46 protein-coding genes, 1 tRNA gene and 2 pseudogenes (1 of these 49 cut by a window edge) are annotated in these 53,398 nt (G+C 63.6%); 15 read left to right on the forward strand and 34 right to left on the reverse strand.

The genetic code is table 11. The features are described 5' to 3' along the window. Positions 1-489, forward strand: the 3' portion of a protein-coding gene (locus ABT23_RS01120) for a DUF1003 domain-containing protein (protein ID WP_296629921.1). The gene continues 348 nt to the left of window position 1, outside the view; 489 of the gene's 837 nt are visible here — the last part of the coding sequence; its start codon lies beyond the left edge, outside the window; it ends in the stop codon at positions 487-489. A gap of 125 nt (positions 490-614) precedes the next feature. On the opposite strand, the gene ABT23_RS01125 is transcribed toward ABT23_RS01120, so the two are convergent. The 11 genes from ABT23_RS01125 to ABT23_RS01175 all read right to left on the reverse strand — a co-directional run bounded on the left by ABT23_RS01125 (position 615) and on the right by ABT23_RS01175 (position 14,978). Beyond that, a tRNA-Sec gene (locus ABT23_RS01125) sits at positions 615-710 on the reverse strand. Between the two features lie 30 nt (positions 711-740). Continuing rightward, entirely contained in the window at positions 741-2,645 is a 1,905-nt protein-coding gene (gene selB / locus ABT23_RS01130; protein WP_296629923.1) for a selenocysteine-specific translation elongation factor, read from the reverse strand. Continuing rightward, positions 2,642-3,739 (reverse strand): transglutaminase-like domain-containing protein, encoded by a 1,098-nt coding sequence (locus tag ABT23_RS01135; RefSeq protein ID WP_296629926.1) that lies wholly within the window; start codon positions 3,737-3,739, stop codon positions 2,642-2,644. Before ABT23_RS01135 ends, selB begins: the two co-directional genes overlap by 4 nt. A gap of 23 nt (positions 3,740-3,762) precedes the next feature. Further along, positions 3,763-5,160, reverse strand: a complete 1,398-nt coding sequence (gene selA / locus ABT23_RS01140) for an L-seryl-tRNA(Sec) selenium transferase (RefSeq protein WP_296629929.1) — start codon at positions 5,158-5,160, stop codon at positions 3,763-3,765. Positions 5,161-5,208: 48 nt separating this feature from the next. Next, on the reverse strand, positions 5,209-6,123 hold the full coding sequence (fdhE, locus tag ABT23_RS01145) for a formate dehydrogenase accessory protein FdhE (protein ID WP_296629932.1): 915 nt from the start codon (positions 6,121-6,123) through the stop codon (positions 5,209-5,211). Positions 6,124-6,185: 62 nt separating this feature from the next. Then, positions 6,186-6,803 (reverse strand): formate dehydrogenase subunit gamma, encoded by a 618-nt coding sequence (locus ABT23_RS01150; RefSeq protein WP_296629934.1) that lies wholly within the window; start codon positions 6,801-6,803, stop codon positions 6,186-6,188. Positions 6,804-6,845: 42 nt separating this feature from the next. Beyond that, positions 6,846-7,715, reverse strand: a complete 870-nt coding sequence (fdxH, locus tag ABT23_RS01155) for a formate dehydrogenase subunit beta (protein ID WP_296629940.1) — start codon at positions 7,713-7,715, stop codon at positions 6,846-6,848. Positions 7,716-7,724: 9 nt separating this feature from the next. Continuing rightward, complete coding sequence (gene fdnG, locus ABT23_RS01160; protein ID WP_296629944.1) at positions 7,725-10,796, reverse strand: formate dehydrogenase-N subunit alpha; 3,072 nt, start codon at positions 10,794-10,796, stop codon at positions 7,725-7,727. A gap of 229 nt (positions 10,797-11,025) precedes the next feature. Beyond that, positions 11,026-11,349: a hypothetical protein gene (locus ABT23_RS01165; RefSeq protein WP_296629948.1), complete on the reverse strand. Its 324-nt coding sequence runs from the start codon at positions 11,347-11,349 to the stop codon at positions 11,026-11,028. Then, the gene (locus tag ABT23_RS01170) at positions 11,346-11,615 is read right to left on the reverse strand and encodes a type II toxin-antitoxin system HicA family toxin (RefSeq protein ID WP_296629950.1); all 270 of its coding nucleotides are present in this window, start codon (positions 11,613-11,615) and stop codon (positions 11,346-11,348) included. Before ABT23_RS01170 ends, ABT23_RS01165 begins: the two co-directional genes overlap by 4 nt. A gap of 84 nt (positions 11,616-11,699) precedes the next feature. Beyond that, positions 11,700-14,978 carry an EAL domain-containing protein gene (locus ABT23_RS01175; protein WP_296629953.1) on the reverse strand — a complete coding sequence of 1,093 codons (3,279 nt, stop codon included), beginning with the start codon at positions 14,976-14,978 and terminating at the stop codon, positions 11,700-11,702. Positions 14,979-15,568: 590 nt separating this feature from the next. Between ABT23_RS01175 and ABT23_RS01180 the strand changes: the two genes are divergently transcribed. The 8 genes from ABT23_RS01180 (at position 15,569) to ABT23_RS01215 (ending at position 20,742) form a co-directional block, all read left to right on the forward strand. Beyond that, positions 15,569-16,663, forward strand: coding sequence for a mechanosensitive ion channel family protein (locus ABT23_RS01180; RefSeq protein WP_296629956.1), 1,095 nt, complete (start codon positions 15,569-15,571; stop codon positions 16,661-16,663). 306 nt (positions 16,664-16,969) lie between these two features. Continuing rightward, positions 16,970-17,236: a translation initiation factor IF-1 gene (infA, locus tag ABT23_RS01185; protein WP_296629959.1), complete on the forward strand. Its 267-nt coding sequence runs from the start codon at positions 16,970-16,972 to the stop codon at positions 17,234-17,236. After that, on the forward strand, positions 17,236-17,541 hold the full coding sequence (locus ABT23_RS01190; RefSeq protein WP_296629961.1) for a hypothetical protein: 306 nt from the start codon (positions 17,236-17,238) through the stop codon (positions 17,539-17,541). Before infA ends, ABT23_RS01190 begins: the two co-directional genes overlap by 1 nt. Positions 17,542-17,667: 126 nt before the next feature. Next, positions 17,668-18,582, forward strand: coding sequence for a L,D-transpeptidase family protein (locus ABT23_RS01195; protein ID WP_296629965.1), 915 nt, complete (start codon positions 17,668-17,670; stop codon positions 18,580-18,582). Further along, complete coding sequence (locus ABT23_RS01200; protein ID WP_296629968.1) at positions 18,579-19,121, forward strand: YcbK family protein; 543 nt, start codon at positions 18,579-18,581, stop codon at positions 19,119-19,121. Before ABT23_RS01195 ends, ABT23_RS01200 begins: the two co-directional genes overlap by 4 nt. A 168-nt stretch (positions 19,122-19,289) precedes the next feature. Continuing rightward, positions 19,290-19,679 carry a hypothetical protein gene (locus tag ABT23_RS01205; RefSeq protein ID WP_296629970.1) on the forward strand — a complete coding sequence of 130 codons (390 nt, stop codon included), beginning with the start codon at positions 19,290-19,292 and terminating at the stop codon, positions 19,677-19,679. A 139-nt stretch (positions 19,680-19,818) separates the two neighbouring features. Next, complete coding sequence (locus ABT23_RS01210; RefSeq protein ID WP_296629973.1) at positions 19,819-20,061, forward strand: SHOCT domain-containing protein; 243 nt, start codon at positions 19,819-19,821, stop codon at positions 20,059-20,061. A gap of 57 nt (positions 20,062-20,118) precedes the next feature. Further along, positions 20,119-20,742, forward strand: coding sequence for a Spy/CpxP family protein refolding chaperone (locus ABT23_RS01215; RefSeq protein WP_296629975.1), 624 nt, complete (start codon positions 20,119-20,121; stop codon positions 20,740-20,742). Between the two features lie 28 nt (positions 20,743-20,770). Here ABT23_RS01215 and ABT23_RS01220 read toward each other — a convergent pair whose 3' ends face one another. Continuing rightward, positions 20,771-21,475 (reverse strand): SDR family oxidoreductase, encoded by a 705-nt coding sequence (locus ABT23_RS01220; RefSeq protein ID WP_296629978.1) that lies wholly within the window; start codon positions 21,473-21,475, stop codon positions 20,771-20,773. Positions 21,476-21,597: 122 nt separating this feature from the next. Between ABT23_RS01220 and ABT23_RS01225 the strand changes: the two genes are divergently transcribed. Continuing rightward, positions 21,598-22,215, forward strand: coding sequence for a hypothetical protein (locus ABT23_RS01225; protein WP_296629980.1), 618 nt, complete (start codon positions 21,598-21,600; stop codon positions 22,213-22,215). Between the two features lie 71 nt (positions 22,216-22,286). Here ABT23_RS01225 and ABT23_RS01230 read toward each other — a convergent pair whose 3' ends face one another. The 7 genes from ABT23_RS01230 to lexA all read right to left on the reverse strand — a co-directional run bounded on the left by ABT23_RS01230 (position 22,287) and on the right by lexA (position 29,573). Next, positions 22,287-22,775: a hypothetical protein gene (locus ABT23_RS01230; RefSeq protein WP_296629983.1), complete on the reverse strand. Its 489-nt coding sequence runs from the start codon at positions 22,773-22,775 to the stop codon at positions 22,287-22,289. Between the two features lie 120 nt (positions 22,776-22,895). Then, positions 22,896-23,147 (reverse strand): hypothetical protein, encoded by a 252-nt coding sequence (locus ABT23_RS01235; protein WP_296629987.1) that lies wholly within the window; start codon positions 23,145-23,147, stop codon positions 22,896-22,898. 43 nt (positions 23,148-23,190) lie between these two features. Next, complete coding sequence (locus ABT23_RS01240) at positions 23,191-23,784, reverse strand: MOSC domain-containing protein (protein WP_296629990.1); 594 nt, start codon at positions 23,782-23,784, stop codon at positions 23,191-23,193. Positions 23,785-23,893: 109 nt separating this feature from the next. Further along, positions 23,894-24,511, reverse strand: coding sequence for a SagB/ThcOx family dehydrogenase (locus tag ABT23_RS01245; protein WP_296629993.1), 618 nt, complete (start codon positions 24,509-24,511; stop codon positions 23,894-23,896). Between the two features lie 103 nt (positions 24,512-24,614). Next, entirely contained in the window at positions 24,615-27,662 is a 3,048-nt protein-coding gene (locus ABT23_RS01250; protein ID WP_296629996.1) for an EAL domain-containing protein, read from the reverse strand. 262 nt (positions 27,663-27,924) lie between these two features. Next, positions 27,925-28,761, reverse strand: coding sequence for a restriction endonuclease (locus ABT23_RS01255; RefSeq protein ID WP_296630002.1), 837 nt, complete (start codon positions 28,759-28,761; stop codon positions 27,925-27,927). Between the two features lie 209 nt (positions 28,762-28,970). Beyond that, positions 28,971-29,573 (reverse strand): transcriptional repressor LexA, encoded by a 603-nt coding sequence (lexA, locus tag ABT23_RS01260; protein ID WP_296630008.1) that lies wholly within the window; start codon positions 29,571-29,573, stop codon positions 28,971-28,973. Positions 29,574-29,698: 125 nt separating this feature from the next. On the opposite strand from lexA, the gene ABT23_RS01265 reads away from it, so the two are divergent. The 4 genes and pseudogenes from ABT23_RS01265 (at position 29,699) to ABT23_RS01280 (ending at position 32,766) form a co-directional block, all read left to right on the forward strand. Beyond that, on the forward strand, positions 29,699-29,953 hold the full coding sequence (locus tag ABT23_RS01265) for a hypothetical protein (protein WP_296630011.1): 255 nt from the start codon (positions 29,699-29,701) through the stop codon (positions 29,951-29,953). Between the two features lie 89 nt (positions 29,954-30,042). Beyond that, positions 30,043-30,297: a type II toxin-antitoxin system Phd/YefM family antitoxin gene (locus ABT23_RS01270; protein WP_296630014.1), complete on the forward strand. Its 255-nt coding sequence runs from the start codon at positions 30,043-30,045 to the stop codon at positions 30,295-30,297. A gap of 104 nt (positions 30,298-30,401) precedes the next feature. After that, positions 30,402-30,716 (forward strand): annotated as a pseudogene (locus ABT23_RS01275) (type II toxin-antitoxin system VapC family toxin); the annotation flags it as partial. A gap of 193 nt (positions 30,717-30,909) precedes the next feature. Continuing rightward, positions 30,910-32,766, forward strand: a complete 1,857-nt coding sequence (locus ABT23_RS01280) for a hypothetical protein (RefSeq protein WP_296630018.1) — start codon at positions 30,910-30,912, stop codon at positions 32,764-32,766. Positions 32,767-32,975: 209 nt separating this feature from the next. On the opposite strand, the gene ABT23_RS01285 is transcribed toward ABT23_RS01280, so the two are convergent. From ABT23_RS01285 to sohB, 6 genes are all read right to left on the reverse strand, one after another. Continuing rightward, positions 32,976-33,719, reverse strand: a complete 744-nt coding sequence (locus ABT23_RS01285) for a hypothetical protein (RefSeq protein ID WP_296630021.1) — start codon at positions 33,717-33,719, stop codon at positions 32,976-32,978. A 350-nt stretch (positions 33,720-34,069) separates the two neighbouring features. Next, a complete protein-coding gene (locus ABT23_RS01290) occupies positions 34,070-36,367 on the reverse strand; it encodes a restriction endonuclease subunit S (protein WP_296630024.1) in 2,298 nt (765 codons plus the stop codon). Continuing rightward, positions 36,364-37,845: a class I SAM-dependent DNA methyltransferase gene (locus ABT23_RS01295; RefSeq protein ID WP_296630026.1), complete on the reverse strand. Its 1,482-nt coding sequence runs from the start codon at positions 37,843-37,845 to the stop codon at positions 36,364-36,366. Before ABT23_RS01295 ends, ABT23_RS01290 begins: the two co-directional genes overlap by 4 nt. A gap of 3 nt (positions 37,846-37,848) precedes the next feature. Then, positions 37,849-38,691, reverse strand: coding sequence for a KilA-N domain-containing protein (locus tag ABT23_RS01300; RefSeq protein ID WP_296630029.1), 843 nt, complete (start codon positions 38,689-38,691; stop codon positions 37,849-37,851). 2 nt (positions 38,692-38,693) lie between these two features. Next, positions 38,694-41,057 (reverse strand): EcoAI/FtnUII family type I restriction enzme subunit R, encoded by a 2,364-nt coding sequence (gene hsdR, locus ABT23_RS01305; protein ID WP_296630032.1) that lies wholly within the window; start codon positions 41,055-41,057, stop codon positions 38,694-38,696. A gap of 187 nt (positions 41,058-41,244) precedes the next feature. Beyond that, the gene (sohB, locus tag ABT23_RS01310) at positions 41,245-42,246 is read right to left on the reverse strand and encodes a protease SohB (RefSeq protein WP_296630035.1); all 1,002 of its coding nucleotides are present in this window, start codon (positions 42,244-42,246) and stop codon (positions 41,245-41,247) included. 388 nt (positions 42,247-42,634) lie between these two features. Between sohB and ABT23_RS01315 the strand changes: the two genes are divergently transcribed. Next, on the forward strand, positions 42,635-45,541 hold the full coding sequence (locus ABT23_RS01315; RefSeq protein WP_296630038.1) for a patatin-like phospholipase family protein: 2,907 nt from the start codon (positions 42,635-42,637) through the stop codon (positions 45,539-45,541). Here ABT23_RS01315 and ABT23_RS01320 read toward each other — a convergent pair. The 9 genes and pseudogenes from ABT23_RS01320 to ABT23_RS01360 all read right to left on the reverse strand — a co-directional run. After that, on the reverse strand, positions 45,529-45,999 hold the full coding sequence (locus ABT23_RS01320; protein WP_296630041.1) for a DsrE family protein: 471 nt from the start codon (positions 45,997-45,999) through the stop codon (positions 45,529-45,531). The two genes, ABT23_RS01315 and ABT23_RS01320, sit on opposite strands and share 13 nt — an antisense overlap. 97 nt (positions 46,000-46,096) lie before the next feature. After that, the gene (locus ABT23_RS01325; protein ID WP_296630043.1) at positions 46,097-46,777 is read right to left on the reverse strand and encodes an RES family NAD+ phosphorylase; all 681 of its coding nucleotides are present in this window, start codon (positions 46,775-46,777) and stop codon (positions 46,097-46,099) included. Between the two features lie 12 nt (positions 46,778-46,789). After that, positions 46,790-47,206 (reverse strand): MbcA/ParS/Xre antitoxin family protein, encoded by a 417-nt coding sequence (locus ABT23_RS01330; protein ID WP_296630046.1) that lies wholly within the window; start codon positions 47,204-47,206, stop codon positions 46,790-46,792. Between the two features lie 95 nt (positions 47,207-47,301). Then, a pseudogene (locus ABT23_RS01335) lies at positions 47,302-48,616 on the reverse strand (replication-associated recombination protein A). Positions 48,617-48,872: 256 nt separating this feature from the next. Next, positions 48,873-49,478, reverse strand: coding sequence for an outer membrane lipoprotein chaperone LolA (gene lolA, locus ABT23_RS01340; protein ID WP_296630050.1), 606 nt, complete (start codon positions 49,476-49,478; stop codon positions 48,873-48,875). A 65-nt stretch (positions 49,479-49,543) separates the two neighbouring features. After that, on the reverse strand, positions 49,544-49,750 hold the full coding sequence (locus ABT23_RS01345) for a DUF2892 domain-containing protein (protein WP_296630055.1): 207 nt from the start codon (positions 49,748-49,750) through the stop codon (positions 49,544-49,546). Between the two features lie 95 nt (positions 49,751-49,845). Further along, positions 49,846-51,888, reverse strand: coding sequence for a sodium-translocating pyrophosphatase (locus ABT23_RS01350; RefSeq protein WP_296630057.1), 2,043 nt, complete (start codon positions 51,886-51,888; stop codon positions 49,846-49,848). A gap of 62 nt (positions 51,889-51,950) precedes the next feature. After that, positions 51,951-52,163, reverse strand: coding sequence for a hypothetical protein (locus ABT23_RS01355; protein WP_296630060.1), 213 nt, complete (start codon positions 52,161-52,163; stop codon positions 51,951-51,953). Positions 52,164-52,245: 82 nt separating this feature from the next. Beyond that, on the reverse strand, positions 52,246-53,398 hold a 1,153-nt coding region (locus ABT23_RS01360), incomplete at its 5' end, for a 6-phosphofructokinase (protein ID WP_296630063.1).

Raw genomic sequence — 53,398 nt, forward strand, 5'->3', positions numbered from 1 at the left:
AGAAAGAAGCCGGACGCCGGTCTGGACCTGATGACGGTCATGGGCAAGCAGTTCCATGCCGCGGAACGGCTCGTCCGCCTCCGGGCCGCGCGCAACCCGAACGACGTGATCGAAGAGGCCGAGACGCTGGGCGAACGGGTCGCCGATATCGTGGCATCCTTCGGCGGCTCGTGGACGTTCATCATGGCGTTTGCCGTGGTGCTCGCCGTGTACTCCGCCATCAACGTCGAACTGGGCAGCAAGGCATGGGACCCCTACCCTTTCATCCTGCTCAATCTTTTTCTTTCGATGCTTGCCGCCATACAGGCCCCCATCATCATGATGAGCCAGAACCGCCAGGACAAGAAAGATCGCCTGCGGAGCGAACTCGATTTCGACGTCAACCGCAGGGCGCATGCCGAAATCCAGGGACTCGCCCACAGGATCAACATGCTGCATGACAAGATCGACGATGTCGGGGAACTGGTCCGCACGCCCAAGGCGCCATGACACCGCGGAGGGCTGAATGGGCCCGGACCCCGGGTCCAATCCGTCCCGTTCGGATCAAAGCCTGATGGGGGCTATTTGCAGCCTATTTCCTTGAGGACGATCGGCAACGTCGACGTCCAGAATAATGGCGGAAGGAAGTGGGAGTCGAACCCACCCGGGAGCGACTGACACCCCCAACCGAATTTGAAGTCCGGCCGCACCACCAGGCACGCTTCCCTTCCAATTGAAACCCGTTTCTCCTGTCGATCACTTCAGGCTGCATGATTCATCCTGCCGAACAGATCGACATTGCGCAATCGGTGCGCTTCGCGCACGCGGCGCGTGTAGCCCACCCGGTCGAAGAATTCCAGTACCTGCACCGCACGCTTGCGGCTCAAGCCGCTGCGGTCACGGAATTCGGCGGCACGCGTCTCGCCGTTCACGTGTTCCAGTTCCTGCACCAGGGTCGCCAGTTGCGCCACGCTGTCGGGCAGATAGAACAAATCGCGCACCACTTGGTACAGCTTCCCCTGGCGCGCCTGCTTTTGCAGCAGACGCCGCATCGACGCCTCGTTGCACCCCGCGCGTCGGGCCAGATCGCGCACCCAGGGTGGGTCGATGGCCCCTTCTTCCAGCCAGGGGAGGATGCGCTGATAGAGCGCATCCTCCTCGCAGCTGAGCGCAACGCTGTGCGTCGGCAGGTGCAGCCAGGGTCCGCTGCGCCGCAAAGCGCCCGCCGTCAGCAGTGTGTCCGTCAGCGCGGCGAACGCGGCCACCGGCAGCGCCGGCAGGAACATGCGCCTGGCACGCGTGGCATCGGGCCCCAGCTCGTCGGGGAAACGTTCGTGAAACGCCGCAAGGCCGGCGCGCAGCTTGTCCTGCAAGCTCGTCCAGTGCGCGGCGGAAAACGCCCAGGTGGCGTGACCGTCACGCACCAGCGTGCTATCGATCGGCAGATGCGCAGCCGGGTCCTTGTCGTTCCAGTGGATGGCAAGCCGGTCAAGGTCGAGTCCCCGGAGCGTAAGCAACTGATGCAGCCGCTGCGAGGTGTCGGCGAGATCCAGCGCGGCGAGTTCCGCCAGCCGCTGCGGCGTCTTGCGCTTGCGCGCGGGCGCATCGGGATCGAGCACCTTGCCGCCGCCGATCGTGTGGCGGGCATCGGCGTCGCGCAGGATGAATCGGTCGCCGTGGAGCGCGCCGAGCGGACGGTCCGTGACCAGTTGCGCCAGCGCGCTGCCGCCCGGGGACAGGCGCTCGCCTTCCAGCAGCGCCACGCGCGCCATGACATGCGCCGCACCCAGATGCAGATGGACCGGCGCCCAGTGCGCGAGGGCCGCAGGCGCCTGTGGCGACAGCGTCAACTGCACGTCGAACCGTGCGGTCGGCGCGTGCAGGCGCGGGGCCACGATCCAGTCGCCACGCGCGATCTCGTCCTTGCCCGCGCCGTGAAGATTCAAGGCACAGCGCTGTCCCGCCTGCCCCCATTGCGCCGGGCGGTTCATCACATGCAGGCTGCGCAGGCGAACCGGTCGACCGGATGGCGTCACCATCAGATCGTCACCCACCTGGACGCTACCGGCGAATACGGTGCCGGTGACAATGGTGCCCGCGCCTTTCAAGGTGAAGCTGCGGTCGACCGCCAGCCGGAACCCGCCGTCGGCTGTCGTCGAAGGCATGGTCTGCGCGGCTTCGTGCAGATGCGTGCGCAGGGCATCGATACCCTGCCCGTCCGGTGCGGAAACCGGAAATACCGGTATGCCTGCGAGCGCCGTTTCGGCCAGCAGTTGATGCAGATCGCGCTCGACTTCGGCCAGGCGCCCGGGCTCGACCCGGTCGATCTTGGTCAGCGCCACGACGCCGCGTTCGATGCCGAGCAGGTGCAGGATGTTGAGATGCTCGCGCGTTTGCGGCATCACGCCGTCGTCCGCGGCCACGACTAGCAGAGCAAAGTCGATCCCGGCCGCGCCGGCGAGCATGGTGTGGATGAAACGCTCATGGCCGGGTACGTCGACGAAACCCAGCACCCCGCCGCCGGGCAAGGGCTGGTAGGCGTAACCCAGTTCGATGGAAATCCCGCGCAGCTTCTCGGCGGCGAGCCGATCGGTGTCGACGCCGGTGAGCGCCTGCACCAGCGTCGTCTTGCCATGGTCGATGTGCCCGGCGGTGCCGACGATCATGATGGATTCGTGATTTCCTTTGACGTGATGCGGTAGCTGAAGCTCGACGCGTCCAGGCTGTCCAGCATGCCGTCCGCGGTTTCGGCCTGCGGATACATGAGGAAAGGCAGCGTGACGTCGCGCGAGCCGGGCAGTGGCAGGTCGTGCGCGGTGTTGTAGGCCAGCCAGTTCATCTCCCAGGAACCGAACAGGCGCTTCCTCGCATCGACCACCATGTCGTCGGTGAGGCTGCGGCCGCCGGGCGGTTCCTCCAGCATCACCTTGCGCACGTCGGCGGGGTCGACCGGCACCCAACCGTGTCCGGAGAGCCATACTTCGGCGCGGCAGTGCTGGGCCTTGCTGATGTCGCCGCTCTTGCCCAGGCTCTTGTAGCCGAAGCGCGAGTCCGCCACGCGGATGCCGTAGACATCGCGCGCCGGCAGGCCGGCGGCCCGTGCGAGACCGACGTAGAGGGAATTGAGGTCGGCGCATTTGCCCGTCAGGTCGCCGGTTTCCAGCATGAAACGGATGTCGCCGAGTCCGCAGCCGCGCGTCTTCGGGTTGCGCGCCGTATTGTCCACCACCCATTCGTAGATGGCCCGCGCCTTGTCCTGGTCGGTTTTCGCGCCGCGGGTGATGTCGCGTGCGGTCTTCCTGACGATGCCGTCGGTGGGCAGCAGCTTCGTGGCCCGGGTATAGCGGCGGTGCATCGGAGCAGACAGCGGGGCCGCCTGCCCGGCACGGGCCAGATCGATGGCGCGGTCGCGCGTGGCAAATCGGCTGGTCACTTCCAGTACCGGCTTCTTCTCCGGTGCCCATTCGCCATAGAGCATGTCGACGCCACGCTTCCGGTCGCGCAGCAGTTGCGCGCGGTCGGCATCGCCTTGCCACAGATTGCCCATGGGCCGGATCCAGTCCTGTTCCTGCATGGAGGGAAGCGGCAACCAGACACGGGTTGCACCGTGCGGCTTGAGCACCTCCACCCGGTGCGTCACCTCGAACGTTCGCCAGCCATCCTCTGGCGACGGATCGAATGCCGCCATGGCCTGGCTGGCGGGCCACACCGCGCCCGCGGTTAGTGCCGCGGAGGTCATCAGGAAATCGCGTCGTTGCATGAACAGTCCTTTCTCTCAAGTGATCAGGCGGTCAGCTTCGCGAGCTGGCCGATGAAATCCGCTTCGTCTGCCGCAGACAGGCAACGCACATCCAGCCGCAAGGCGCCGTCGGCGATACGGCCGATCACCGGTACGGGCAGGCCGCGCAGTGCCGCTTCGATCTCATGCAGCATGCCGCTTTTCCGGCTGCGGGGCCGCACGACCAGCGCATGGCTCGGCAGGCGGTCGATCGGTAGCGAGCCGCTACCGATCTGCGACAGGGCCGGTTCGGCAGACACGCTCGCCGGCCAGTGGGCAAGTGCCAGATGCAGGTGCGGCAGCAGCCGTTCAGCCTGCGTCCGGATGTCGTCCGGCGGCCGGGTGAGCACATGCAGGGCCGTGAGCCGGTCGCCCAGACGATCGGGATCGCGATACAGGCGCAGGACCGCCTCGAGCGCCGCCAGCGTCAGCTTGCCGACGCGCAGCGCGCGCTTGAGTGGGTTCTTCTTGATGCGCTGGATCAGCGCGCGGCGCCCCACCAGAATGCCGGCCTGCGGTCCGCCCAGCAGTTTGTCGCCACTGAAACTGACCAGGTCGGCCCCGGCTGCAATCGACTCCTGCGGCGTCGGTTCGTGCGGCAGGCCGAAGCGCGCCAGATCGACGAGCATGCCGCTGCCAAGGTCGATCACGAACGGCAGATCGTGGGCATGCGCAAGCTGCGCAAGCTCTGTCTCCGGCACGCTGGCGGTAAATCCCTGGATGGCATAGTTGCTGGCGTGCACCTTCATCAGCATGGCGCTGCGCGGGCCGATGGCGGCCTCGAAGTCGCGCAGGTGCGTGCGATTGGTGGTGCCCACCTCGACCAGCTTGGCGCCCGCCCGGCCCATGATGTCCGGCACGCGAAAGGCCCCGCCGATTTCCACCAGTTCACCGCGCGAGACGATCACCTGCTTGCGCATGGCAAGCGTGTTGAGCTGCAGGAACACCGCCGCCGCGTTGTTGTTGACCACAGTGGCCGCCTCGGCTCCGGTGAGCTCGCACAGCACGGATTCGACGACGTCGTCGCGGTCGCCGCGCCCACCGGTTTCGAGATCGTATTCCAGCGCGCAGGGATGGCGTGCCACCATCACCAGTGCCTCCACCGCCTCTTCCGGCAGCGGCGCGCGCCCCAGGTTGGTGTGCAGTACCGTGCCGGTGAGATTGAATACCCGTTTCAGGCGGGACGCATTGTGCTGCGACAAATGCACGGCAAGCTGGGCCGTCACCGCAGGCTCGGTGTAATCGACCCCGTCGCCGCTGCGCGCTGCCTGGCGCGCGCGATCGAGCACGCTGCGCACGCCGGCAAGTACCGGCTCGCGGCCGTATTCGGCAATCAGGGGAGAAACGGTTGTCCAGTTGAGGACACGATCGATCGAGGGCGGGCGTGGGGGGGCGCTATGCACGATAGACAATCCCTGGTTGGTGAGGGGTGAACAGTAAGCGGTGAGCAGTCAGGCGGGGCCGTGGATCAGGTACCAGTTGATTCCGCTGCGGGTGAAGCCCGCCTCGTCCATGAGCAGGTCCAGCGTCAGGGTGGCGAGATCATCGGCCACCGGATCGGCGAACGGGTCCTTTTCCTGCTGGATGAGCTTCAGATAGGTCTGGCATTCCGGGCAGCTCTCGGCCTGCACGACCTGCTTGCCCCCCTCCAGATGGTAGTGGGCGATGCCGCGGGTGTTGTCGCAGTTGCTGCATTTGGCACGCACCACGTGCCACTCCGAACTGCACAGCGTGCAATGCAGATAGCGCAGGCCGTTTTCGGCACTGCCGATGCGCACCACCGAACTGACCGAATGCGAGCCGCATACCGGGCACAGGTTGGGATGCTCGGGCCGCGCCACCTGTGCGGGTTCGAGCTGGCGCGCGAGCCGGGTCCAGTGCGTCTGCAACGCGGCACCTATAATCGGCGCCACAGCGGCATCGAGCCCCTGGACGTTCCCATCAAGCAGTTGCAGAGCCTGCGCATCCAGCCAGGCATCCTGTTTTTCCAGAACCGATTCCAGTGCCGCCTGGCCTGTTGCAGGCAGGCTGGGCAGCACCGTCCGTGCCAGGTGCCGTGCCGTGTCGCGCCAGCCATCCGGCAAACCGAGGCCGGCGGGCGCCAGCGGTGGCATCTGATGTTCGCGGCATTGCGCCAGCCGTTCGGGCGCGGGCAGTTCCGCCGCAGGGCCTGCATCCAGGTATTCCTGCTGCGCCCGCGCAAGGCGGGCCACGAAGCGCAGGTAGTCGCCCAGGGTGTGGCCTTCAGCCAGTTGTTCGAGCCGCCGCGCGCGGCTGAGGAACACATCGGCGGGCGGCAGCCGCAGTTCGGGGATGTCGCCGGCTGCCGCTTCGATCTCGCCGGGCTGCAGGAGGGTGGTCGTCATGCGCTAGTCGCTGTCCTTGTCGGTTCTTCAGTCTAGACGATCGAGCCGGAATGCAAGGCCGGCTACTTGCCGGTCATCTCGCGATACCAGGCGCGGTGATGGTGCTTGGCCCAGGCGGCGGACACTGTGCCGCGCGTCATGGCACGAACCGAACCCTTGACCCAGATGGCCGCATAGACGTGCACGATGATGCCGAGAATCATGATCCAGGCAGCCAGCGCATGGATGACCACCGCCACGCGCAGCAGCCAGATGGGAAAGTACGGCGCAAACCAGGGCTGCCAGATCACGATGCCGGAAAGCAGCAGCACGGGAACCGTCACCACCACCGTCCAGAACAGATATTTCTGGCCGGCATTGTATTTTCCGACTTCAGGCAATCGCTCATCGCGGTTGCACAGCTCATCGCCGATGTGCTTCATCCACTGGCGGTCGGCAGGCGTGAAATGGTTGAAACGCCAGAACCGCGCCGCCATCGCGATGAAGAACAGGAACATCACCACGCCGATGAAGGGATGCAGGATGCGGGTCCAGGGTCCGCCGCCGAACAGGTTGGCGAGGAAGAAGAACGCCGGATGGAACAGCGCCAGCCCGGACAGGGCGGCGAGGACGAAGGCGATGGCCACCACCCAGTGGTTGCTGCGTTCCCGGGCCGTATAGCGTTGAATCAACGTGCTCATGATCGCTCCTTTGCGTGGTCGGAAAAATGAAGGCGGAACCGCTCAATCCGTCTTTTCTTCCTCCTCCACCACCTTGGGACCCACCGTGACGAAATGGAAGAAGCCGGCAAAGACGGCCAGGCCGATGCCAAGGCTCATGAGCGGCTTGGTCACCCCCTTCCACAGGCTGACCAGCGGGCTGATGTGCGGATCCTTGGGCAGGTTCGCATAGAGCTCGGGCTGGTCGCCGTGCTGCAGCACGTACATCACGTGCGTGCCGCCGACGCCCTGCGGGTTGTACAGCGCCGCATTGGCGTAACCGCGCTCCTTGAGGTCGGCTACGCGCCCTTCGGCATGATGGATCATGTCCTGCTTGGAGCCGAAGACCAGCGCGCCGGTGGGACAGGTCTTGATGCAGGCAGGCTCCAGGCCCACCGCCACCCGGTCCGAGCACAGCGTGCATTTGTAGGCCTTGCTGTCCTTCTTCGAGATGCGCGGGATGTTGAACGGACAGCCGGTGATGCAATAGCCGCAGCCGATGCAGTGCTCCTCGTGGAAATCCACGATGCCGTTCGCATACTGGACGATGGCGCCCGGCGACGGGCAGGCCTTGAGGCAGCCAGGGTCATCGCAGTGCATGCAGCCGTCCTTGCGGATCAGCCATTCCAGACGTCCCTGCTCCACCTCCACTTCGGAGAAGCGCATCACGGTCCAGGACTGGTCGGTGAGGTCGCGCGGGTTGTCGTAGAGGCCGACGTTGGTGCCGATCTCGTCGCGCAGGTCGTTCCATTCCATGCACGCCGCCTGGCAGGCCTTGCAGCCGATGCACTTGGAGATGTCGATCAGCTTGGCGACGTGAACGGGGTTGCGCACACGCGGAGGCGGCGTGGTGGTGGCGGAGCGTGCCTTGATGTCAAGTGATTGCAGTGCCATGGTCGCCTCCTAGACTTTCTCGATGTTCACGAGGAACGACTTGAATTCCGGCGTCTGCGTGTTCGCATCACCGACGAAAGGCGTCAGCGTGTTGGTGATGTAGCCATTCTTCGCCAGGCCCATGAATCCCCAGTGGATCGGCATGCCCACGGTGTGCACCTTCTTGCCGTCGACATCGAGCGTGCGCAGGCGCTTGGTGACCACGGCCACCGCGACGATGAAGCCGCGGTTGGATTTCACCCGCACGTGGTCGCCGGCCTTGATGCCCTTCTCCTTCGCCAGATCCTCGCCGATTTCCACGAACTGCTCCGGCTGCAGGATGGCGTTGAGCCGCACATGCTTGGTCCAGAAGTGGAAATGTTCGGTGAGGCGATAGGTGGTGCCGACATACGGGAACTGGTCGGGCTTGCCGAAGGTCGCCCAGTCCTCCTTGAACACCCGCGCGGCCGGGTTGGACCACGCCAGGGCGTTCTTCGGATGCATCGGGTTGTTGGCGAGCGGCGACTCCATCGGCTCGTAATGCTCGGGGAAAGGCCCCTCCGCCATCTTGTCGACGGCGAAGAAGCGCGCCACGCCTTCCGGATTCATGATGAAGGGATTCATGCCGTCTCCCGGCGGCGAATCCGGCTTGAAGTCCGGAATGTCGGAACCGCCCCACTTGCCGATCGCGGCGTCCCAGGCGATCAGCTTGCGCGTGGGATCGTAGGGTTTGCCGCCCGGGTCGCAGGACGCGCGGTTGTACAGCACGCGCCGGTTGGCCGGCCAGGCGAAGGCCCAGTTCAGCGTCTGGCCCATGCCGAACGGGTCGCTGTTGTCGCGCCGCGCCATCAGGTTGCCCTTCTCGCTCCAGGCGCCGGAGAAGATCCAGCAGCCGCAGATCGTGCTGCCGTCGTCGCGCAGTTCGGCGAAGCCGTTCAGCTGCTCGCCGGCCTTCACCAGGACCTTGGCCGGGTCCTTCGGGTCGGTGACGTCCTTCAGCGCACGGCCGGAGTATTCCTTCGCCAGCTCTTCCGGCGACGGGGCATGCGGCTGGCGATGCTTCCAGGTCAGGTTGAGGATGGGGTCGGGGAAAGCGCCGCCGTCCTTCTTGTACAGCTCGCGCAGCCTGAGGAAGATGCCGGCCATGATTTCCTGATCGCCCTTGGCGTCGCCCGGCGGTTCGGCGGCCTTCCAGTGCCACTGCAGCACCCGGCTGGAACTGACCAGCGAACCGTCTTCCTCCGCGAAGCAGGTGGAAGGCAGGCGGAACACCTCGGTCTGGATCTTGGCCGGATCGACGTCGTTGTATTCGCCGTGGTTCTGCCAGAACTCCGAGGTTTCGGTGGCCAGCGGGTCGATGATCACCAGGTATTTGAGCTTGGCGAGCGAGCCCGACACCTTGACCTTGCACGGTGCGGAGGCCAGGGGATTGAAGCCCTGGCAGAGGTAGCCGTTGACCTTGCCCTGGTTCATGTTCTCGAACACCTGCAGCAGGTCGTAGCCCTTGTCGAGCTTGGGCAGCCAGTCATACGCCCAGTTGTTCTCCGCAGTGGCAGCGTCGCCATACCAGGCCTTCATGGTGCTGACGAAGAACTTGTTGTAGTTCTGCCAGTAGCTCAACTGACCGGGCCGCAACGGCTTGAAGGCACGCTTCTCGATATAGGCCTTGTAGTCCTGCTCCGCATCGCTGGGCAGCGTCATGTAGCCCGGCAGCAGGTTGGACAACAGTCCCAGATCGGTCAGGCCCTGGATATTGGAGTGGCCGCGTAGCGCGTTCATGCCGCCGCCGGCTGCGCCGATGTTGCCCAGCAGCAGCTGCACCATGGCGCCGGTACGGATCATCTGCGAGCCGTAGGAGTGCTGCGTCCAGCCCAAGGCGTACATGATGGTCATGGTCTTGTTGGGCGCCGAGGTCTCGGCGAGCATCTCGCACACCTTGAGGAAGGCATCCTTGGGCGTGCCGCAGATGTTGGTCACGGCCTCCGGCGTGTAGCGGCTGTAATGCGCCTTCATCATCTGGTACACGCAGCGCGGGTTCTGCAGCGTCGGGTCGGTGACGACATAGCCGTCCGCACCGATCTGGTAGCCCCAACTGGACTTGTCGTAGCTGCGCTTCTCCGGGTTGTAGCCGGAGTAGATGCCGTCGTTGAACGCGAACTCGTCCTTCACCAGGAAGCTGAAGTCCGTGTAGGTCTTCACGTACTCGTGATGGATTTTGTCATTGCTGAGCAGGTAGTTGATGACGCCGCCGAGGAAAGCGATGTCCGTGCCGGAGCGGATCGGCGCATAGAAATCCGATACCGCGGCCGAGCGCGTGAAGCGCGGATCGACGACGATCAGCTTTGCCTTGCGGTGCGCCTTCGCCTCGGTCACCCACTTGAATCCGCAGGGGTGCGCTTCGGCGGCGTTGCCGCCCATGATCAGAACCAGGTCGGTGTTCTTGATGTCAACCCAATGGTTGGTCATCGCACCGCGGCCGAACGTCGGGGCAAGACTTGCCACCGTCGGACCGTGTCAGACACGCGCCTGGTTGTCGAATGCGAGCATCCCCAGGCTACGCGCGATCTTCTGCGTCAGGTAGCCGGTTTCGTTGCTGGAAGCGGAGGCGGCGAGCATGCCGGTGGAAATCCAGCGGTTGACCGTTTCGCCCTTGTCGTTCTTCGCGATGAAGTTCTTGTCGCGGTCGTCCTTCATCAGCTTGGCGATGCGGCTGAAGGCGTCGTCCCAGGAAATGGGCGTCCACTCCTTGCTGCCGGGCGCCCGATATTCGGGCCGCTTGAGCCGGTTCGGGCTGTGCACGAAATCGAGCAGGCCGGCGCCTTTCGGGCAGAGCGTGCCGCGGTTCACCGGGTGGTCCGGATCGCCTTCGATGTGCATGATCTCGCTGTGAGCATTCTTGGCCTGGTCGCCCAGGCTGGAGATCAGGATGCCGCAGCCGACCGAGCAATAGGGACAGGTGTTGCGGGTTTCGGTGGTGCGCGCGAGCTTGAACTCCCGTACTTCCGCCAGGGCCTCGCCGGGCGCGAATCCCAGCGCAACGAGGCTGGAGCTGCCGACCCCCGCTGCGCATATCTTGAAAAACTGTCTCCGGGTCACTTGCATCTCGGTCCTCCATTCTCGTGAATTCAGGCACGCATGGAAAAACTATAGAAACAAAACATTCCCTTACAAATATTATTTATCGATCACCGCCATAAAAAACGTTCCAGCGATGGGCAGGAACCCGCCTGTCATGCGTCTGACGACAACATGCGCCCCTGATTTCTGGATATTCGGCCCCGTTTCGCGGCGAAATAGCAGCCCGATCCGATTGCAGAACGGCGGCAAAGCGCTAGCGTCCGTCCTCGCCGCTGTCGCTGAAATCGCCCAGCGGCCGTTTGAACGTGTAGTCCGCCGGCCGGAGGATCAGTTGCCGTGCCGACGTTTCCACGCTGCCACTCGGGATGGTGAAAGGCAGCGCCACCACGGTCAGCACCGTCCCCACCACCGTGGCTGCCAGTCCCAGCGGCCGCATGACCACCGCGTCCACCACCATGTCGGTAGTCTTGTCGCCGCTGACGGTGTCGTTCTGCTGGGCAGGCGCGGAGACGGGCATCAAGCCGAGGGTTGCAGCCAGCAGCACGGAGGCCAGTCCGTTACGCAGGGCGGCGCTCATGCCTTGCCCTGCGGCAAGCCCACACCTGCCGATACCAGATAATCGCGCACATGCCGCAACTCCTGTTTGCTGCAGGTATTGCTGTTGTGCGGGCGATGCAGGAAACCCTCCACACCGTTCAGCACGACCCGGAAGCTTGCGCCATGATGCGGCTCCACGTTGGCCCCCAGGTGCGCCAGCATCGCTTCCACTTCGCGCCAATGGACATTGCCGCTGACAGGTCCTTCGAAAATCGCCCGAAGCAAATTTTCGTGCTTGTGACTCATGAACAAAGACTCGGGACATTCAACACTCCTCCAGCATAGAACCGCCAACGCCTGACGTGAAGGGAAAATGGCGCCGGGCGCACGTCAAGGCATGCGCAGGAACGCATCCATCGCCGCCGGCGCCAGCGGCCGGCTGAACAGGTAGCCTTGCACTTCGCTGCAGCCGGCCTCGCGCAGGAACGCCAGTTGCTCCGCCGTTTCCACGCCTTCGGCGATGATGCCCAGCCGCAGACTGCGCGCCAGCTGGATGATGGCGCTGACGATGGCGGCATCGTCCGGATCGGTGTGGATGTCGCGCACGAAGGACTGGTCGATCTTGAGCCGGTCGACAGCAAAACGCTTGAGATAGCTGAGCGAGGAATAGCCTGTGCCGAAGTCGTCGATCGCCAGCCGAATGCCCAGGGCTTTCAGCTGCCGAACCGTGTCCAGGGTGTTCTCCACATCCTGCAGCAGGATGGATTCAGTCAGCTCCAGTTCCAGCAGGTGCGGCGGCAGCCCGCTGCGCGCCAGCGCGCCCGCCACGGTCTCGATCAGGCCGGCACGACGAAACTGCAGGGCAGACAGGTTGACCGACATGATGATATCGGGCAATCCCGCTTGCCGCCACGTCTGTGCCTGGCGGCAGGATTGTTCGATCACCCAGGCGCCGATGGGCACGATCAGGCCACTGTCTTCCGCCACCGGGATGAAACGGGCCGGCGATATGTCGCCCAGTTCCGGGTTGTTCCAGCGCAGCAGCGCCTCCACGCCGGTCACCTTGCCGCTGTCGGCATCCAACTGCGGCTGGTAATGCAACTGCAGTTCAGCCCGGTAGAGCGCCTGATGCAGACGGTTCTGCAGCATCAGATGCTCGCGGGCCTGCCGGTTCATGCGGTCGTCGAAGAAGCGGTAGGTGTTGCGGCCCGCGTCCTTGGCGTTGTACATGGCCGTATCGGCCTTCTGCAGCAGGCTGTCGAAATCGCTGCCGTCCTGCGGATACATGGCGATGCCGATACTGCAGGATGCGTTCATCGCGTGGCCGTTGATCTCCACCGGCTCGGCCAGCAGCCTGAGGATGTCTGCCGCGACGCGCTCCACCGTTTCCATGTCCGGAATCTCGTTGAGCAGCAGGATGAATTCGTCGCCGCCCTGGCGGCTGATGGTGTCGCTGTCACGCGTGCTGTGCGTCAGCCGCTTGACGGCTTCCAGCAGGAGCTGGTCGCCTGCAACATGCCCCAGGGTGTCGTTCACGCGTTTGAAGTTGTCGAGGTCGAGGAACAGCATCGCCACCAGTTTCTGCGACCGTTGCGCCCTGGCCAGCGCCTGCTCGAAACGGTCGCGCAGCAGCACGCGGTTGGGCAGGCCGGTAAGGACATCATGATGGGCGAGAAATTCGATGCGCGCCTCCGCCTGCCTGCGCTCGGTGATGTCCTGGCAGGCGCCATACAGGCGGTTTCCGGCCTGGTCATCTGCCGCCTCCATGGCCAGCGTATACGCCCGGATGTAGTGGACGGCGCCGTCCTTCGCGAGGATGCGCAACTCGCATTCGCTACGCTGGCCCGGCGCGAGATAGGCAATATTGCGATCGAATTCGGCGAAATCATCCGGGTGAACGAGATGGCGCCAGCAGCCTTTCGCCATGATCTCATCCAGCGAATAGCCGAAGACCTGATCTGCCGAAGTCGTCGCCCAGTCGATGATCAGGTCCCCGTCCGCCGTCTGCATGCAGGAGTACAGCAGGTCGGTCGACACGCTGGAAATCAGGCGGTAGCGCTCTTCGCTCTCGCGCAGCGCCTGCTCCATCCGCTTGCGTTCGCTGATGTCGATGAAGTTGACCACTGCCCCTACCAGCTGGCCGTTGTGGTACATGGGATGGGACCAGTATTCGACCGGGAAGCTGGTGCCATCCTTGCGCCAGTGCACTTCGCTGTCCACATGGGTGGGCTTGCCCTCCAGGGTGGAACTGCGGATGTGGCACTGCTCCTTCGGATAGGGGCGGCCGTCCGGATAGCTGTGGTGGATCAGGGCATGGATACTCTTGCCGAGGACCTCCGCCTGCGTGTAGCCCAGCATGTCGAGACACGCCGGATTCACGAACGTGCAGATGCCCTGGCTGTCGACCCCGAAAATCGCCTCGGGGGATGCGTCCAGCAGCAGGCGAAAACGCTCTTCGCTCTCGCGCAGCGCGGCCAGGGCTGCACGATGGCCCATGACCACGCCGAGGTCGGCAGCCAGCTTCTCCAGCAGGATCACCTTTTCCGGACCGAACGCATGGGGCTCTTCGCTATACACCGTCAGGGCGCCGATGATCCGTCCATACGCCCGCAACGGCGTCGCGGCCGACGATCGATAACCATGGAGGAGCGCACGTTCCCGCCACGGCGCAAACTGTTGATTGGTCTCGGTGTCGTCGTTGATCGCCGTGATGCCCAGGCGTATGGCGGTCCCGGTGGGTCCCTGGCCCTGGGGGGAGTCGTCGCAGCGGATTTCCACCTTGGACAGATACGTATTCTCGAAACCCGCCTCTGCCACCGAATCGACCGTGACGCCGTCCTCGTTCACCAGGCCGACCCAGGCCATGCGGAACAGATCGTCCCGCACCAGTTCCTGACAGATGCGTGCCATCAGTTCGTGCTCGGGCCGCTCCGCCACCAGCATTTCGTTCACTGCCGCGATGATCTGCAGCAACAGGTTGCGCTGCCGCATGGCCAGCGCCTCGCGCCGCAGCTCGGTCACCTCGCGCAGGCTGCCCACCATGCGCAGCGGGTTGCCCTCGGCGTCGCGTTCCACGACCTCGCCACGGTTATGCAGCCAGATCGAGGTGCCGTCGGCGTGCCGGATGCGATGTTCGCGATCGAATACCGCATTGCCATCGAGACAGGCCCGTATCGCCGACATCACGCCGGCCCGATCCTGCTCCTGCAGGCATGCAATGGCCTCCTGCCAGGTATGCTCGGTCTGCTGCACGTCCAGGCCCATCAGGCGCGCCCACTGCGGATTGTGTCGTACCCGTCCGCTCCGCAAATTCCAGTCCCACACGCCTTCGCCGAGGAGCGCCAAGGCATAGGCCTGTTCGCTGCCATCGGGAAGCGGTTTGCCGGCCTTGCCCGCCTTCCTCTCGGCAGCGGGATCACGCCCCTCCGCCAGCAATGCCCGGGCGGCACAGCGGCGGCGTCTTGCCTCGCCCAGCGTCACCTCCGGGTATACCCCCAGGGCCAGGGTCTTGCGTTTGCCCCCAAAGCGATAATCCAGCCGCCAGTAGCGCGAGCCATCCGGATTCAGCAGCAGATACATGCCGCCGCCGTCTGCCAGCTTGAGCGGCTTGGCCGTCGGATGTGTCTGACGGATACGGCGGTCGGTAAGAGGCGTGGCAATACGGGCCATGACAAAAGCAAAATGATTTTCGTAATGTCATCATCATACCGACAGATGCCGTCAGGTATACCGTCAAAAATATTCATGATAAACAGTACGAATTACAGCATTTTCATACGGGCATGCCGCTTTGCCATATCGACTGATTCAATCGCGTCATCCACCCATTCGTTCGTTTTCCATATTGGATTTCTCGATTTTTTCCACTTGGCCTGACGACCTCACCAACGAAGGCAAGCCAATCGACGCGGCCGTCCGAATCCACAACGGCCCCGCAGATCCAGTCATCGCGGCGTGGATATCGAAGTAACGGCAGCAATCGCGGCGGGCCGCGACCGATAAAAGCAGGAACGACTCGGCCCCACCGGGTGTTCCCCAGTGCCGCAACATTTCATCTGCGCGTTGAAGGTCCGCCACCGGCTGCGTATCTGTTGCGCCCCGATCCGCGCAGAGATCTGCCACACCACCGAATACCGCGCGCTCCATACCGATCTGGCGCGCGATTCGACCCGACACACGTAAACATTCGCGCCTTTCAACTTAAAATCCCTCTGGACGCCTGCGCTTCGGCGCGCTCACCCACCGCATCGCACCCCCACATGAACGACCTCATACAGCGCCTCGACCTCTCCTTCCTCGCCGCTTCCTGGATTCACCAGGTGATGACGCTCATCGTCGCCATCACCCTGCTCAACGTCGGCGCCTATTACCTGCTGCGCCGCATCGAAAAGATCGCCGCGCGCACCGCAACCGTCTGGGACGATGCTCTGATCAAGGCCACGCGCAAACCTCTCACGCTCATCCTGTGGGTGATCGGCACGACTTATGCCATCCAGATCGTGCACCAGCATCTCGGCACGCCGGTCTTCGATTTCGTTCTGCCTGCCCGCAACACCCTCATCATCGTCGCGCTGGCCTGGTTCCTGATGCGACTGATCAGCCAGGCCTCGCGCAATCTCCTCGTCCGCAGCGTCGAAACGGGGCACGGCGTGGACGCCACCACGGTCGACGCGCTTTCCAAGCTGGGGCGGGTCTCGATCATCGTCGTGGCCACGCTGGTCATCCTGCAGAATCTCGGATTCAGCGTGTCCGGCGTGTTGGCGTTCGGCGGCATCGGCGGCATTGCCGTCGGCTTCGCTGCCAAGGACATGCTGGCCAACTTCTTCGGCGGCCTCACCATCTACCTGGACCGGCCGTTCACAGTGGGCGAATGGATCCGCTCGCCCGACCACCAGATCGAGGGCACAGTGGAATACATCGGCTGGCGCCACACCCGTGTGCGCGCCTTCAACAAGAACCCGATCTATGTGCCCAACGCGCTGTTCACCACCATCGTGGTGGAAAACCCGACCCGCATGACCAACCGGCGCATCAAGGAGACCATCGGCATCCGCTATGCCGACCTCGACAAGATGGCCCCCATCGTCGCCGACGTGAAGACCATGCTGCAGAATCACCCCGAGATCGACACCGGTGCCACGCTGATCGTCAACTTCAACCAGTTTGCCGCGTCGTCGCTGGATTTCTTCATCTACACCTTCACCAAAACCGTCGAGTGGGTGCACTACCACGAGGTCAAGCAGGACGTGCTGTTGAAAATCGCCGACATCATCCGGAAGCATGGTGCGGAGATCGCCTTCCCCACCCGCACCGTGCATCTCGAATCGGCCGCCGAAGAAGCCGCGGCCGACTAGCGGCACGCGTCGCTCGCGGCGGCTTTTCCGGGCGGCGAAAGCCATGTGATCGCCTGCAGCCCAGTCCAGCCGCGGAGGCAGTTCGTCCGCCTTGCCAAGACGTGCCCCGCTCCTCATACTGGCTTGACGAATTGGTCTTTTGGTCAGTCTCCTCCTGCCCCCAGCGGGCACTCTGTCGGCTTTCCTCATTGGCATCATTACCGCGCGCCCGGGCGCGGCTGCCGCAGTTCCACTGCGATCTTTCGCCTATCCACCCATGCCAGCGCACGGCTTCCTCGTGCCTTGGTCATCATGAGGAATCACGCCATGGCAAAAGAAGAACTTGTAGAAATGGAAGGCGTCGTCAACGAAGTCCTCCCGCAAACCCGCTTCCGCGTCACGCTGGACAACGGCTTTGAAATCACCGCCTACGCCTCCGGCAAAATGCGCAAGCACCGCATCCGCATCCTGGCCGGCGACAAGGTCACCATCGAAATGTCGCCCTACGACCTCACCAAGGGCCGCATCAATTTCCGCCACAAGGATAGCCACGTCCAGGCGCCACGGCCGACCGCGCCCAGAAAATTCAACTGATGCAAGGGCTGGCGGGCATGCACGAAACCGATTCGCCTACTGCTCCCGTGCGCGAAGCCGCCAAGCCGCATCCTCTCGGTGTCTGCAAGGCCTGCGGCGCCATCACCTACCGCAAGGAATCCGTCGGCCAGCGCTGCATCCGCATCCGGCGCGGGACGCGCTGCAGCGGCATCGTCGCCGTCGCCACGCGGGACGCCTGCTGGAAACAATGCGCGAGCTGCAGCGGCACCGGAAAACGCGACAACACACCCTGCACCTATTGCCGCGGCATCGGCTGGAACCTGGCCAAACCCTGGAGCCTGTAAGTCCCAGCGGCCTGACGCCGGGTGGCGCGACCGCATGACATAATGTTCCGGCCTTCCACGCCGTAAACCCACTTAACCATGCATGGAAGTCGGGCCATCACTGCGTCCGTCACGAACCCCTATCCGATGCGCTCCATCACCCGCCGTATTTTCCTCTGCCTGTTGGCAGGTCTCAGTGTTCCCGTCCTGGCCCAGGATCTGCCGCCCCTCTCCCATGCGGTAACGGGGAGCGACACCGACTACACCATCAAGCAAGGCGATTCCCTGACCGCCATCGGCGCCCGCTTCGGCCTGGCGCCCAAACTGCTGGCCCGGCAGAACGGCCTGCCCGTCAACGCCAGGCTCCACCCCGGCCAGCAGCTGCACGTCCATCATCCCCACATCGTCCCGGCGACGCTCGACGACGGCATCCTCGTCAACTTGCCGCAAAGCATGCTGTTCAACTTCAGCCAGGGCACGCTGGTTTCCGCCTATCCCGTCGGCCTGGGCAAGCCCAGCTGGCCCACCCCGCAGGGCGAATTCAGGATCGTCAATCGGCAGGCGAACAAGCCCTGGCTGGTGCCCAAATCGATCCAGGAGGAAATGCGCCGCGAAGGGAAAATCGTGCAGGAGGAAGTGCCCCCCGGCCCCGACAACCCCCTGGGCAAACACTGGCTCGGCTTGAATCTGTGGGGCTACGGCATCCACGGCACCATCGCGCCGGCGAGCGTCTACCATTTCCAGAGCCATGGCTGCATTCGTCTGCATCCCGATGATATTGCGGAACTTTTCGACCAGGTGCGGATCGGAACGCAGGGACGTCTCATTTACCAGCCGGTTTTGCTGGCGGTGATCGAAGACGGCCGCATCCTGCTCGAAGTCCATCGGGACATCTACAAGAAGGGAATCGATCCCGCGCGAACCGTGCGCGATCTGGCTGCAGCCAACGGCTTGAGCCAGGCCATCGATTGGCCTAAAGTGGACGCCGTAATCGCCGCTCAGGATGGATTGGCCGAGGAAGTAGGCCATCTGCCAAGCAACGGATTGAAAGGACAACCATGAAGCACGTCAGCCGACGCAAATTTCTCAAACTGGGCCTGCTGGCCGCCGCGATGCCGCTGCCGGCCTCCGCCAGCGCATGGCTGGCTGCGCCCGAGCGCCGACTGAGCTTCCACAACCTGCACACCGGCGAGAACCTCGACCTGCCCTACTGGGTGCAGGGCGACTACGTTCCGGACGCGCTCGCCGAAATCAATCACGTCCTGCGCGACTACCGCACCGACCAGGTCGCCGCCATCGACACCCGCTTGCTGGACCTGCTCGACCGCGTCAAGGCCCAACTCGGTACGTCCAAGCCCTTCCAGGTCATTTCCGGCTATCGTTCTCCCGCCACCAACCACATGCTGTCGGAACGTTCCTCCGGCGTCGCCAAACACAGCCTGCACATGGAAGGCAAAGCCATCGACATCCGCATTCCCGGCGTGGCGCTGGCCGACCTGCGCAAAACCGGGCTCGCGCTGCAAGGCGGCGGCGTCGGCTACTATCCGGCTTCCGACTTCGTGCATCTGGACGTCGGACGCGTACGGACCTGGGGCGGCTAGACCGCACAACGCCTTTCCGGCCGCAATCGTTCGACGTAGGGCCGGCGAATTGAAGACCGCTTCATGGGCACCGACGCGTGCCCGACGACATTTTCCTGCACCAGGGTGAAACCCCGTCCCGATCCGACCGGTCGAACCAGTCCCACTTGCATGCCAAGGAGGACTGTCATGACCCCCTCTCGGGACCCACGTCCGGCGGCCTATCTCATCATTCTGCTCGGACTCGGGCTGGCCGCCGCCGCCGCCCTCGTTCCCTTCTACAACGTCGCCTATCTGCTCGAACCCGGCATCCTGCTGGCCGTGCTGATGCCCTTCCTGCTCTATGGCCTGTTCATCGAAAGCCTGCGCGGTTCCTGGCTGCTCGCCACCGGTCTGCTGCTGCTCGCAGCCAATCTGGTGCTGGTCGCATTCGAACGCTACCTCCGTTACGACAGCTACGCAGACGATTTGATCTACTGGGTGCCGACACTGGCAGCGGTGGTCGTGCTGCCGATCGCCTATCGGCTGGGCCGACGCGCCGACGAAGCCGATCCATCCGGCACGCCCTCACCCGGCTAGGGGCCGCACCGTTTGTATTCGGGCCATGCGCGACTATATTGAGTTGGCAACCGGCTGAAGCCATCTACCCGGATCACCCGCTTTCCCTGCAACCCAAACGACTCAGGACGCCATGTACGGCCCATACAATCACAGTTGGATGTTCGATGGCGGATTCGGCCTGCTGTTCGGTGGCGTGTGGATGCTCCTGATGTGGGGAATTCCCCTTCTCCTCGTCATCGCCCTGCTGAAATACCTGTTTTTCAGGCCGCACGACAAGCGCAGCCCCGACATCCGGCCAGAGCAGAAAACGCCCCTCGACATTCTCAAGGAAAGCTACGCGCGCGGCGACCTCAGCCGCGACGAGTACCTGCAGAAACGCGACGACCTCCTGGAAAAATAGGCAGCACGCACGAATGTCCGCCCCCTTCCTCGCCCCCTCTCTTGAAAGGAGATTGCCATGAACATCACACGACCCAGCCAGCTTGCCGCCTTCGGACTTGCCGCCCTCTTGAGTGGAACCGCCCCGGCCCTTCTGGCGGCCGATCCGCCTCCTCCCCCGCAATATGGGCCCGGCATGATGAACGGTTATGGCGGCTATGGAATGGGCCCCGGCATGATGGGTGGCTATGGCGGCTATGGCATGGGTCCCGGCATGATGGGCGGTGGCTATGGCGGATATGGCATGGGCCCCGGGATGATGGGCGGTTATGGCGGCTACGGAATGGGTCCCGGCATGATGGGTGGGGGCATGATGGGACCGTATTGGGGTAGCGGGCTCGACCTGACCCCGGACCAGCAAGCCAAGATCAACAAGATCCAGGACGAGACCCGCAAGGCGCACTGGGCGCTGATGGGCGAGATGATGAACCAGCAGGCCAAGCTGCGCGACCTGAACCTGGCGCCGAAGCGGGACAATGCCGCAATCGACGCGGCCTACAAGGAATTCGGCAAGCTCCAGCAACAAATGTACGATTCCGCGGTGGCGGCGCACAAACGCATGGAGGCCGTCCTCACCAAGGAACAGCAGGAAAAGCTGCGCGATTATTGGCGCAAGGGCTGGACACCCAACCCCGAAAAATGAGCAGGCCGGCCGACTCCCGCCGCACCGATCACCAGGGAATCTCGGTGCCGTTGTAGCGGAAGAAACGCCCGTTCAGCGCCATCTGGAAATTGTCCACCAGGGCGCGCATGCCGCGCACGCTCTGTGCCGGGGTGAGCATCGCATCCGGGCCACCCATGCGGGTGCCCACCCAGCCCGGATGCAGCAGCAGGACGCCGATGCCCTGTTGCGCCAACGCATGCGACAGTCCCTTCATGGCGGCATTCAACGCCGCCTTGCTGGAACGGTAGGCATAGTTCCCCGGCGCGCCGATCTCGGTGATGGAGCCCATATGGCTGCTGATCGCCACCACCAGTTTCTTCTCGCTGCGGGCCAGATGGCCGGCGAAGGCCTCGCTCACCCGCACCGCCCCCAGGGTGTTGACGGCGAACGTGCGCAGCCAGACGTCATAGTCGATGCCGCCGAACGCATCCATGAACTTGTCCAGATACACGCCCGCATTGTTGAGCAGCACGTCGATGCGGGCGCCCTCCAGGTCGAGCTGCAGCGTGCGCAGCTGCTCGCCGTCGGTCACGTCGAGCCGATGCACGCTGAGGCGCGGATGCCGGCCGGCCAGGGCCTTGAGTTCGTCGGCCGCCTCGGGATGGCGGCACGTGGCGATCACCTGCCAGCCAGCCTCGGCGTACTGCCGCGCCCATTCCAGTCCGAGGCCGCGGTTGGCGCCGGTGATCAGTATGCCGGGGAGCGTGTTCATCGGAAGATTCTCCAGACCTGTCCTCTTTTGTATAGACGGCAACTGCCCCGTACGGGCGCTTTCCTTTGTCCCTTGCATCGGCTTTACTGGAACGATACGGTCCGGAAGAAAGCGACTCTGCCATGAAGGAAATCCTGCCCGGCGTATTTCACTGGAAGACCTTCCACGAAGGCATCCAGGCCTACGTCCATTCCTATTACACCAACGCCACCGACCCGCCCGTGCTGATCGATCCGCGCGTGCCGGCGCAAGGCATCGAATGGTTCGCGGCGCACGGCGCGCCGCAGCACGTCTACCTGACCAACCGCCATCACTATCGCCACAGCGACCGCTTCGCCGAACGCTACGGCGCGCAGATCTGGTGCCACAAGGACGGCCTGCACGAATTCACCCACGGCGAAAAAGTGCGCGGCTTCAGCCACGGCAAGACCCTGCCAGGCGGCGTGCTCGCTCTCAAGGTCGCGGCGCTGTGTCCCGAGGAAACCGCGCTCCATCTGCCCTTGCACGGCGGCATCCTGAGCCTCGGCGACGCCATCGTGCGCGAACGGGGCCGGCTCGGTTTCGTGCCGGACGCCTACATGGGCGACGACCCCGAAGGCGTCAAGCGTGGCCTGCGCAAGGCCTTCCTCAAGCACCTGCGCGAACGCGAGTTCGACCACCTGTTGTTCGCCCACGGTGCACCCTGGATCGGCGGCGCCCGAGCAGGCTTGCACGCATTCCTCGACAGGCTCGAGCGGTAGCGGACTCGCACAGATATCCAAAAAAACAGGGGCCAGGCATGACCTGGCCCCTGTTGCGATGCGCGACCCGCTTACATGCCGCCGAGGTCGTCGATGGCATCGACCACGATGCTGGTGCCGATCGCGATCATCAGGATATCGCCGGCCACCCGCACATACTTATGGCCGACAGGCGGCACGCCGAGGCTCACCACGACCCGCGGGGGCAGATCGTAGACCACCACGTCGCGCGGCAACGGCCGGCCGAGCTGCCATTTCCTGGCCTGGCCGGGCGGCATGCAGCCGTTGTGCTTCTTCGCGAGTCCCGGCGGGCAATGCCCGCGCTTGAAACTGTCCGCGTAATACTCGCGCACGACTTCACGCTGGCGGTCGCCGAAATGCACGCTCACCCGGACGTCGCCGCGCGATTCCCTGCGGTCGTCGTCATGACCGCCCTTCGCGGCCTTGTCCGGCTTGCCATGACCGGCCCAGTCCGGTTTGTCGGCCAGGCCCGGGCCGGCAGCGAAAAAGCAGGTCACGAACAGGGCAAGGGCAATGTGCTTTGATAAGGAAACGCGCATGGAAACTCCAGTCGTCAGGGAAAGGGACTGCGTGCCCAATCTCGTTCGGACACCCAGCGAGAAGATACCCGAATTCCCCCCATCATTCGACCCGCCTGCGGCGGACTCTGGCGCCCGCGCTTACGGCTTACGTCCGGGCTCGGCGCAGCGGATAATTGCCGCGTTGGTCTTCAGCTTCAGGCAGCGGCGCATGTCGCGTCCCTGCCGCCGCATCGGTTTGTTCGGCGCCATCTGCGCCGGCGCCTGGACCGTGGCCGGCGCTTCAGCCGTGTCGGCCGGTGCAGCCGCAGCAGCCGGCATGGCGTCCTGCGCCAGGGCAAGATTGGCCGCGCACAGCAGCGGCAGCGTCATCCATCCGATTGTCCTTTTCATAACGACCTCCTCTCATGATTCGTGAACCCGCAGGCACCCGCGCCTACGCCAAACCGGGAATCCCACCAGGATGATCGTCGGCCACTTCGCCCGTCACCGCATCGCCCACCCGAATCGTGCCGCCAACCAGGATACGGGCATTCACCCCGCCATGGCCGCGCATCGCGTTGTAGCCGCCCGGTCCCAGCACCGCCTCCATACGCGAACAGGGATCGCAATGCCCCGTCACTTCCAGCACCACCCCGGCGCCAATGCGCAGCACCAACGGCCGGTCGCGAAACAGCGCATGCGCCGCCAGCAGGTTCAGGCCCGACACCACCAGATTGCGTCGCAGCCACGCCGCCTCGATCTGCGTCCACCCGGTCAGTGCCGCGATCACCGGCAGATGCTCCGCCTGGATCAGCGTCACCTGCCTTTTGCCGCCCGCCACCCGGCTGCGCGACGGTTGCGCGTAGTGGTCGCCCTCGACCCCGCAGGCGGCGATCGCTTGTACGGCATCGACCGCAACCACTTCGCCCCGACGCTCGGGCCGAATATAAATCGCCTCGATCCGGCCCGGACGGGCAAAGCAGGTCGTCAGGTCGCGCAGGCCGGCGGCGTCCGGGACGACCGCCGGTCGATCCGGTCCCGGACTCATGCCAGCAGCCGCTGGAGCCACCACGCCAGCCCGCCCACCACGCTCAGGCAAATCAGGCAGGCCAGCAGGATCTTGACGAATCGAGGCATGGGCAAGGTCGCGTGATTCGCTATTTATCGCTGCCGGCCGGATACCCCACCGTTTGCGCAAGCGTGATGCGCTGATGCGGGCCCAGCCCCAGGGCAGCGCCCAGCGCCGCGCGATCGAGCTGGCCGCGCACCACTCCGGCGAGGCCGGCCGACGCGCAATAGAGATACACATTCTGGGCAATGAAACCGGCATCGGTTGCGCTATAGAACGCCGCTTCTTCCGCGCTGGCCTCGCCCGTCCGGTCGAGGTCCGCCACGTACACCAGGTTCAGCGGCGCAGTCGCCACGAAATCCTGCACACCCGCCAGCGGCCGGAGATCGCCGGCCACCATCCGGGACAAGACATGCGTCGGCGGATCGTAGCGATACGCGCCCTCTGAGGTGATCACGAGCACATCGGTCTCGCGCCAATCGCGTGCCGACGGCGCCGTGCGCTGCCCCGTGCCCGCCCGGTTCACGCCGTTCGCCGCCCACAGCAGGTTCGACAGCACCTGCAACGGCAACGCCCTGCCATCGAACTCCCGCGCCGACTGCCGCGCCTTCAATGCCTGCATCAAGGGTATGCCGCCCACCTTTTCGGGCGGGGGCAGCCTGATCGCGCCGGTTTCCGGTACCTGTCCCGCTTCCATCGTGCTCATCGTCCCCACCTCGTCGTGATTGCGTCCTTGCTGTATGGCGCTTATTCCACTCTAGACCGTTTATGCCGTTCGACCTGCCGAAACAGCAAGGCGTCCGGACGCCTCATGTCCGCATGACGGCGAGGCCTTCCCATTCATCGATTGGGATCGGCCTGCAAAACAGGAATCCCTGGTAGGCCCGGCACTCGTTCTGCAGCAGGAAATCCCGCTGGGCCTGGGTTTCCACTCCTTCCGCAATCACCTGCAAACCCAGCGACCGGCTCATGGCCATGATCGCCCGTACGATGGCCACATCGTTCTCGTCCTCAGGCACATCACGGACGAAGGATTGATCGATCTTCACCTGATCGAGCGGCAGGCGCTTGAGATAGGACAAGGACGAGTAGCCGGTACCGAAATCGTCCAGACAGAAACTCACGCCCAGCGCATTCAACTGTCGCATCTGGCTGACCACGATGTCGACGTTGTCGAGCACCACGCTCTCCGTCAGTTCAAGCTTGAGCCGGGACGGATCGATGCCGCTCGCAGCCAGGCTGCGCTGTACCGTGGCGACGAAGTCGGACTGATGGAACTGGCGCGCACTGACATTGACCGCCATCTGCAGGAACCGTGTACGCGGATCGCGTTCCCAGTTCTTGATCTGGGCGCAGGCCGTGTCCAGGACCCACTGCCCGATGGACAGGATGAGCCCGGTCTCCTCGGCCAGCGGGATGAATTCGGCCGGTGGGACCATCTCGCGCCCGGACGGAAACCAGCGCAGCAGGGCCTCGGCACCGATCAGTTCGCCGTCCTGGTTGACCTGCGGCTGGTAGTAGAGCTGGAATTCGTCCCGCTCCAGCGCCTGGCGCAACGCCGCCTCCGTCTCCATGCGCGAATCGATGGCCGCCTGCATGGCCGGATTGAAGAATCGCGCCGTATTGCGGCCCGCTCCCTTGGCCTGGTAGAGCGCCACGTCGGCCTGCTTCAGCAGCATGTCGACCGACGCGCTCTGCCCCTGGAACAGGGTCAGGCCGATGCTCGTCGTGCCCAGATATCGTGCTTCGTTGATACCCATGGTATAGGGCTGGTTGAGTTCGAAGCGCACCTTCTCGGCGATGATTTCCGCCTGGTTGGCCGCGTATAGCGCATCCTGGCCCAGGCCTTCCAGCACCACCACGAATTCGTCGCCGCCCAGGCGGCACACGATATCCTCCTGGCGCATGTGGATGATCAGCCGCTGGGCCACTTCGACCAGCAGGCGGTCGCCGACATCGTGGCCCCGCGTGTCGTTCAAGGTCTTGAACTGATCCAGGTCCAGGATCAGCAACGCGCCGAATTCGCCGCTGCGATGGCTGGCGCTCAGTGCCTGGGCCAGCCGGTCCATCAGCAGCCGCCGGTTGGGCAGCCGGGTGAGCGCGTCGAAATAGGCCAGGTTACGGATCTGCTCCTCCACCCCCTTGCGCTCGGTGATGTCGCGCACCAGCCCCAGGACATAGGCTTCCCCGGCGTATTCGAAATAGTTGGCATTGATTTCCACCGGAAACGAACGGCCGTCGGCAGCCGTGTGGCGGCTTTCGAAGGTCATCGTTCTGTGCGCCTTGAGCTGTCCCCAGAAAGCCTGCCACTGTTCCGGTTGCGTCACGTCGCCATCGACATCGATCACCCGCAATGCCAGCAGAGCCTCGCGCGTCTTGCCGAGCGCCCTGCACGCTTCGTCGTTCACATAGTGGAAGCAACCCTGCTCGTCGGCCAGATAGGCCGCTTCCTTCACGTGGTTCAGGGCGAAATCCACCAGGGCCAGTTGCTGGTTCGCGCGCTCGCGCTCGGTGATGTCGCGGGCGATACCGAGCACACCGAGTACGTTTCCATGCCGATCGCGCAACGGTGTCTTCACCGTTTCGAGCAGGGCCCGGCATCCATCGGCGGCGAAAGTCACCCATTCCTCGTTGCGGACCGGTTGTCCAGCCGTCATCGCTTCGCGGTCCTTCTGCTGGAAAAAACGCGCCAGAGCGGGGTCCACGAAATCGAAATCGGTCTTGCCCACGATGTCCGACTCGCGCGCACCGTACAGGCGTTCGAATGCGGCGTTGCACATCCGGAAGCGGCCCTCCGCATCTTTGAGCCACACGAGATCGGGAACCGTCCCCAGAATCAGGTTCTTTTGCTGTTCGCTTTCTTCCAGGTTGCGGGTGACGGTTTTCAGCAGATCGTGCTCCCGCAGCAGCGTGCTTTGCCTGAACATCGCCAGCATGACGACGATGAACGCATTGACGTCGACGACATTACTGACGGTTCGGGGCACGCCCAGATGCGGGTCGGCCAGCTTGACCGCCACGCCGGACAGCACCACGGCCGCCAGCGGCAACAGGCGCAGGAAGCCTTCATACCAACGCTCCAGCGTGGTGTTGTGGGAAGGCTCGACCTTCCAGTACAACATCGCCAGCCCCATGCCCATTATTGAAAAGGAGAACAGGCTGTTGAACCAGGCGCCGTCGAGGGTCGCACCATCCAGCGCCATCAGGTTCCAGACCATCCAGCAGATCCCCGTGGCGGCGAGGGAAACCAGGAACAGCCCGTAGCTCCAGGACAATTTCAAACGCAAGGTCGGGATCGCAATCAGGCCAATGCATGCGGCGCTAAACAGGCTGACCGGATAGGCCACCAGCACGCTCATGGCCAGCCACGTCGTATCCCCGCGCTTGGGCAGATACAGCACCAACACCAACGTCAGGGCCGCAATGGCCAGCATTGCGCCATCCAGCACCAGGGTCTTGCGCTGGACGCGGCTGGCCATGCGGAATGCCTCAAACAGCACCCCTACTCCCACACAGGGCCCCAGCCACAAATAGAACAAATCGGACGGCGACGGAAACCCCCAATAGCCGACAGCCGCCTGCAGGTCCCAGATCATCTGGCCGGCCGCGTATCCCGTCAGCCCAACCGCAATCCATCGCACGCCCCGGGCGCTTCCCGCACGAACCCTGTGCAACGCGATCCAGGCCAATATCGCTGCCGTGACCGTACCTGCCGTCCAGTGAAGATTGTCGAAGAAACGTACCCACTGCACATCCTGGGCAAAGCGGATGCCCAGAACGCCGGCCAGCAGGCCGCTCAAGCCGGCGAACAACACAAGGCGGACAGGCGGCTGCCCGCCCCGGTTACCCCAATTCATCGCTGGAACCTCCGCCCGAGGCGGTCGCTTCCTCACCACCCATGTTCATCCGCATCGTAATTCCCCGCAGTGTCTTTTTTCTTGTCCCTGTGGAGACGTCCTGCCTCTATCCGGCTATCGCGTCGCACAGCCGGACACAAGATTACCGGACAAACCATTCCATGAGCATGGTAATTGTGAATCTCCCCGGGCGGGCAGGGATGCGGGCCGGCAAGACCGGCAATCGGATGGGGGACCCCGGCGCCCCGCTGGAACCGGGAGATCAGAGCGGCCGCGAGCCCCGGCAATCCGGATAGCGGATACAGCCCCAGAACACCTGGCCCGCGCGGCTGCCCCGCTTGGCCTTGCGCTTCACCATCCGGCTCTGGCATTCGGGGCAGAACGGCGCGCCGTTCGTCGTGATGCTGAGCGGGTCCCGGAAGAACCGGGGCGGCGCGGTCACGCCACTGATCAGCGCGTGCAGTGCCTTGCCGTCCATCAGCTCGATGTTCTTGCCCTTGGCAAACGCCAGGGCCTCGTCGGTGAACACGCCCGAGGTCACCACGAAGCCGCCTGCCGCGCCTCGGGCCGCCATCACCCCGTAGAGTTCGCGCACGATGCTCACGCCCACGCGGATTGCCCGCCACTGTTTGCATTGCACCAGGAAAAGCTCGCCGCCCTTCTTCAGGATCAGGTCGACCCCGCCATCGGGACCATCGCCGCCCGTCGCCGTCACCGAATAGCCCTTGCGCCGAAACGCCTCGCCCACCAGCGCCTCGAACTTCTTCCAGCTCATGTCGTTCAGCGCGGCGTGATCCGGACTCGCGGCCACCGTCTGGTGCAAGGTGCGGCGCGTGTAGCGGCCATAGGCGGACAGCCCCGCCCCCGCCAGGAACACGGCGGGCAGCAGATACTGGCCCACGCCGGCCAGCGTCCTGAATACAGTCTGGTTGACGAAATCGCCCATCTTTCCGGGCGGGACGACCGCCGTCACTTCGCGGATCGCAAGGCTGTGCAATCCGACATACGTCACCAACGCGAGCGCCACGCCCCCCCACCAGGGGAGCTTGCCGGTGATCTCGATCAGGTCTTCAACGGGGCTTTGTTTGCGACGCGCCATGATTTTTATTAGGTGTGTAACGGACCCTGGATCCCTACAGCGCGAATCCGCCGACTGTATTCCTGGCCCGGAAACGCATCCGGACCGAGCGATTTTTATTGTGTCGTGCGAGAGATTACCAGCGCTTATTCAAGCCTGGTATACCGGACGTGGTGGCTACGGCGTGAACGACGACAGACCGCCTTCCCCGTTCGCGCCATGGATCGCGATCACAAGCCATGCCCGTTGCGGATCACGCCGACCGCAATGCCTTCGATGACCAGTTCCTGGCGCGTGAGGTCGACGACGATCGGCTCGAAATCGGGATTTTCCGGCAGCAGCCGCACCGTGTTGCCCCGCTTCTGGAAGCGCTTCACCGTGACCTCGTCGCCGATCCGCGCCACCACGACCTGCCCCGCCTTGGGCTCGGTGTCGCGATGCACCGCGAGCAGGTCGCCGTCCAGGATGCCGGCATCCTTCATGCTCATGCCGCGCACCTTGAGCAGGTAGTCTGCGCGCGGAGTGAACATCGCGGCATCGAACTGGTAATGCCGCTCGATGTTTTCCTGCGCCAGGATCGGGCTGCCCGCCGCCACTTGGCCCACGAGCGGCACCCCGCCATCGCCCTTCAACCGGATGCCGCGCGACGTTCCCGGCACCAGATCCAGCACGCCTTTCTTCGCCAGCCCCTTGAGATGCTGCTCGGCCGCGTTCGGCGAGCTGAAACCGAAGTGCTGCGCGATCTCGGCACGCGTCGGCGGCAGGCCGGTGGTCTCCATCCACTCACGAATCAGGTTCAGGATTTCTTCCTGGCGACGGGTCAGGTCTCGCATGGGGCTTCCTCCAAATACTGTATGCATGTACAGTATAGTTACTGTATGCTTGTACAGTATAAAGACTGAACCCGTAAAACGCCAATACGCGGGCCGCACCCGCGCAGGCAAGCAGGAGAACCCTCATGATGAAACTCGGAAAGATCAGCTCCCTCGCCTTCAGCCACATGAAGCGGCGCGGGATTTCCATCGACGCCCTGAACGACCTGCTCGCCAACGGACAGGTCGAAAAACAGTTCGACGGCGCGCAGGTCATTTACCTGGACAGCCCCACCCCCGGCCCGTCCTGGGCCGGCCGCCCGACGCCCCGGCTGTATGCGGTGGTGGATGCGGCGGGCGAGGTGCTGACGGTGGAGAAGCGGGTGCGAATACGGGCATGAGCCGATCGCCTAATGAAGCGGAAGATGGTCAATTCGCCGGCACCGCGCTATATTCTGGCTAGACTAGCCAGAATAAGCAGGAGTTCATCATGAACAGCGAATGGCAATTGCAGGAAGCGAAAAACAACCTGAGCCAGCTCATCAAGGATGCCGCAAGCGGCAACGCCCAGGTCGTCACCGTTCACGGCAAGCCGACGGCTGTGGTGGTGTCAGCGGAAGCCTACGCAAAGCTCACCCGCCCGCGTCGGGGCAAGCTCTCCGCCGCGCTGTTGCAGCCCGACCTCGCAGGCAAGGACCTGGACTTCACTCGCAGCCCGGACACCGGTCGCAACGTCGAGCTATGAGCTGGCTGCTGGACACCTGCGCCCTCTCCGAATACATCAGGAAATCGCCCGCGCCGCAGGTCATCGCCTGGCTGGACGAGTAGGACGAAACCAGCCTCCATCTCAGCGTCATCACCCTGGGCGAAATCGAGAAGGGCATCCTCAAGCTGCGCACCACCGACCCTCGCCGCAGCCAGAAACTCACCGCATGGCTGGGCAAGGTGGAGCAGCGCTTCGCCGGCCGCATCCTGCCCCTCGACGCCGCAGCCTTGCACGGCTGGGCGCAACTCGCCGCCCAGTCCGAACTGGCTAGGCGCCCCCTGCCGGTGATGGATGGCCTGATCATGGCCACCGCCCAGTGCCACGGCCTCACCGTAGTCACGCGCAACGTACAGGATTTCAGCCTGCTTCCGCAGGTATTCAATCCCTGGGCCCTGTAAGCGGCGCATCGATATTTACCCTCGCTTGTTATTCCGGGGGTGGGACCAGGACGCCCCCGCTTGTTGACTCCACCCTATCCACCCGGATTTGATGCGCAGGCAGGTACTATTACACTTCTGCCTCGCAGCGGGCCCGCGTCGCGTCGCCCCAGTACCGATGAACCGACCGTTCCACCAACGTCATTCCCGCTCCATGTCGTCCCCCGACTTCACGCCCGCCACGCCGGCCCTGCAGGATTGCATCGCGCGTTATTCCGGCGCGATTCCCACCCTGGCCGAACTCGGCAAGCGTCTTGCCGCCACCCGTGACGCCGATGCGCTGATCGACCTCTACGAACAGAGCTATCCCTTGCTGGAAAAAGCCATGTGGGCCGACGGCGCGGACTTCCACCCGCTGCTGGCGAGCTACCAGGCCCTGTTCCGCGAACAGGAGGCGCTGATCCGGCGGCGCGGCCAGCATGGCCATACCGACGATCGCCACCGCTTCATCCTCAGCATCCCGGTGGCGGATCGCCCGTCGCACCTGCGCGCCTGCCTGGAGAGCATCTACCAGGTGTGCACGCTGTTCGACTACGGCGGCCACACGTCCGGCCGATGGGACAGGATCCAGGTCGTCGTCAGCGAGGACAGCCGCGACGAAGCCAACGTCCGCCGCCATATCGAGCTGGTCGAGGCATACCGGCGGAAAGGCCTGCAGGTCGTTCACTTCGGCCTCACCGAACAGTACGACCTGCTGCACGCCCTGCCGCCGTCCACGCGCGAACGGCTGGGCACGCTGCTCACCACCCAGCCGCGCGACCGGTTCTGGCTCAAGGGCCAGGCCGCCAACCGCAACCTCAGCTACCTCAAGTGCCTGCAGCTCACCGCAGACAGGCGCAACACGCTCTACTACCTGATCGACAGCGACCAGTCGCTGTGCGTGAACCGGCAGACCGCCGCCGGCGAAGAGACGGTCTTCGCGCTGAACTACTTCCACGCCATCGACAAGATCTTTCGCACCACCGACACGCTCATGCTCACCGGCAAGATGGTGGGCGACCCGCCCGTGTCGCCGGCGGTGATGGCCGCGAATTTCCTCGATGACGTGATCGCCTTCTTCACCCGCCTGGCCACCCTGCCCGCCGACCAGGCCTGCCAGTTTCACGACCTGCCCGCGCAGCCGGTGGGCGACGCCGCCTATCACGACATGGCGAAGCTGTTCGGCTTCGACAACCAGCCGGCGACCTTTCCCTATGCCTGCCGCCTCGCCGGCGCGCACGACCACAGCGCGTGCCTCGCGGACTTTGCCCGGCGGCTCAACGCCTTCTTCTTCGGCGAGCACCTCACGCGCAAGACCGGGTTTGCCTACGGCAGCGGCTTCGCGCAGCTTGCGCCTGCGCGCACGGTCTATCCCGGCAACTACATCGTCAACTACGCCGGGCTGAAATACGTCATCCCCTTCGGCCACCTGCGCCTGCGCATGTCCGGCCCCACCGCCGGACGGCTCATCGCCGCCGAAATCGGGCAACGCTTCGCCTCCTTCAACATGCCCAACCTGCACCGCCGCACCACCGAGGCGGGCCCGGGAGACGACTTCCGCCCCGGCGTGGAACTGGGCGAGGCCAGCGTGGACGTCTCCAACGAATTCGAGCGCCAGTTCTTCGGCGACCTGATGCTGTTTTCCACCGAGGCGCTGGTCAGGCAGGCCGACGTGACCCGGCCCTTCGCCCAGGACGCGATCGACGCCGTCGTCGCGCAGAAGGAAACCGAACTGCTCGCGCTTTACCAGCAGAAACACGACGCCATCGCCGCGCGCAACCGGCAGCTGGACGACCTCGTTTTCCACGCCGGCCATTGGTGGCTGCAGGCTGCCGAGCATGCGCCCGCCCTCGCCCAGGCGCTGCGGCAGGTGCGTGCCTTCATCGACAACATCGACCGCAATTTTGGCGAGCAGGCGCTGGCCTGGCGCCAGATCCAGTCCGCCGCGCATCGCGCCGAACGCAAGCGGCAGATCGTCGAGGCCCTGATGGCCTACCGCGCCGAGCGGGGGGCTTGGGACAGCCTGTTCTGATTCGACAGGCCTGTTCTAAGAGAGGTTGAAGGACACCCTGACATGCCTGAACGTGGTTCGACAGGCCTGTCCTGAGCTGCGTCGAAGGGCTCACCACGAACGATTGCTACGGTCAGCACCTACACTCAGCACACCAACGAACTCTCCAAGGCGCCCCCACCCAGCCCGTTCGTCCTGAGCTTGTCGAAGGACTGTCCGGCGTTTCCTTATCATTTCCCGAGGCAGACGGAATCCGCCGCCCTCGAAACAATCCGCGCCCGGCATTCCCGGTAGGCCGCCTGCGCCAGGCTCAGCACCTCCTCGGGAATCACGACATCCGAATAATCCGTTCGGGTCCGGTCGATGCTCCCGCTCCGCACCCGCGCCGACGTGTCCCCCCGGCGCGGCTTACCCGTCTGGCTGAACACCTCATACCGTTCGCTCAGGGGCGAATCCAGCGCGAGCCAGCCCGTCAGCCGGGGCAACAGTTTCCCCGGCGCGCGTTGCAGCAATTCCGCGTCGAAATAGAAATAAGGCCAAGCGCTCGTCTGGCAGAAGACGTCCAGCGCCCGCACCCGATCGACGTAGTAGCGCGCCGCCTCCACCGGCGAGGCATACAGGTCCGGGTCCGGCTTCTGCCGGAACAGGTGCACGATGCTCCTGATCGTGTGCGCCGGCTCCGCCAGCGCGATCAACACCTTGAGTTCGGCCACGCCCAGCCGCCCGGGCGTCAGCACATAGTCGTTGTGCAACAGCTTGTCGAACAGGTAGCGGCTCCCCGGCTTCGGCACCTCGTCCTGCCGGAACGCCTCCAGCTGCCTGTCCAGCGCGGCGGCATCCTCATAGCTGAGATGCATTTCGTAATAGCCGTTGATCTGCGGATGCGAGCCGAGGATGTGCCCCGCCAGACTGGTGTAGGCGCGCATGTGGCTCAGCAGGAAAATTCGGGCGTAGGGGTCACGCGAAGCGCTCATCGTTTCAATTCGTTGTGGTCGGCCGGGAAGGTAGATGTCACTTTCCGGGACTGATACTTGGACACGCTGCTGTTCCATCAGCGCTTTTGCCTGCGCCTTTGTCTTCTTGGATGCATCAAGCCATGCAGCCTTCGATCCGCATGGAGGTTTCAACGGCCTTGATGACTTTCTTGTTGATAATGGCTGTGGTCTTCACGCTTCCCCCAAGAATTGATCCGCCGCTTGAACTGCTTAACTGTAGCTCGCCTCGTCCTAATCGACCCGCTCATCCCCCGAACTTCCCGAGCCGGTCTAGGATATTTAGTCCAGCAAGGATTTCGCCTAATCCGAGCATATTGCCGTCACCAACGTCAATTCAGAAGTAACTGCGTTTGATGAGTCGTGCGAGGCAAGCGGCCACGGGGAATAAGACCATTCTGGCGCAGCCAGCCTAGCCATTTACGCAGAAGGACAGGTGTAAATCGCCCCTTCTTCTCGTGCCAGTTCTCTCGCACTTCGCGAACGATTTCATCGTCACTTGGCTCATGGCCGTCGATCAGAAAATCATTCCAAGCTGCAAACAGGGTGGCGATGATCTCCGCCTCTTCCGTCGTCCTGTCCGAGAACAAGGCGAGCAGCCGGTCGAATTCCTTGCGCTGGTCGGCGGTAAATGCACGTTCTGCTTGTGCGGACTGTTCCGCAAGCGCCCGGCCGGGCCGGTATTCGATCTTTTTCTTGCCACCGGCAGTCGTACTATCGACGACCTTGAACCATGCTTCCCGCTCGCCCTGTTCTTCAAAGCGATAAAACCAGGAATCGAACGGGCCGGCAGCCTCACGCATAGGCTTGAGTCCAAGCTCCAGGCCCACATGCGCCTGCGCCAGATAAAGCACTTTCATCGCGGCGGTTCGGCCGAAGTAGCGCTTGCCTTGCATCTTGCTGATGGCGTAGCAGCCGACTGCAGCGCGGTAACTGGCAAGGTCGATGATCTCGACGGTCGGATTCAGCAACTCATGAATGACGGCATCGAGCAGTGTGGTGCTCTTTGCCTTGGCTTCGGAAAGTTGAGTTTCCAACCAGTCCACCAAAGCCATGAGTAGATCGACCTTGGCGACGATGCGGCGTTGTTCGGCTAGGGGTGGAACCGGGACAGGAATGTACTTACACTTCGTCACCGATATGTTGTCCTGCCCTGCAGTTCCGATGAGTTGGATATTCTGAAGAAACGACCCCTCTTTCAGGAACGTGTAAAGGTATGGCGAAAACTCTGAGAATATCGGACGGAAGAATGAAATAGCTTGGTTACAGTTCCACTCGGAAAAGCTATCAGGAACAATTGCAACCTTCCCCAGCGGAGGGCCGACAATGTTCATGATCACATCGCCGGGAAGCAGCCTTGAACGCTTCATCTTCTCTTCGTGATGACTCACGGCGATGAATTGACGCTTGTGGTCAAAATCCACGGTCTGATTGCGAATGTTGTAAACCTTCAGATACGGGATGCCTTCAGACGCATGGAAAACGCTTTGGTCTGGCGTTGATCCCGAGGAAATGGGTCGACAAAGATCGCCCGCGCGAAGCCAAGTCCAGCTGTCAGGAATCGGAAACACTTCTTCGTCCGAAATCGGATCCAAAGGTGCTTCCGGTTTGATTTCCTTGGTCTGAACCAGACGACGTTTTTCCGTTGCAACGCGAGCGATAAGTTCTGTCGCCAATTCATCGTTTGGGTCTTGCGGAACGAGCTTGCCCTGCACCGCGAGGGTGAGGATGGTTTTGCGGAGGTCGGCGGGGGTGATGGGGTAGGACTTGTGAAAAAGACAGTCGAGGTTGGCCGGGGTAGGGGCCTCGGCGAAGCGGGAAAGCGACGCGCGGGCGAGCGCGGCGTGGCAAGTGTCGCGTTCCTGCTGCTGCGCCTCCAGCCGATCACACAAGGCCATCAACTCATCCATCTTTGCCACGATCCGCCTTTGCTCGGCGCTCGGGGGAACCGGAATGTAGCCGCTATAGAATTTTTCGTCATTGATTGCCGGATAAGCCATGCCTTTCATACCGTCTTGAACGTAAGCGGTGAACGGTGCACTCCTAAGCCAGTGGAAGAGAAACCGGTTATTGATCCCCAAGAAGGGATGCAGAATCCCGAAAGCCGTACTGGCAATGGGTTCGTGCTCAAAATCATGCTCGACGATGGCGATGTTCAGCAGATACGGACGAACTGTCGAGTAAATGACTGTGCCCTTCGCCACCTGTTTTCTTGCTCGTGACGGCGCTTCATTCGGCTCCAAGGTCTCGACGCGTTCACTGACACGACCCTTATCCGAATCAATGCTACCTACATCGATATAAGTAAAACGGCGATCTGGCACCTTCTGACCTAGTTCGTAACCCACATCTGAAAGTCGTGCCCATCGCCAGGCCGCCGGAATATCAAATGGCTGCTCATCTATTAAGACAGGTGCAGATTTCCGGGCTTTGATCTTGCGTGCGGCAACAAGCGCTGCTCTTTCAGCACGTATTTCTTGCATGAGATCGCTGGCAGAACCCTCGCGCTCGCGTTGCTCGACCAACTTGCCAGTTACAGCCAACTGCAACACCAACTCGCGCATCTTCGCCACTGCATTCGGCGCATCCGCAAACAGCTCGAATTTCTCGAAAAACGTCTCCAGCTTCATGCGTCGGTTCCGGCGCGGCTGCTCAGGGCGTGGTGCAGTTCATTTTTCAGTGCGGCGCGGGTTTCCGCGATCTGCGCCAGCAGCTTCTCATATTCCGGCAGCAGGTGATCGACGTCGCCGGGACCTTCGTCGCTGCGGTGCGGGTTCTTCAGGTCCAGGTTGTAGTTGCCGGCCTTGATGGTCTCGATAGGCACGCGCCAGGCCTGTTCGTTTTCCACCCGGCCGGCGAAGCCCTTCGATTCATCGCCCCACCAGGCGCGCTCCGGCTCGAATTCCTCGATGCGGATCGGTTTGCCCTTGTTGTAGGACTTGGCGCCGGCCGGATAGGGGTGCTCGTAGTACCAGACCTCGGTGGTGGGCTGGCCCTTGGTGAAGAACAGCAGGTTGGTGCGGATGCCGGTGTAGGGGTTGAACACGCCGTTGGGCAGCCGCACGATGGTGTGCAGGTTGCACTCGGTGAGCAGGGCTTCCTTGATGCGGGTTTTGACGCCTTCGCCGAACAGCGTGCCGTCGGGCAGCACCAGGCCGGCGCGGCCGCCCGGCTTGAGCAGTTTCATGATCAGCACGAGGAACAGGTCGGCGGTTTCGCGCGTACGGAACTCGGACGGGAAGTTGGCCTCGATGCCGTCTTCCTCCATGCCACCAAAGGGCGGGTTGGTGACGATGACATCCACGCGTTCCTTGGGCGACCAGTCGCGCAACGGCCGGGCCAGGGTGTTGTCGTGGCGCACGTTGGACGGCACGTCGATGCCGTGCAGCAGCAGGTTGGTCATGCACAGCACGTGCGGCAGGTGCTTTTTCTCGATGCCGTGGAAGCAGTCCTGGATGAACTGCTCGTCGGCCTCGGTTTTGGCCTGTTTGCGCAGATGTTCGATAGCACAGGTGAGGAAGCCGCCGGTGCCGCAGGCGGGATCGAGAATGGTTTCGCGCTTTTTCAGGCTGGGGTTCACCTGCTCGACGATGAACTGGGTGACGGCGCGCGGGGTGTAGAACTCGCCCGCGTTGCCGGCGGACTGCAGGTCCTTGAGAATCTTTTCGTAGATGTCGCCGAACATGTGGCGGTCATCGGACGCATTGAAGTCGATGCCGTTGATTTTGTTGATCACCTGCCGCATCAGGGTGCCGTTCTTCATGTAGTTGTTGGCATCGTCGAACGCGGTGCGCACCAGCACGGCAATCTTGTCGGCGCCGCCGGGCAGCGTCTTCAGCTTGGGCAGCAGCGTATCGTTGACAAAGGCGAGCAAGGGTTCGCCGGTGATGCCCTCCTCGTCCGCGGCCCAGTTGCACCAGCGCAGGTGCTGGGGCAGCGGCGACTTGTAGTGATCGCGCAGGAGTTCCAGTTCCTTTTCGCGGTCGTCGAAAATCTTCAGGAAAAACATCCAGCCGAGTTGCTCCAGGCGCTGGGCGTCGCCGTAGGTGCCGGCGTCCTTGCGCATGATGTCCTGAATGGATTTGACGATGTTTGAAACGTTGGGCATGGCTTATCTGGTTTTCTTGCTAGGGGCTGGCAACAACTGTGCGGCGTTGCCAGCAGTGAGAACATGCATCTGCCGGATGGCGATGGCGTTGAGTTTGGTGAGGCGTTCGCCCTGGGGCAAGGCCATGTGAATGAATTCGGCGTTCATGGCTTCGATGTTGGCGAGGACGAGCAACTGCTCGATGCTGGCGTATTCGCGCATGTTGCCTTCGAGCTTGGGGTTGGCATCGCGCCACTGTTTGGCGGTCTGGCCGAACAGCGCCACGTTGAGCAGATCGGCCTCGGTGGCGTAGGTGATGGCGGCCTGGGCCGGGGTCACGGCGGCGGGAATGAGGTTGGCCTTGATGGCATCGGTGTGGATGCGGTAGTTGAGCTTGGACAGGGTGCGGTTGAGGTTCCAGGACAGCGAAAGGCGGCGGTTCTCGTCGTCCTTCAGGCGCTGGAATTCCTTGATCAAGTAGATCTTGAATTCGGGGCTGATCCACATGCCGAATTCAAAGGCGATGTCCTTGTGGGCGTAGGTGCCGCCGTATCGTCCCGTGCTGGCCTTCAAGCCGATGGCCCCGGTTTTCTCCGTCCACTCCTTTACGCTGAGCTTGTAGCTGTTGAGGCCCGCCTGGCTTTTAATTATGGCGAATTCGCCGTAATTAAAAACGGGGTTGTGGACCGACTCCCAAATGCCGAGGAATTCGACGGTGTTGCGGTTTCTGAGCCAGTCGGAAATGAAAAAGTCCCCGTCCTTGGCTTTGAGCATGTCGGTCAGGGAAATGAAATCCCCTTCCTGACTGCTGAGAACGGTCACGTCCGTTCCCCGGACGTCGATGGTGGTTTTCTTGGGCTTGGTCATGGTCAGGCCGCCTTCCAGTAAAGCTCGGTTTCCAGTTCCCGTATCGCGGCAAGATAGCGCTGCTTGCCGCCGAAGAGCTTGACGATTTCGACCGGTGTGCCGAAGGCTGTCAGCGGGTCGACCTTGAGGATGTCGAGCGACTCGACGCTCTTGATGCCGCCGTCGGCGTATTTCTCCAACAGCGCATCGAGCACGGCGCGGGTCCGGTCGCCGTATTTGGCAAAGACATGGCGTTTTTTAACCTGTGCGGCCCGCTCGCGCCGGGTCAGGGGCGGCTGATCGAAGGCGACGTGGCAGACGAGGTCGAAGGCGTCGTAGTCGCGGCCGACCTGTTCGGCGAGTTCATCGAGAAAAACGCCGTGGGTGGCCAGCTCGTCGATGATGGCCTGCTTGCGGTCGGCATCGTTCCAGGCGTTGAGGAAGGCTTTGAGCGAGGCGTAGGCCTTGCGTACCGTGTTGCGGGTGTAATCCTTGAGCGATTCGGTAATGAGCTTGCCCTGCTCGTCCAGGTACTGGACGCGCTCGGTGGCGACGCGGACTTCGACGTCGTCGACGTAGTATTTTCTGGGGGGTTCGCCCGTGACGGGCGGTTCGATGGGATCGGCGGGCTCGTAGATCACCTCGCCCGTCTCGTCTTCGGTGCCCGGTACTTCGTCAGGCGGGACCGGCGGCTCGCCGGGGCCGGGTTCGTAAATCTGCACCGGCTCGCCATCGAAGGCCGGGTCCGCGAACAACGCGGTGGCCCGCTTGAAATCCATGATGGTGAAGAAGAACTTGTTGTAATCCTCGTTGATGCGCGTGCCGCGGCCGATGATCTGCTTGAACTCGGTCATGGAGTTGATGCGCTTGTCGAGCACGATGAGATGGCAGGTCTGGGCGTCGACACCGGTGGACATCAGTTGCGAGGTGGTGGCGATGACCGGAAAGGTGGATTCGGGGTCGATGAAGTTGTCGAGCTGGGCCTTGCCTTCATCGTTGTCGCCAGTGATGCGCATGACGTAGCGCTTGTTGGCGGCGGCGAGGTCGGCATTGGCGTTGACCAGGGCCTGACGCATGCGCTCGGCGTGATCGATGTTCTCGCAGAAGACGATGGTCTTGGCGAAGCGGTCGGTGGCCTTGAGAAATTCGGTGACCTTGGCGGCGACGACCTGGGTACGTTTTTCCAGGATCAGGTTACGGTCAAAGTCGGTTTCGTTGTATTCGCGGTCTTCGATTTCACGGCCGTACTTGTCGATTTTTCCCTTCTCCGGCCGCCAGCCGTCCAGGTCCTTGTCGAGGCCGATGCGCACCACTTTATAGGGCGCGAGAAAGCCGTCGGAGATGCCCTGCCGAAGGGAATAGGTGTAGATCGGGTCGCCGAAATAATGGATGTTGGAGACTTCCTTCGTCTCTTTTGGCGTGGCGGTGAGGCCAATCTGGGTGGCCGATGAGAAATACGTCAGCACATCGTGCCAGGCCGCGTCCTCTGCCGCGCTGCCCCGGTGACACTCGTCGACGATGATGAGGTCGAAGAAGTCGGGCGAGAACTGCTTGTAGATGTTGCGCTCTTCCTCGGTCCCGGTAACGGCCTGGTACAGAGACAGATAAATCTCGAAGGACTTGTCGACCGAGCGGTTGGTGATTTTGGTCATCGCCTGCCCAAAGGGTTTGAAGTCGTTGGTCTTGGTCTGGTCAGCCAGGATGTTGCGATCGACGAGGAAGAGGATGCGTTTTTTGGCGCCCGATTTCCAGAGTCGCCAGATGATCTGGAAAGCGGTGTAGGTCTTACCGGTTCCGGTCGCCATAACCAGCAGGAGCCGATCCTCGCCACGCGCAATGGCATCGACCGTGCGGTTGATGGCGTTGAGCTGGTAGTAGCGCGGCATCTTGCCGGAACCGTCGTCGTAGTAATCCTGGATGGCGATGGTTTCCTGTTCGAGGCTGTAGCCTTTGGCCTGACGGTAACGTGCCCAAAGTTCCTCAGGCGTGGGGAACTGATCGAGCGGGATTTCGCGTTCGACGACGCCGTTGGCACCTGTACGGTCGTGCTCCAGAAAGGCGTCGCCATTGCAGCTATAGGCAAACGGCACATCGAGAATCTCGGCGTATTCCAGTGCCTGCTGCATCCCGGCGCCAACGCTGTGATTGTTGTCCTTTGCCTCGACTACCGCGATGGGAATGTTCGGCTTGTAATACAGGAGGTAGTCGGCCTTTTTGGCTTCGCCGCGCTTCACTGTTTTGCCGCGAACGATAACGCGGCCCTTGGTGAAGTAGATTTCCTCACGAAGCTGAGTCATCACGTCCCATTTCTCACCGTTGTCGCCGACGATGGCGGGCGTGATGAATTTGGTGCGGATGTCTGTTTCGGTGAGGTCTTTTTTATTCATGTGGCCAACCTATCAGGCATGCGACGTGGCAGCGGCGGTCGCAGACGTGCCAGCCGGCCACCTCCAGCAGCCTGTCGATATTCCCCCTCGCTTGTTGTTCCGGCTGTGGAGCCAAGACACCCCCTGTGTTTGTTATGAGGGGGATTTTCGCATAGCTCGGTGGTTAATCGCGTTACCGATGGCTGGATCAACCCAACGGACCCGGCGGCTGCCATATCCCATCCCAAGCCGCCTGCGCCGACATCCTCACCCGCTCCGGCAGCGTCATCTTCCGCTGGTAGCTCACCTGCAGCACCCTGCCCCGCTGGCAGGCGCGGCGGATGACGTCGTCGCTGGTGGCGAGTTCGTCGACCAGGCCCAGCTCCAGCGCCTGGCTGCCAAGCCAGGCTTCGCCGGTGCCGACCTTGTCCATGTCGAGCTGGCGGCGCTCGTGCACGAAGTCGCGGAAGCGCGCGTGGATTGCCTCCAGTTCCTCGCGCAGTTTGGCGCGGCCAGCTTCGGTGTTTTCGCCGAACACGGTGACGGTGCGCTTGTATTGGCCGGCGGTGAACTGTTCCCAGTCGATGTCGCGCGCCTGCAGCCAGCGGTGGAAGTTGGGAATCTGCGCGACGACGCCGATGGAGCCGACCAGCGCAAATGGCGAGGCGACGATCTTGTCGGCAGCGGCGGCCATGAGGTAGCCGCCGCTGGCGGCGACGCTGTCGACCATGGCGGTGAGCGGCAGTTTGGCGTCGCGCAGCCGCAGCAGCTGGGCGGCGGCGAGGCCGTAGCGGTTGACCATGCCGCCGGGGCTTTCCAGCCGCAGCAGCACGGCGTCGCCGGGCTGGGCCACCTGCAGGATGGCGCTGATTTCCTCGCGCAGCGCCGCCACGGCCGAGGCGCGGATGTCGCCCTTGAAGTCGATGAGGTAGGTACAGGGCCCGGCTTCGGCCTGCTGCCGCCGCGCCTTGCGTTCGGCCTTGCGCTGCTTGAGCAGCGTCTTGTGCGCCTTCTTCGGCAGGCGCAGGGCGTCGAGGGCGTCGCCGGCGGCTTCGAGCTGGCGGTTGACGTCGCTCACCTCGACATGGCCGGCATGCCTGGCCTTGCGGCGCGACAGCAGGACCAGCCCGGCGGCGATGGCGAGGATCACCCCCACAACGGTGACGGCTTCGGCGAGAAACAGGGCGTAGTGCGAGGCGAAACTGTTCATCTTGAGAGGCCCCCCCGGCGGGAATGGGAGGCGGCCGGGATGAGGCTGGGCGGGATGTTCATGGGGGGCTGCTCGTTCGTGCGTTGTCGGGAAAAATCAGTGTAGCAATGGAATTGCACGAAAGCGCATCGATAGACTACGCGCTGGCTGGTCTGCTGAGAGGGCGGGACATTCTCTTGCATGGGATTGGCGGACGCTTCGCCTTTCCGGCGATTGTTCGACTGGAGCAGCGCAAGGTCGTTTTGGCTGCTCGCAATGACGGGACACCAGCAGCGTTCGCGACGCCAAACCCTTTCCGTTTCCCCCGGCTTCGCCAACCTGCTCTAATACCGAAAAATCAATAAAGGAACACCGGGAGCGGAGCCGGCTATCTGCACAAGGGGGAAGCATGGATACGAATACGGATACGCCCGGCGACGCGTTTTCCAGGGTGTTGCGCGACGAGATCGCGCAGTTGCGGCCGCAGGCGAACGATCCGCAGCAAAGCGCCGAGGCGTGCGCGGATCGGGCGCAGCTGGTGGGGCTGGCCTTTTCCGGCGGGGGAATCCGCAGCGCGACGTTTTGCCTGGGGGTGATCCAGGCGCTGGCGCGGCTGCGGCTGTTGCGCGCGTTCGACTATCTGTCGACGGTGTCGGGTGGCGGCTATATCGGGGCCTGGCTGTCGACGCTGATTTTTCGCAGCCGTAAGCCGGGGCAGTCGGTGGCGGATGCACTGGCGGCGGTGGAGCTCGAACTGGCCGGCGAATCGCGGCCCTGGTGCGCGGCGGGCACGATCGCGTCGGATTGCCCGCCGGAGCATCCGTCGCTGCGCTTTCTGCGCCGCTACAGCAATTACCTCACGCCCAGGCTGGGGCTGTTCTCGGGCGATTCGCTGGCGGCGATCTCGACCTATCTGCGCAATCTGCTGCTGAACCAATTGGTCCTGGTGGCCTTCTTCGGCGCGGTGTTGACACTGCCGTATGGATTGCTGAACGGGAGCCGCTGGCTGGCCAATCCGCTGGGGTTCGCGCTGGCCACGCCGCTGGCCGACACCGGGCTGCCCGTGCTGTTCGGGATGGCGATCGGGCCGCTGCTGGTGGCGATCGGCGCCTGCGCGATGAGCCTGATGCGCTTCAACAAGGGCGACCGGTTCAATTCGACCGGGCCGGGCTTCATCATCGGCCTGATCGTGGTGCCGTCGCTGGTCTCGGCGTGGCTGTTCGCGCTGGCGCTGCAGGCGCATGCCCCGGCCGCCGACTATTCGCTGCAGGACTGGGTGAAGTGGACGATGCTGGGGTATCTGGCGCCCTGGCTGGTGGTGTTCTGGGTCAAGAGCGGCGGCAGCAATATCGCGCTGACCGCGCTGAACAAGCTGATGGCGCTGTGGGCGGCGCGCAACGATTCCGCGCGTCTGCGCGAGGCACTGGAGGATCTGTTCGAGTGGGGCGCGGGGCTGGCCCGTTTCGCCTGGCAGTTGCCGTGGACGCTGCTGGCGGGCGCGCTGGGCGGGGTGCTGTTCTACAGCCTGCGCCGGGGCGCTGCGGATCTGCCCGAGGTGGGCGGCGTGGCCTATGCGACCACGTTCGGCACGCCGCTGGTGCTGCTGAGCTTTTCGACGGTGGTAACGCTGCACATCGGGATGATGAAGCGGCTGTACACGGACCAGAATCGCGAATGGTGGGCGCGCCTGGGCGGCTTCATCCTGCTGGCGGCGCTGGCCTGGCTGGGCCTGTTTGCAGTCACGCTGTATGCCGCGCCACTGGTGAAATGGCTGGCGGGGCTGGCGCTGGCGGGCGGCCTAGCCTGGGCGGCCACCAGCATCGGCGGGGTGTTGCTGGGCAAGAGTTCGCTCACCGGAAGCCGCAGCAAGTCCGGCAACGGCAAGGCCGTGTTGAACAAGATCGTAGTGGCCGCGCCGTATGTGTTCATTGTCGGTCTGGCGATCGGACTGTCGAGCGTGCTGAACGCGGTGCTGGCCAGCCCCGAGCGGCTGTGCGACGCCTGCGTGCCGATCGCGGCGGCAGGGCCGTTCGGACCCATCCTGCATGCGTCGCTGCTCAATCTCGGCCGGGTGGACATGGGCAATGTGCTGTGGGTGGGCGGCGTCTGCGCGGCGGTGTTCGGCCTGCTGGGCTGGCGGATCGACATCAACCTGTTCTCGCTCAACGGCTTCTACCGCAACCGCCTGACGCGCTGTTATCTGGGCGCCACACGCGTGGGGCAAACGCTGCCGACCAAGATCGTGCGCAAGCCCCATCCGTTCACCGGCTTCGATCCCGGCGACGACCTGCCGCTGTCAGTGCTGGGCAACCAGCGGCCCTTCCCCATCGTGAATGCGGCGATGAACCTGAACGGCGGCGAGGACCTGGCCTGGCAGACGCGCCGGGCCGCCGCCTTCGCCTTCACGCCCTTCCACACCGGGTTCGAGTTCTGGGATTCGGAAGGCGACCGCATCGGCGCCTATCGCCTCACCGAGGAATACGCGGCCAACCAGTTTTCCTTTTTCAATCCGCCCGGCGGCATCCTGCTGGGCAATGTGATCGCCACCTCGGGCGCGGCGGCCAATCCCAACATGGGTTACCACACGTCGGCGGCGCTGTCGGCGCTGCTGAGCGTGTTCAACGTCCGCCTGGGACGCTGGTGCGGCAATCCGCGCCATCCCAAGGCCTGGCGCAAGGCGAGTCCGCGTTTCGGTGGCCAGGCGCTGCTCAAGGAAGTGTTCGGCATGCTGGACAGCTGCGCCAGTTTCCTCAACGTGTCGGACGGCGGACACTTCGAAAACCTGGGCATCTACGAACTGGTGCGCCGGCGCTGCCACGTCGTGGTGGCGGTGGACGCCGGCTGCGACCCGGACTACCAGTTCGAGGACCTGGCCAACGCCATCCGCAAATGCTCAGCGGATTTCGGGGTGGGAATCGAGATCGACCTGGCGGCGCTGCGGCCGCCCAAGGGCAAGCGCAAGCACTGCCCGGCGCATTTCGCGGTCGGCTGCATCCGCTATCCGAACGGCGCGCAGCCGGGCATCCTGATCTACATCAAGGCTTCGCAGAGCGGCGACGAATCAAGCGACGTGCGCGAATATGCCGACTGCCACCGCAGCTTTCCCCACGAGTCGACGAGCGACCAGTTCTTCGACGAGAACCAGTTCGAGAGCTACCGCAAGCTGGGCCGGCATGTCGGGCTCAAGGTCTTCGCGCCGCTGTTCTCGCCCCTGATCAACACCTCGGCCCACGACATGACGCCGGAACAGATTCGCGACGCGCTGCCCGAGCGGCTGCCCGACCATCCGGACCTGCAGGCGCGTCAGCGCATGTAGGCGTAGCCTTCCTGCTGCAGCCGGACGATCTCGGCGTCGCCCATCGGCACCATGGAGACGAAGCCGTGGATGTCCTTGGGCTTGAAGCCCTGGCTCTGGGCGGCGAGCTTGCACATCCTGAATTCGATGATGCCGCCCACGGAGAGGCTTTGCGCGCGATCCATCAGCGCCTTGTATTTGGCGTAGTTCTTGATCGCGAAGAACGGGATGACGTTGCCGTGCAGGACGATGACGATCTTGTTGTCGAAGGGATCGGCGCCGTTGAGCACGCTCAGGTAGCTGGTGCGGTCGAGTACGCTGGTCAGCCCTTCCACCGAGCCGGTGGTGGTATCGAAGACGACCTTTTGTTTTTCATAGTGGATGTCCAGATCCTTGGCGCTGCCCCAGGGGGCATTGCTGTCGGCGAGGACAGGCAGGCTGAAGGCGAGTGCGGCGATGACGAGGATGCGTTTGAGCATGAGGGTCTCCGGGTGGGATGAGGATGGGTGCCTGCAAGCTTGGTCCGGGATGCGACCGATTCCTTACAGGGGATGCGGGATCGGTTGCGCGCCGCCGTCATAGCAGCTGGGCGACTTCAAACACGGCATCGATGGTTCGGCCGTTCCAGTTGTATTCCAGATAGGCGGCGTGCTGGCAGTTTTTGACGATGGCCGTGCGCAAGGCCGCCAGGCATTCACCGCCCGGGTGGCGTACCGAGGGATACAGGATGCCGTGCGCCCCGTCGGCCCGCAGCTGCCGCCCGATGCCCTGGGCATGGCCATAGTCGTCGGGATCGACGATGCCGGGATCGGCCCGGCTGGCCTTGCGCAGGTCGACCGCCCGGCCTTGGGCGTCCACGCTGTAGAGCCGCATCTGCAGCCGCATGGACGGTTCCTGGGTGGCCGCCAGGAAGCGCGCCGAATGATGGCGGGTTTCGGCGATGGCGGTGTCGCGCGCGCGGGCGCAATAGAAGACGCCGTAACTGCCATCGCTGAAGCGGCTGCCCTGCGGGTTGAGATGGGTGAAGGCCGCCATGATGCAGGTGCTGCCGGGGCCGAACAGGCGTTCATCAGGCGGAACCAGGCTGATCTCGCCGACCTCGTCGCGGATGCGGTCGTTGGTCATGGCTTCCAGCGCGTAGAGGGCGTCGAAATCCTCGGGACTCGCCACGCGCTCGAACAGGCCGACGGATGGAAAGCGGCTGGGAATCACCCGCCACGCCGGGGTCCACGTCAGGCGTGTGGTCGGGTAGCTCAAGCCCAGCCGCCCCTAGGCCCAACCACCACGGCGGGCATCCAGGTACTGGCGCACCGCGACCAGGTCGGCGACGTTGCCGCCCAGCATGCGGTCGAGCGCGCTCCTGCCGCCGAAGAGCGGCGCGCTGTTGGGCTTCTTCACCCAGGCGTCGGCCGCCGCCACGGCTGGCAGCAGGATCTGCAGCGCCTTGTAGATGCCCAGCAGGTAGGACAGGCGCTCGAGGGTGTCGCGCTTGAGGTCGGCCGCCTCGGGTGCGGACTTCCACTTGAAGAAGGTCGAACGGCCGGGTGCACCCAGCAGCACCATCTGCTCGTCGGTGCTCAAGCCCCAATCGCGCGCGATGTTGAAGAAGGCGCGCAGGCCAGCGGCTGACAGGTCGCGGCTGCTGGGTTTGGGTGGGGCCTGGCGGGCGGTTGCCGGGTGTTGCATCTCTGTCTCGCGTCAGTATCTTTCTGAACTCACGATACAAGACTAGTCCATAAATGGACTATTGGCAATCACGGGCAGCCGGTACGGGACAGGGCTTAGTCTTTCCCTGCCTCTTCGTCCAGCTTCCTCAAATGCGCCAGCTTCTCGGCAATCTTGCCTTCGAGCCCGCGCGGAGTGGGCCGATACCAGGTCTGTTCTTCGATATCGTCGGGGAAGTAGCGTTCGCCGGCGGCATAGGCTTCGGGCTCGTCGTGGGCGTAGCGGTAGGCGCGGCCGTAGCCGAGTTCCTTCATCAGCTTGGTGGGCGCATTGCGCAGGTGGATGGGGACGTCGTTGGAAGGGTTGGACTGCACGAAGGCGCGCGCGGCGTTGTAGGCGACGTAGACGGCGTTGCTCTTGGGCGCGCAGGCCATGTAGAGGCAGGCTTCGGCCAGCGCGAGCTCGCCCTCGGGCGAGCCCAGCCGCTCGTAGGTTTCGACGGCATCGAGCGCCAGCCGCAAGGCGCGCGGGTCGGCCAGGCCGATATCCTCGCTCGCCATGCGGATCAGTCGCCGGCCGAGGTAGCGCGGGTCGGCACCGCCGTCGAGCATGCGCACGAACCAGTAGAGCGAGGCGTCGGGATCGCTGCCGCGCACGCTTTTGTGCAGCGCGGAAATCTGGTCGTAGAAATTCTCGCCGCCCTTGTCGAAGCGGCGCAGCGATTGGGCGAGCGCGTTTTCGACGAAAGCCGCGTCGACTTCCTTCACTTGGGCGGTGCGCGCGGCGGTGTCGAGCTGTTCCAGCAGGTTCAACAGCTTGCGGGCGTCGCCATCGGCGTAGGCGGCCAGCAGCGTGTCGACACCCTCGCCCAGCTTCAGATCGGGCAGTTCGGTCAGCGCGCGCCGCATCAGCTGGCCGAGTTCGTCGGGCGTGAGCGATTTCAGCACGTAGACCTGGGCGCGCGACAACAGCGCGCCGACGACTTCGAACGAGGGGTTTTCGGTGGTGGCGCCGATGAAGGTGAAGAGTCCGGATTCCACGTGCGGCAGGAAGGCGTCCTGCTGCGACTTGTTGAAGCGGTGGACTTCGTCGACGAACAGGATGGTGGTACGGCCGAGGGTCTGGTTCATGCGCGCGCGCTCGACCGCTTCGCGGATGTCCTTGACGCCCGACAATACGGCCGAGATCGCGATGAAGTCGGCGCCGAAGGCTTGCGCGGTCAGCCGCGCCAGCGTGGTCTTGCCGACGCCCGGCGGTCCCCACAGGATCATCGAATGCAGCTTGCCGGAATCGAAGGCGAGCCGCAGCGGCTTGCCGGGGCCCAATAAGTGCGTTTGCCCGACGACGTCGCAGGCGCTCAGCCAGCGGCGCGTGGGGGTCGTCGCGCGCAGGTTCGGGCGTGTCGGCCTGGAAAAGGTCTTGGGTGGACATTCGGGAATTGTAACGGGGTGAGCGGGCGAAACCAGCCACCATTCGGGCTGCTAGTGCGCGTGTCGAACGATCGACGCCCCTACCTCTTGGTTACATGCCCTTCGACAGGCTCAGGGCGAACGGGCTTAAAAACGTATGCTTTGAGTCACCCACACGCTTAACCACCGTTCGGGCTGAGCCTTTCGAAGCCTGTCCCGAGCCCTTCGACGTTGCTCAGGAGAGCCTTGCCGAAGCGGCCCTGCCCTGCCCCGACCACTCACTCCCCAATGACATCCGCCCCCTTCGGTGGCGTGAACTTGAAACGCGACGGCGCGATGGACGGATTGCGTACGAAGTGCGTCAGCTTGAGCGTGGTGTGCTGACCGAACTGGTCGAACAGTTCCATCTGCACCAGGGCGTCGCCCTTGAAACCCATGCGGATTCGCTCGAAGGTGGTGTCGCGGTTCTTGGGGGTGGCGTCCAGCCATTCCAGGCCGTCGCTCTCACCCGCGTTTTTCAGGCTGAAATATTTCTCGATGGCGTTGTCCCCGGCCAGCAGGGCGGCGGGCGTGCCGGCGATGACGTCGCCGAGCGGCTTGACGGTGACCTGGTCGAGGTCGATGTCGTACAGCCAGAGTTTGGCGCCGTCGCCGACGATCACCTGCTCGTAGGGCGCGTTGTAGTCCCAGCGGAACTTGCCAGGCCGGGCAAACGCCATCTGGCCGCTGGCCTGCTGGGTGATGCGGCCGTTCTTGTCGGAGACGGTCTGGACGAAATCGGCCTGGGCGGTCCTGGCGCCGGCAATGAAGGCTTTCAGGCGGTCGACGCCGCCGGCATGGGCTGCGCTGGCGACCAGCGCAAACAGCAGAAACAATAAACGCATGAAGGCTCCAAAAGAAAGTGCGCCACAAGGGCGCACTTTGCATGACTCTGCAGGATGACGAAAGTTTATTTCGTCTTGCAGGTTTTGATGCCAAACGGCAGGTAGGCCGGGCAAAATCCGAAGATGGCGGTCAACAGGACGACAAAGCCCACGATGCCCGCTGGAACCATCCAGTTCTCGGCGCCCGGCAAATTCGACATCGCATACCCAATGAGCGCGATCCCGACCACTGCGCGGACAATACGATCAACTCCACCGACGTTTTTTGCCATGCTTCCTCCTTTTGATTAAGTGAACGTGTGCGATTGCTCGCCCTGCCATGCCAAATAGACATGGAACTGACACGCAGGGCGAAGCTTAACGTAATTCACCCGATCAGCGGCACGATCAGCAACGCAACGATGTTGATGATCTTGATCAGCGGGTTGACGGCCGGACCGGCGGTGTCCTTGTAGGGATCGCCCACGGTGTCGCCGGTGACGGCGGCCTTGTGTGCCTCCGACCCTTTACCGCCAAAATTGCCTTCCTCGATGTACTTCTTGGCGTTGTCCCATGCACCGCCGCCGGTGGTCATGGAAATCGCCACGAAGATGCCGGTGATGATGGTGCCGAGCAGTACGCCGCCGAGCGCCTTAGGCCCGAGGATCAGGCCGACCAGCACCGGAACCAGCACCGGCAGCAGCGACGGCACGATCATTTCCTTGATCGCCGCCTTGGTCAGCATGTCGACCGCACGCGAATAATCGGGCTTGGCCGTGCCCGCCATGATGCCGGGGATTTCCTTGAACTGGCGGCGCACTTCGACCACCACCGAACCAGCTGCGCGGCCAACCGCTTCCATGCCCATCGCACAGAACCGATAGGGCACCATGCCGCCGATGAAGAGGCCGATGATGACCATGTGGTCGGACAGGTCGAACAGCGTGACGCCGCCGGTCTTGGCTTGCAACGCATGGGTGTAGTCGGCGAACAGCACCAGGGCGGCGAGACCGGCGGAGCCGATGGCGTAGCCCTTGGTGACGGCCTTGGTGGTGTTGCCCACGGCGTCGAGCGGATCGGTGATGTTGCGGATGCTCTCCGGCAAGCCGGCCATTTCGGCGATGCCGCCGGCGTTATCGGTGACCGGGCCGTAGGCGTCGAGCGCGACGATGATGCCGGTCATCGACAGCATGGCGGTCGCGGCGATGGCGATGCCGTACAGGCCAGCCAGCGCATAGGCGCCATAGATCGCCAGGCACACGGCCAGCACCGGTGCTGCGGTGGACTTCATCGACACGCCGAGACCGGCGATGATGTTGGTGCCGTGGCCGGTGGTCGAGGCCTGCGCGATGTGACGTACCGGCGCGTATTCGGTCGCGGTGTAGTACTCGGTGATGACGACCATCGCGGCGGTGAGTGCGAGGCCGATCAACGCGGCGTAATACAGGTTCATCGATGCGATCACCGAGCCGTCGTTCATCTGCAGGCCGTCGCCGATCAGCATCTGCGTCACCGGATAGAAGGCGATCAGCGAGAGTCCGCCCGCCACCGCGAGGCCACGATACAGTGCGTTCATGATCTTGCCGCCCTCACGCGCGGTGACGAAGAACGAACCGACGATGGAGGCGATGATCGACACCGCGCCCAGCGCCAGCGGATAGATCACCGCACCGCTGCCGGCCTGGCTCGCCATCAGCACGCCCAGCAGCATGGTGGCGATCAGGGTCACCGCATAGGTCTCGAACAGGTCGGCTGCCATGCCGGCGCAGTCGCCGACGTTGTCGCCGACGTTGTCGGCAATCACCGCCGGGTTGCGCGGATCGTCCTCGGGAATGCCGGCTTCGACCTTGCCCACCAGGTCGGCGCCGACGTCCGCGCCCTTGGTGAAGATGCCGCCGCCGAGACGCGCGAAGATGGAGATCAGCGAGCCGCCGAAGCCGAGGCCGACCAGCGAGTGGATCGCGCCTTCAGACGTCGCGCCCATCGCGGTCAGCACGGCGTAGTAGCCGGCCACGCCCAACAGGCCCAGCCCGACCACCAGCATGCCGGTGATGGCACCGCCCTTGAACGCGACGTTGAGCGCCGCATTGAGGCCGTGCGAAGCCGCTTCGGCGGTACGGACGTTGGCACGCACCGACACGTTCATGCCGATGAAGCCCGCCGCGCCCGAGAGCACCGCGCCGATCAGGAAACCGATCGCGGTGTGCGCCCCGAGTGCCAGCCACAGTGCGACGAACAGCACCGCGCCGACCATGGCAATGGTGGTGTATTGACGGTTGAGGTACGCTTGCGCGCCCTGCTGTACCGCCAACGCGATTTCCTGCATGCGTGCATTCCCGGCCGGCTTTTTCAGAATCCAGCCGATCGATATCACGCCATATACCAAAGCCAGCACTGCGCTGGCCAAGATCCACATCAACTGCGTCTCCATCACAACTCCTTTATCGTTTTACTACGCACCAAAACAAAACGGCAGCTTGCGCTGCCGTCGACCTATTTACCCATTGCCAGCCCACCCTCGAACCGTGTACCGGGCTCGAACCCGAAGATCCGGTCAAGCTCAAGGTCCCGGATGAGCTGATCGACCGCCTCCTGCCCATGCTCACGCTGCACCTCGGACAAGATCAGCTTGGCCGAATTGCCGTTGTAGAAGCCGCCGAAATCGGCCTGTACCTTGAGCAGTTGTTTTGCGCGGTCGAGTGTCATGTTTGTGGGTGAGGGGTTAGGCATGAGGCGCATACCGCAGCAATGCTGGCTTTGCTCCTCACCTCTCCCTCCTCACCGCCTATCAGAGTTTGAACGTGGGCAGCTTCTTCGCCACCGCAATGTTCTTCAGCGTCACATACACCGGCAGGCCATCCTTGTATTTCGGATAGTCCTCGCCCTGGATCAGCGGCGTCAGATAGCGCTTGCACTTGGGCGTGATACCGAAGCCATCCTTGGTGATGAAGTCGCGCGGCATGAACTTCTCGACGTTGGCGACCTTGGACAGCGGCGCCATGCCGATCTTGTACTTGTAGGGGCTGTCGGACAGGCGGTCGACCGTCGGCATCACCGAGTTGTGGCCCTTGACCGCGAGTTCGACCGCCTTCTTGCCGAGTTCGTAGGCCTGCTTGACGTCAGTCTTCGAGGCGATGTGGCGCGCAGCGCGCTGCAGGTAGTCGGCGACGGCCCAGTGGAACTTGTGGCCGAGCGCGTCCTTGATCATGTTGGCGACCACCGGGGCGGCGCCGCCCAGCTGGGCATGGCCGAAGGCGTCACGCGTGCCCTGCTCGGCGAGGAACTTGCCGTCCGGGTAGTGGCAGCCTTCGGACACCACCACGGTGCAGTAGCCGTGCTCCTTCACCAGCTTGTCGACGCGGGCGAGGAATTTCTTCTGGTCGAATTCGATCTCGGGGAACAGGATCACGACCGGAATGCCGTGGTCCTCGACCAGGCCACCGGCGGCGGCAATCCAGCCGGCGTGGCGGCCCATGACTTCAATCACGAACACCTTGGTCGAGGTCTTGGCCATCGAGCGCACGTCGTAGCTGGCTTCCAACGTGGACACGGCGATGTACTTGGCGACCGAGCCGAAGCCGGGGCAGCAGTCGGTGATCGGCAGGTCGTTGTCGACGGTCTTCGGCACATGGATCGCCTGGATCGGGTAGCCCATCGCCTCGGACAGCTGGCTGACCTTGAAGCAGGTGTCGGCCGAATCGCCGCCGCCGTTGTAGAAGAAGTAGCCGATGTTGTGCGCCTTGAACACCTCGATCAGGCGCTCGTATTCGCGCTTGTTGGCTTCCAGCGACTTGAGCTTGAAGCGGCAGGAGCCGAACGCGCCCGACGGCGTGGTGCGCAGCGCGGCGATCGCGGTGGCGGATTCCTTGGTGGTGTCGATCAGGTCTTCGGTCAGCGCGCCGATGATGCCGTTGCGGCCGGCGTAGACCTTGCCGATCTTG

The sequence above is a fragment of the Thiobacillus sp. SCN 63-57 genome (genome assembly GCF_001725555.1).
Classification (GTDB): Bacteria; Pseudomonadota; Gammaproteobacteria; order Burkholderiales; family Thiobacillaceae; genus Thiobacillus.

Coding starts and splice junctions, on each gene's coding strand:
- selB (WP_296629923.1), bottom strand. CDS start 2,645: ATGATCGTCGGCACCGCCGGGCACATCGACCATGGCAAGACGACGCTG.
- ABT23_RS01135 (WP_296629926.1), bottom strand. CDS start 3,739: ATGCAACGACGCGATTTCCTGATGACCTCCGCGGCACTAACCGCGGGC.
- fdhE (WP_296629932.1), bottom strand. CDS start 6,123: ATGACGACCACCCTCCTGCAGCCCGGCGAGATCGAAGCGGCAGCCGGC.
- ABT23_RS01150 (WP_296629934.1), bottom strand. CDS start 6,803: ATGAGCACGTTGATTCAACGCTATACGGCCCGGGAACGCAGCAACCAC.
- fdxH (WP_296629940.1), bottom strand. CDS start 7,715: ATGGCACTGCAATCACTTGACATCAAGGCACGCTCCGCCACCACCACG.
- ABT23_RS01165 (WP_296629948.1), bottom strand. CDS start 11,349: ATGAGCGCCGCCCTGCGTAACGGACTGGCCTCCGTGCTGCTGGCTGCA.
- ABT23_RS01170 (WP_296629950.1), bottom strand. CDS start 11,615: ATGAGTCACAAGCACGAAAATTTGCTTCGGGCGATTTTCGAAGGACCT.
- ABT23_RS01175 (WP_296629953.1), bottom strand. CDS start 14,978: ATGGCCCGTATTGCCACGCCTCTTACCGACCGCCGTATCCGTCAGACA.
- ABT23_RS01180 (WP_296629956.1), top strand. CDS start 15,569: ATGAACGACCTCATACAGCGCCTCGACCTCTCCTTCCTCGCCGCTTCC.
- infA (WP_296629959.1), top strand. CDS start 16,970: ATGGCAAAAGAAGAACTTGTAGAAATGGAAGGCGTCGTCAACGAAGTC.
- ABT23_RS01190 (WP_296629961.1), top strand. CDS start 17,236: ATGCAAGGGCTGGCGGGCATGCACGAAACCGATTCGCCTACTGCTCCC.
- ABT23_RS01195 (WP_296629965.1), top strand. CDS start 17,668: ATGCGCTCCATCACCCGCCGTATTTTCCTCTGCCTGTTGGCAGGTCTC.
- ABT23_RS01200 (WP_296629968.1), top strand. CDS start 18,579: ATGAAGCACGTCAGCCGACGCAAATTTCTCAAACTGGGCCTGCTGGCC.
- ABT23_RS01205 (WP_296629970.1), top strand. CDS start 19,290: ATGACCCCCTCTCGGGACCCACGTCCGGCGGCCTATCTCATCATTCTG.
- ABT23_RS01210 (WP_296629973.1), top strand. CDS start 19,819: ATGTTCGATGGCGGATTCGGCCTGCTGTTCGGTGGCGTGTGGATGCTC.
- ABT23_RS01215 (WP_296629975.1), top strand. CDS start 20,119: ATGAACATCACACGACCCAGCCAGCTTGCCGCCTTCGGACTTGCCGCC.
- ABT23_RS01220 (WP_296629978.1), bottom strand. CDS start 21,475: ATGAACACGCTCCCCGGCATACTGATCACCGGCGCCAACCGCGGCCTC.
- ABT23_RS01225 (WP_296629980.1), top strand. CDS start 21,598: ATGAAGGAAATCCTGCCCGGCGTATTTCACTGGAAGACCTTCCACGAA.
- ABT23_RS01230 (WP_296629983.1), bottom strand. CDS start 22,775: ATGCGCGTTTCCTTATCAAAGCACATTGCCCTTGCCCTGTTCGTGACC.
- ABT23_RS01235 (WP_296629987.1), bottom strand. CDS start 23,147: ATGAAAAGGACAATCGGATGGATGACGCTGCCGCTGCTGTGCGCGGCC.
- ABT23_RS01240 (WP_296629990.1), bottom strand. CDS start 23,784: ATGAGTCCGGGACCGGATCGACCGGCGGTCGTCCCGGACGCCGCCGGC.
- ABT23_RS01245 (WP_296629993.1), bottom strand. CDS start 24,511: ATGAGCACGATGGAAGCGGGACAGGTACCGGAAACCGGCGCGATCAGG.
- ABT23_RS01250 (WP_296629996.1), bottom strand. CDS start 27,662: ATGAATTGGGGTAACCGGGGCGGGCAGCCGCCTGTCCGCCTTGTGTTG.
- ABT23_RS01255 (WP_296630002.1), bottom strand. CDS start 28,761: ATGGCGCGTCGCAAACAAAGCCCCGTTGAAGACCTGATCGAGATCACC.
- lexA (WP_296630008.1), bottom strand. CDS start 29,573: ATGCGAGACCTGACCCGTCGCCAGGAAGAAATCCTGAACCTGATTCGT.
- ABT23_RS01265 (WP_296630011.1), top strand. CDS start 29,699: ATGATGAAACTCGGAAAGATCAGCTCCCTCGCCTTCAGCCACATGAAG.
- ABT23_RS01270 (WP_296630014.1), top strand. CDS start 30,043: ATGAACAGCGAATGGCAATTGCAGGAAGCGAAAAACAACCTGAGCCAG.
- ABT23_RS01280 (WP_296630018.1), top strand. CDS start 30,910: ATGTCGTCCCCCGACTTCACGCCCGCCACGCCGGCCCTGCAGGATTGC.
- ABT23_RS01285 (WP_296630021.1), bottom strand. CDS start 33,719: ATGAGCGCTTCGCGTGACCCCTACGCCCGAATTTTCCTGCTGAGCCAC.
- ABT23_RS01290 (WP_296630024.1), bottom strand. CDS start 36,367: ATGAAGCTGGAGACGTTTTTCGAGAAATTCGAGCTGTTTGCGGATGCG.
- ABT23_RS01295 (WP_296630026.1), bottom strand. CDS start 37,845: ATGCCCAACGTTTCAAACATCGTCAAATCCATTCAGGACATCATGCGC.
- ABT23_RS01300 (WP_296630029.1), bottom strand. CDS start 38,691: ATGACCAAGCCCAAGAAAACCACCATCGACGTCCGGGGAACGGACGTG.
- hsdR (WP_296630032.1), bottom strand. CDS start 41,057: ATGAATAAAAAAGACCTCACCGAAACAGACATCCGCACCAAATTCATC.
- sohB (WP_296630035.1), bottom strand. CDS start 42,246: ATGAACAGTTTCGCCTCGCACTACGCCCTGTTTCTCGCCGAAGCCGTC.
- ABT23_RS01315 (WP_296630038.1), top strand. CDS start 42,635: ATGGATACGAATACGGATACGCCCGGCGACGCGTTTTCCAGGGTGTTG.
- ABT23_RS01320 (WP_296630041.1), bottom strand. CDS start 45,999: ATGCTCAAACGCATCCTCGTCATCGCCGCACTCGCCTTCAGCCTGCCT.
- ABT23_RS01330 (WP_296630046.1), bottom strand. CDS start 47,206: ATGCAACACCCGGCAACCGCCCGCCAGGCCCCACCCAAACCCAGCAGC.
- lolA (WP_296630050.1), bottom strand. CDS start 49,478: ATGCGTTTATTGTTTCTGCTGTTTGCGCTGGTCGCCAGCGCAGCCCAT.
- ABT23_RS01345 (WP_296630055.1), bottom strand. CDS start 49,750: ATGGCAAAAAACGTCGGTGGAGTTGATCGTATTGTCCGCGCAGTGGTC.
- ABT23_RS01350 (WP_296630057.1), bottom strand. CDS start 51,888: ATGGAGACGCAGTTGATGTGGATCTTGGCCAGCGCAGTGCTGGCTTTG.
- ABT23_RS01355 (WP_296630060.1), bottom strand. CDS start 52,163: ATGACACTCGACCGCGCAAAACAACTGCTCAAGGTACAGGCCGATTTC.